This window comes from Bacillus sp. 205(2023) (genome assembly GCF_037027485.1).
GTDB classification, from domain to species: domain Bacteria; phylum Bacillota; class Bacilli; order Bacillales; family Bacillaceae; genus Bacillus; species Bacillus halotolerans.
Window position 1 is genome coordinate 1 of sequence record NZ_JAXCHF010000005.1, and the last position, 57671, is coordinate 57671.

The following is a 57671-nucleotide window of genomic DNA, read 5'->3' on the forward strand; positions in this document are numbered from 1 at the left end:
TTCCGCAAGGAAGTAAGATCCCTGAAAGATGATCAGGTTGATAGGTCTGAGGTGGAAGTGTGGCGACACATGGAGCTGACAGATACTAATCGATCGAGGACTTAACCTAATGTCTAATGATGTCACATCTGTTATCTAGTTTTGAGAGAACACTCTCAATTGTTTGGTGGCGATAGCGAAGAGGTCACACCCGTTCCCATGCCGAACACGGAAGTTAAGCTCTTCAGCGCCGATGGTAGTCGGGGGTTTCCCCCTGTGAGAGTAGGACGCCGCCAAGCAAGGTAAAGACCAGTTCAGCTGAACTGGTCTTTTTTATATCTGTACTGATTCGTTTTTCTCGGTGTTCATTTTTTCGAGGTTTCGGCTTTTGAAGTTCTCTAATATTTTTAATACTAATACAATAGCCAGCATGATCAACATGAGAACAGTAAATAACCAAAACGGTTTGTACTGGGAACTCATCTAAACTCCATTCCACTGCAATGGGCAATAGAGAACCGCCTAATCCGTTGGCCCGGAGTGGCTCGGCAGGTCATGGAGGCCGCGGTTTCATGCGCTGTAGTATGCCACAGCTTTCTGAGCTCTTTACGGAAGAAACGCCGCTGGAAAACTTCGAGTCCGCCATCCAAAAGTTGATGGGCATAGACCCAGCATCAATGTTCAAGCAGTCAAAACGATTCTTGTTTCTGATCCTGATATGGTGTGACCATGGACAATGGCTCAAATATGCTTTGCCATTTTTTTCTTCAGCATTTGACCTTGCATATTGGATTAAAATTTATTATGATACTCTTTGTATAATAACTCCTTACCTCAATACACTATACTCAACGTTTCCCCTTTTTCTCCGAAAGTTTTTCATTTCATTTTCTTCCGTAAAATAATTAAGCTCCCAATACAACAGAAACGGTGCGGATTTATTTTTAAAAAGGAGTCGTTATATTTGAATAGTTTTACATTAAAACAGCAGTGGTTCGGTAATATTCGAAAAGATATTCTTGCTGGTATTTTGGTGGCGTTAGCCTTAATACCTGAAGCCATTGGTTTTTCTATTATTGCCGGCGTTGATCCAATGGTTGGTCTTTATGCTTCATTTTGTATTGCCATTATTATTTCTATTTTTGGCGGAAGACCGGGGATGATTTCGGCTGCGACTGGTTCGATGGCGGTTGTGATGGTGTCGCTGGTTGCCGATTACGGGCTTCAGTATTTATTTGCGGCCACCATTTTGACAGGTGTTATTCAGGTGATCTTAGGCATCAGTAAAATTGCGAGATTAATGAAATTCATTCCTCGTTCTGTGATGATCGGGTTTGTGAATGCGCTGGCGATTCTCATTTTTTCTGCGCAGCTGCCTCAATTTGAAGGTGCATCTTGGAGTATGTATGCGATGCTTGCCGGATCATTGGTTATTATTTATGTACTGCCGAGGTTTACGACTGCGGTGCCATCTCCGCTTGTCGCAATTATCGTGATGACGATTATTGCGGTCACATTCCATGTGGATGTGCGGACGGTTGGAGATATGGGCAATATCTCTAGTTCATTGCCTCATTTTCTAATACCTGATGTTCCGTTTACCTTCGAAACGCTCAACATTATTTTTCCTTATTCCATTGCTTTGGCGTTTGTCGGTTTGCTTGAATCTTTGCTGACAGCACAGATTATTGATGAAATGACGGATACGGACAGTGATAAAAATAAAGAGAGCCGCGGACAGGGTATCGCGAATATCGTCACTGGATTTTTTGGCGGTATGGCGGGCTGCGCTATGATCGGACAATCTGTTATTAATACAAAAGCAGGCGGCCGCGGACGGTTATCAGCCTTTGTTGCCGGTGCTTTTCTTATGTTTTTAATTGCTGTTTTGAGTCATGTCGTCATAAACATTCCGATGGCTGCGTTAGTGGCTGTTATGGTTATGGTATCTGTCGGCACATTTGATTGGTCTTCTTTAAAAGGCTTGAAAAAAGCGCCGATTACAGATTCAATTGTAATGGTTGTGACGGTGATTACGGTTGTCGTGACGGATGACTTATCGAAAGGCGTATTCGTCGGTGTTCTGTTAAGTGCCGTATTCTTCGTAGCCAAAATCTCGAAGCTGAAGATCGTTTCTCATGCAGAAGATCAAAAGCTGAGAACGTATCAAGTGAAGGGACAGATCTTTTTTGCGTCAGTAACTGATCTTACGAATGCGTTTATCTATCAAGAGGATATCGAGCGAGTTGTCATTGACTTGACCGATGCTCACGTATGGGATGATTCAGGAGCGGTTGCGCTTGATAAAATTGTTGCGAAGTTTAAAGAGCAAGGAATTGAAGCAGAATTAAAGGGACTGAACAATGCAAGTAAAGGCCTTATGAAACAGATGGCATAAAAGTATGAAAGTCCAGATTGATGAGATCTGGGCTTTTTTATATAACATATGGTTGAACTGCATTGATATAATAGAGAGAAAGAAATTTTTAATAGGGGACTTGTATATGATGCTTCAGAAACTGAACCGTGTATTGGGGAAAGTCATGCCGCTTTTGACACCGACTAGTGTTGTGCTTGGCGTGCTGCTGTCTCAGTTTTTAAATGGATATGAAAGCGCAGTGCCTTGGATATTTGCTTTTATTACGTTTGCGGGCAGCTTGAGCGCGAACTTTCAGTCTTTAAGACACGCCTTGGCGCATCCTCTTCCTATGATTCTTGCATTATTTGTTCTTCATATTTTTATGCCGCTTTTCGCCTGGGGCAGCGGACATCTCATATTTCAAGGTGATCCATTAACGATCACGGGTTTGACATTAGCTGTTGTCATCCCTACAGGAATTACGAGCTTGATTTGGGCTGCAATGTACAAAGGAAATGTCGGTTTGACGCTTTCTATTATATTGATTGATACCGTGCTGTCGCCGTTAATCGTTCCGCTGAGTCTTTCTGTGCTGGCCGGTGCCCAGGTTCACATGGATATCTGGGGAATGATGAAGGGTCTGATTGTGATGGTAGTGATTCCTTCATTCCTGGGCATGCTGTTTAATCAGATGTCATCTCCAGAAAGAACCGCGGCGTTGAGCAGTACGCTGTCTCCCTTTTCAAAGCTGTGCCTGATGGCCGTGATTGCGATTAACAGCTCTGCGATAGCTCCTTATTTCAAAGCGATTGATTTAAGATTTTTAGGGATTGCTGTCACTGTTTTTTGTATCGCGTTAACCGGTTATGCTGCGGCGTGGCTTATCGGAAAAATGATGAAAAGGCGGCAGGAGGAAATTGTCTCTCTTATTTTTACGGGAGGCATGAGGAATATCAGTGCCGGCGCTGTTCTTGCCGTCACTTTCTTTCCGTCTCAAGTAGCCGTTCCGGTTGTGATTGGCATGCTGTTTCAGCAAATCCTGGCTGCTTTGTTCGGCTATATGCTGAACCGTTTCGAATTAAAACCCGTCTTGCAGAAGGCATGAAAAAACCGCTCATATGTTGGAGCGGTTTTTTCCGTATAGCCATTCGAGTGCATTGATAAATTGTTTGCAGAAATGCTTGCGGTGGTGAACCGCCCCTTTTTCAATGACGAGGCATAGCTGATCTTGAGTGAACCCTTTTTCTATTAGGCTCTCGTGCACGTATTTTGTTTTTTGGAGCATCGTCTGCTGAATCGATTGTTTTCCGGCGCCTTCTTCACTGCCGACAGACATAAAAATACGCGTTGAACCCGGTCTTACAGAGGAAGTATAGATAGTTTCTGCTGCGTTCTCGTACCAGTATGAACTTGAAAGAGATCCTATTTTTCCAAATAATGATGAATGTCTCAGAAAGGCGAACATTGAGATGAGGCCGCCTAATGAGGCGCCGATCATACCTCTGGATTGTGCTCTTCTGGAGACATTCCAATTGCCCTCCACAAACGGAATGAGCCGGTTTGTTATTTCAGAAAGATAGTCAGCCCCCTTACCGCCGAAGTCTGGAAACTGATCGCTGAGTGATGCGGCGGGCCAAGGAGTATACTCGTCGAGCCGATTTTTAGGCTCTATGGCGATCAGCACAAGCTCAGGCACCCTGTTTTGATGAAACCTGTTTTCTATCAGTTCTAGTTGATCTTGAAACAAAGAACCGCCATCCTGTACGTAAACAGAAGGAAATGCCCTGCTGTCCGTACTGTAGGAAGGAGGGAGATACAGCTTAAACATCCTGTCGCCCGCCTTATGCTCTGATAAAGATCCGTTCAAACATTCTCCCCCTTTTTTTGCTTGAAAAGCAGGTATAAGAAATACGGAACACCGAGTATCGCCAAAATAATGCCGGCTGGCACTTCTGCGGGCTGGAAAAACAGTTTTCCGGCAAAGTCTGCGCTCAATACAAGCAGCATGCCGATCAAACCGCTCAAAGGCAAAATATAACGGTGTTCAACACCGGCCAATCTCCGGGAAATATGAGGCGCGATTAAGCCGACAAATGCCATGCTTCCCGCCACAGAGACACAGGCGCTAATGATGGCGACACAGGCGACGAGCAGAATGGTTTTTTCTTTATTTGACGAAATGCCAAGGCTTCTGACCGTGTCTTCGTCAAAGCGGATGGTATCGAGCAAACGAGATTTGGCCAGAAGAATAGGAATAAACAGCAGCATCCACGGAAGAACCGCTGTGATATATGTCCAGTTTGCTGACCAGATGCTGCCGTTTTTCCATACCATAGCCATTTCATAATCTTGCGGGTCCATTTTTAATGATAGAAACAAAGACAACGCGCTGAAGCCTGAATTAATCGCGATTCCTACCAGAATAATTCTGCCTGAATCTAAATTGCCTCTGTTCCAAGCGAATATGTAAATCATAACAGCAGCAGCCAGTCCGCCGATCAGGCCGAAAAACGGCATTCCCATTGCCGCGACAATCGAAGTTACTTCTTTCTGGCCTTGGAACAATAGCATAAACGCCACAATACCTGCCCCTGCTCCGGCATTGATTCCCAATATTCCCGGGTCTGCAAGACCGTTTCGTGTGATGGCCTGAATGACAGCTCCTGCTATGCCAAGTCCGAGTCCGATAATGGCTGCCATGACAATCCGCGGCAGTCTTAAGTCAAACAGCAAAACTTCATACTGCGGATTGGGATTGATCTGAAAAAGAGTGGAGAGCAGCTCTGTCGGACGAACAGAAAATGATCCGCTGGTCATGCTGAAATAGCTGACGAGGAGAATCAATACGATTAACACTGCATATTTTTTAGCCATTTTGCTCTCCTCCTTTTCGTTTGATCAAATAAAGGAAGAAAGGAACGCCGATAATAGAAGTCACAACCTCAATCGGTGTTTCAAATGGATAATTGATAAATCTGCTGGCGAGATCGCACAGCGTTAAAAAGACGCCGCCCAAGATGCAGGAACAAGGAATTAGTCTGTTATAATCTGAGCCGACGAGAAATCTCGTGATATGCGGAACGACTAAACCGACAAACGCAATTTTTCCGGCAAGCGCTACAGCACTTCCGGTTAAAATGATGACAGAGATCATTGCCATGATTTTGATCGTTTTTTTCTTTTGGCCCAAACTCTTAGAAATATCGTCGCCTAGTGATACAGCGGTTACCTTTTTGCTGAGAGAAACAGCTATGACGATACCCGCCAGGAAAAATGGAACGGCAAGCTTTAGAAAGTCGGGGCTCATTTGATGAAGTCTGGCGCTGTACCAGAAACTCAGATCCTGTGAAATTTGAAAATAGATCGATATGGCAGCCGCTAAACTATTAAGCAGCATGCTTGTGACTGTGCCAATGATGGCTAGCTGTACGGGCGTAAACCCGTTAGGCAGCATTGTTGCCAGGCCGAATACCAATGCAGCTCCAAATGCGGAGCCGATAAAAGAGTAAATGATCATTTCAAGCGAAGATGATTGCGGGAGCAGAACCATACAAAGCGTGATGATAAACGCGGAACCATCTGAAACACCCATAATTGAGGGCGATGCCAAATAATTGCGTGTGATGCCTTGCATGAGCGCTCCAGATACAGCAAGGGCTGCCCCAATGAACAGAGCGCCGGCAGCCCTTGGAATCCGGGAATGCCATATGATTTGATGGTCTGTGTTTCCCGGATCAAAATGAAAAAGTGATGCAAAGACAATATCAGCATTAAGCTGCTTTGCGCCATAGAGGACGGAAAGCAGCAATGATAATGCAATAGCAAATGGAGAAGTAATCAAAATGATACGTGTCCACTGTTTTGAATACATACAAAAACCTACTCTAATTTAGTCTTGTGTTAATTTTTCAGATGCCGCTTTCAGGAAGCGGACTTTGCTCCAAGCCGTACCGCCTTGTGCAAGAGGATCAACTGAATTGACGTATACATGATCTTCTTTGACTGCTGTGAGGCTTTTCCAGATTGGATTTTTCTCTAAATCTTTTAATGCATCAGGTTTATCCGCATTTTCATCATCAGAAAATTGGACGAAAATGTGGTCAGGGTTCATTTCACTGAGTTTTTCTAATGAAATCAGCTCTTGCGCTTTTGCGGCTTTGACTTCATTCGGCGCTTTAAGGCCTAAGTCGCCATAAAGAGTTGAGTTGAAGTACACTTGTTCAGGATAAATGTAAATATTTCCTTGTCTGATTCTGATGACAAGCGTTTTTGAATCTTTTGCTTGTTTACTGATTTTCGTTTTTGTTTCTTTTAGATCCTGTTCATAGTCTGCAATGATTTTTTTCGCTTTTTTCTCTTTTCCAGTCAGCTGTGCAAGCAGCATCATATTTTCCTTCCAGTTTGATGAGATGTGAGAAACCGGAATGGTAGTGCCGGCCGTGCTTATTTTTTTCAGGGTTTTTTCAGGGAACTTTGTAGATGCCAGGATCACGTCTGGCTGCATCTCAAGAATTTTTTCAATGTTTGGTTCCATTTTTTCCCCTGTAGGTGTTGCTTTATCTGTGATGTCCTTGAACATTTCAGGGAATTTTCCGGAGAATGAGATTGCACCCTGCGGATGAACGTCCAGCAGTTTTGCGTCTTCCATGGATTCAACGCTTCCCGTAATGGCAATCTTATCTGTCGGTACGTTTACTTCGTACGTTTTATCCAAATACTCGATTTTCTTTTTCTCGGACTTTGTGCCGCTCGCTTTGCTCGCAGAGGATTCTTCCTTGCTGCCGCAAGCTGCCGCCGTGAGTGCGAGAAGCAAGATTAATAAGGTAAGAGATAGCTTTTTCATCTATAGTGCCTCCTGTTCAATTGATAACTATTATCAATTGGAATTATAGAGAATGAACAGACATAACACCATGGACAAATTCCATATTTATCATGGACTATCACCGGATAGCATAGAAATGGTTTGCTGAACAATCCGCTCGTGTCCGCAAGCCGAGTACTCATTCCATGGGTCTGAAGAGAGGTGATACACACGTCCGTTCCGCACTGCGCTTAGGTTTTGCCATATTTCCGACTGTTTTAATTGCTGATAATAAGCAATGGTTTCCGGCTCTTTAAAAAGAAAGAGCATGATACAATCAGCTTGGCAATTTGTGATGTCTTCTAATGAAATCGTTTGTTCTGAAGGTTTGTCAGCTGGTTTGAATCCTAAATCTTCAAAGAAGACTTCGCGGACGCTGCGATTATGCGCCATATAAAAGCGCTGCTTATGCAGACGAAGAAAGAGATAACGAAACTCTTGAGCGTGCAGCAATGTCATTTTAGCGGCAGAAATCTGCTTGTCATAGGCTGCGAGCCACTTTTCAGCCTCCGATTCTTCCTTTAAAAACGAGGCGGTGTGCAGAAAGTGAGCTCTCCAGTTTTCTTCTGAAGGAAGGTAACATACTTCTGCAATGCTGTTCAGGCGCTTTTGTTCTTCTGAAGAAACAGAATCCATGCTGAAAATGATATCGGGTTCAGCTTGGGACAACGTTTGCAGGTTTTCCTCCCATTTTTCATTAAACCGGTATGCGCTGAGCTGAACTGGAATATCTGCTGAATAATGCTGATAATAGTAAGCCGTCCATTTTGGATGGAGTGCGGCTGCAAACGGTATGTGATGGAGAGGAATGAGCTGCCCTATTGTTCCCTTTCCATAGGCGGCTAGTTTTTGCCTGCGTTTTTTCATATAGCTTGTAGGTGAAGAGCCTGTGTGCTTTTTAAAGATTCTGCTGAAATAAAATTCATCTTGATAGCCGGTTTGATGGGCGATTTCTTTCAGTTTACAGTTGGATCTTGCCATAAGCCGCTTTGCCCGGGTGATCCGAGTTTTTGTAATGAATTCTGTTACGCTCTGGCCTGTCCATTTTTTAAAGGTTTCGCTGTAATGCTTGGCGCTGATTCCTGCCATTTTTGAGAGCTGGGCAAGTGTAATTTTCGTATCGGCATGAGTTTCAATGTAATGTTTTGTTTTTTCAATCGCAGACTGTGTATCGTTTTGATCGGATACATGAGCTGTGAATAGATCATAAATCAGGCTCTGAACCTCTATCACACATTTTAATTGAGAAAGCTGGGCTGATTCTGTCCATATTTCTGCAAGTTCTTGAAGCCGGGCTGAAAGGTTTTCGATATGCGAAACATTCACAAGGTTTAGACTGGATAAATCAGTTTCAGTGCATGGTTTTAAGAGATCTTGCCGGGATTCCGCTGTATAGCAGTGAAGTCTGATCAGACACACATCTATATTTCTCTCTTCTGCAAATGTAATGCCGAATGTCTCATGAGGCGGACAAACATACAGTGTCTTTTTTTGGAGAGGAGCGGTTCTCGTTCCGATAGAAATATGTCCATCACCTTTTAAATGAAAGATCAGCACGAATGAGTCGGCCATTTGCTGTTCTGAGAAGAGATCACTCGTTTTCTTCATATATTCAATTTGTACCGGATGATAAATCATTGAGTTTTGCAAGGAGAAGACCACCTTTTCAGAAACGCTCTCTTAATTGATAATCATTTTCAATAAGATTGTACCAAATAAATGAAAGTTTTCCTATATAAAGCGTGTTGTTTTTATATTTAAAAAACCCTTGCCGAGATGTGCGGGCAAGGGAAAATGACCATGCTTTTGTTGGGTAAGAAAATGTTACACGTGTAACATACCATTCTTAAGTCTTAATATAGGAGATATTGTTTTCTGGTTTTATTGAATTGCTTCAGCTGTTTTTGATAGGTGTCAATGATTTCATCAATTGAAGCACCGTTCTCGATTTTCGTTCTAATCCAGCCGTTGCCTGCCAATTTATCAAATGAGCCTGACGCTAGGAACTGGAAATCATCAGGATAGAGGTCATGTATCATTTTAATAAGCGACAGTCCTGTTTTAACCGCTTCAAATTTTTCTCTGTCCGTAATATAGAGCTGCACGCCGTGACAAAGTGTTCCTTGATGTTTAGAGAACGTTGGAGTGAAGGAGGAAGCTCTGAACGTAACGCCAGGCAGATCAAGACTGTTCATTTTTTCTGCAAGCTCTGTGCTTTTGATAAAGGGAGCACCGATCAACTCGAATGGCTTAGTCGTTCCCCGTCCTTCAGATACATTCGTTCCTTCAATTAACCCTGTTGCAGGGTACACAAATGTGCTCTCTGCGGTTGGCATGTTAGGTGAAGGAAGGACGAATGGCATTCTGGTTTCGTCAAAATCCATAGAGCGTTTCCAGTGCTTCATTTTCACGACTGACACATCAGCATTAATATTAAATTCCTTGTTGAATAGTAAAGCCAATTCTCCAATGGTCATCCCGTGCTTTAACGGAATGGGATAGAGTCCGACGAAGGATGCGTACTCGGGCTCCAGCACTGGTCCTTCAACCTTTTTTCCGCCTTGGGGATTCGGACGGTCCAGCACGATAAAAGGAATTCCGTTTTCTTTAGCGGCTTCCATTGCATAAGCCATGGTATAAATGTACGTATAGTAACGAGTCCCGACGTCCTGGATGTCAAATAGAAGAACATCGACATTTTTCAGCATATCAGGAGTGGGTTTTTTCGTTTTTCCGTAAAGGCTGTATACGGGAACCCCGGTTTTTTCGTCAATGTAAGAGCCTACTTCGTCTCCTGCCTGAGCGTCGCCGCGAACGCCATGCTCAGGCCCGAATAAAGCTGTCAGCTGAATATTGGGGTCTTCGTAAAGAATATCTACACTGCTTTTAAGGGATGCACTCACACCTGTTGGATTGGTAATCAGCCCAACTCTTTTTCCCTTTAGCTGCTTTTTGTGTTGTGACAAGAGGATATCAATACCGGTCTGGACTTTAGGTTTTTTTGCTGTTTGTTTTTCTGAATCAGGCGAAGCTGAGGCAGCCGTCATTGTTCCGAACATCATAAGCCCTGCGAGAAGAACCAATACCGTTTTCTTCATATGCTCCTCCTTATTAAAGCGGTTTTCCCGTTTTGATGTTTACTCCATAGCCATACGGATAAAGGATGTCTCCCGGTTTGGTGACGGATGGAATGTCGACTGGCAGCGTGCCCTTTGGCTTTGATTGTCCGAAGATCACTTTAACGCCGGCCGGAATATTCGGCTGAAGATAACGCCCGTTTGCATACCCTTTAAAACCATAGACGGCAATCAAAGCTCTTGCTTCTTCGAAATTGGCGGCATCATATGGATTGCGCAGACTCATTAAGACAAATTGCTTTTTGTGCTGCAGTGCGGCATTCATGACAGCTCTCGGAAAAGCGGTGGCCCATTTGCTTGAATCTGTTACCGTGTCGTCGATGACACCGTCGTTGAAGACAGGGTCATTTTTTACAACATAAGAGCCTGTAATGATATAATCAGCTTCTTTTACTTGTTTTTCATACTCAGCATTAAATACCTTTTCTGCAAAGTTGATTTTGGTAAGAGAAACAGATTTGATTTTTTTTCGCTGCATTAAATCGTGAATGGTTTTTTCAATGGATGCTGTTTGTTCCTCGTAAGGTGCGGCAATTAAGATTCGGCTGCCTTTTTTGGGTTTGAACGGCAAGGTATGCTGATCATTTTTTAATACTGTCACTGCCTTTTCAGCGATTTTTTGCTCTGTCTTCGTATGGTGTTTGCTTCCCACTGTTTTGAGCGCTTTCTTCACCTTTTTATCTATGCTGCTGTCATGCTGAGCGGGGTAAATACCGCGCTTTATTTTCAGGGAAATGATTCTTTCCACCGATTTGTTGATTTGCTGTAAGGGAATGTCTCCATTTTTAACAGCTTCTTTTAAGGAGTCAATTACGCTTGCCAATTTTTGTTCATCTTTCAAAGATGTAACTGAGGCAGGCATTAGCGCGATATCAACACCGGCCTTTATGGCCATGACGACCGCCTCTTCCTGACCGAAATGATCTGCTATGGCTTTCATATTGAGAGCATCAGTGACGATTACACCGCCGAATCCCATTTCCTCCCGAAGCAGCCCGGTCATTACTTTCTTTGAAAGTGTAGCGGGAACCATAATATCTGATCCATCAAGCTTGCTTTTATATGTGGTGTCGTCAAAGGCTGGAAATTGAACATGAGCTGTCATCACCATATCTGCTCCGGCATCAATCGCTTTTTGAAAAGGGTAGAGTTCAACCTCACGAAGCCGTTTCTGATTATGAGAAACGAGCGGCAGTCCATAATGGCTGTCAACGTCAGTGTCTCCATGTCCCGGGAAATGTTTAAGAGCAGAGGCGATATTTTGCCGTTGCAAACCTTTCATAGAATATAAACCGAGTCGTGCTGTCAGTTCACGATCAGAACTGAATGATCTCACACCGATCACGGGATTATCAGGGTTATTATTAATGTCCAAGACCGGGCTGAAATCTGTATTGATGCCTAAGACAGAAAGCTCTTTTCCAATCATGCTGCCGGTCTGATATGCATTGATTCTGCTTCTTGTTGCGCCAAGCGCCATATTGCCTGGGAAATTAGTGCCCTCCCCTAATCTCGTCACGATCCCGCCTTCTTGATCAATGCTGAGTAAGAGCGGAATCTTGGGGCTGGCCTTTTGATATGCGTCTGTCAGCCGTACCGTTTGCTCAGTTGTTTTTACATTTTCTGCAAATAGTATGACGCCGCCGAATTGATATTTCTTGATGAGGCCAGCGACTTCCTCATTCATTTTTGTGAAGGCTTGCGGAGAAGACTCACCTTCCTTTTTCCAGTTTCTGAAATCCGGCATCAGCATCTGGCCAAGTTTTTCATCTAACGCCATACGATCAACGATCTGTTTGGCATCATCTGAGCTGCGGGGTTTTGCTTCAGCTGTCTGACTGACACCGAGAAAACATGAAAGAAAAAGGACGGTGGAAAGGATAAGCGAAATGACAGGTTTCATAACAACTTCCTCCTATCGTCAATTATTTCATTGCTTCATAAATCGCGGTAATGACGCTTCCGTAACTGCCTGTTGAAAATTGGTCACCCTCAAACACGTTCGGATTTTCCGCTGGATCAGCGACAGGTGAATGCTTTTTATTTGTTAACAAAGCGATGCCTAAATTGTATGCCGGATCAATGATGGTAACCGTTCCTGTCCAGCCAGTATGTCCGTACGCATTTTCGCTTGCATAAGGGCCAAACATCCATTCCATGCTTTTACTGCCGTTTCGCCGCCATCCAAGGCCAAACGTCGGATCTGTTGCTGATGGCGCCGTAAATAGGTCAGCTGTTTTCTGATCGAATAATGAAACGTTTCGGTACGTTCCTTTGTTTAACATGACTTGAAGCAGAATCGCCATATCATCAGCGTTTGAAAACAGTCCGGCGTGGCCTGAAACGCCTTCCATCGAATAGAAGGCTTTTTCGTCATGTACTTCTCCTTGCAGCGTGTCTGTGCGAATATGGGGAAAATGGATAACACCGTCTCGTGTATTGCCCATACGTTCAGTGGCTGCGAACTGTTTTGCTTTAAAGCCCTTTTGCAGCGGATTGTACAACGTATGTTTCAGCTTCAGCGGTTTGTAGAGCTCTTGTTCCGTATAGACATCAAGCGGTTTGCCGGTGAGTTTTTCGACAATACAGCCGAGAAGCATGTATCCAATGTCACTGTATACGTGTTTTGTTCCTGTTTCATAATCCAGCGGGATTTTCATCAAGTATTCAATGGTTTTCTCCCGCTCTTGCGAATAATACATTCCGGCTTTTTCCGGGCTATAAAAGTAGAAGCTGGATGGAAGCCCTGATTGGTGCTGCAGGACATCAATGACACGAATGTTATCTTTTCCTTTGATGCGATCTGTAGGCTGATCCTTGAAATCAGGCAAATAAGCAAATACCTTTTCATAAACGTCGAGTTTGCCTTGGCTCACTAAGCGCTGTAAAGCAAAATTGGCCGCATACATTTTTGTATTTGATGCTAAGTCAAACATCGTGCGGGTTTTCATTTTTGCCGGACGGCGCAAGAGTTCAGCTCCGTCATATTTTTTACTGTAGCCGTAGGCTTCTTTTTTGATCATACGGCCGTCCTTCACGACGACTAGAACGGCGCCGGGGAATCCTGCTGCAATGTCCCGTTCAATCATCTGATCAACCTTCCTTAGTTTCTTCGACGAAAACTGTGCAGTTTCTGGATTTATTGTGTTCGGCTCAACCTGATTGTCTGCTTGATGAAGGGCGGTTTGTGCGAAGGCTTCGTTCGGCGTCAGAATGGACACGGTTAAAATAGCGCTGAGTAATGCTAATGTCTTCGTTCTCACAAGCTTGCTCCTTTCCGCGTTTCTATGCCGTTACTATTCCTAAAATGTCATCATTTAATCGAACTGGGCAGCCATTTCATCTTTATATCCGAAAGCGTAGGTCAACAAAAAGCCGAACGCATAGGAAATAAAGAGACCAATGATATATAAGATGATTTGTGAAGGCAGAACCAGGAAGGAGAGCGGCAATCCGGAGACACCGATCGCAACCGTGGCTACCTGAAAATAAGCTTGAAAAGCTCCGCCGATCCCCGCCCCTAAGCATGCTGTCAAAAACGGACGGCCAAGCGGCAGCGTTACACCGAATATAAGCGGTTCACCGATGCCGAGCAGTCCTGAAGGAAGACCCCCTGTGATCACTTTTCTCAGCGTTTTTTTCTTTGTTTTAACGAATATGGCGAAGGCTGCGCCCACTTGTCCCGCGCCTCCCATGGCAAGGATCGGGAGAAGCGGGTCATCACCGATCGAATTGATGAGTTCCATGTGCACCGGCGTCAGGCCTTGATGTAGCCCGGTGACAACGAGAGGGAGGAAGGTCGCGCCCAGAATAAAGCCTGCAGCGATTCCGCCCATGTCTAAGATGGACAGAAGGCCGGATGTGATGACATCTGAAATGAACCCGCCTAAAGGCATGAAAACGACATACGTCAATATTCCAGTGATCAAAAGTGAAACTGTTGGAGTTACGATAATATCGAGTGATTGAGGAATAAAGCGGCGGACGAATTGTTCTGTGTAAGCAATGAATATAGCTGCGAATAGAACGCCGATGAGCCCTCCCCTGCCGGGAAGAAGCTGTTCTCCGAATAAGCTGATCTTTGCGATTTCCGGGTTAATGATCAGAATCCCTGCAAGAGCGCCGAGAGCAGGCGTCCCGCCAAATTCTTTTGACGCGTTAATGCCGACGAGAATGCCGAGATAAGTGAACAGGCCTGATCCGATGACTGTAAGGACAATAGCCGTTTGTGATTCTGCAGAGAGCCAGCCGGCTTGGATTATCGCTTTGGTAATCCCGGTAATTAAGCCTGAAGCGACGAGTGCGGGAATGAGAGGTATGAAGATGCTGGCTATTTTACGTAAAAAAAGCTTAAACGGGGTGGCGTTCTTACGATTGATATCGGATTTCTTTTTGGCGGCGGCCTCTTTTAGATTAAAATCTTCTTCTGATGATACCAGCTTCGAAAAAGCGGCGGTGACATGATTAACGACACCAGTGCCGAGGATAATCTGCAGGGTTTCAGCTTCGACGACTCCAAGGACGCCATCAAGTTCTCTTAACGCCTTACTATCCGTTTTGCTGACATCGTAAGGCGTAATGCGCAAGCGGGTCATGCAATGCGTATAGGAAGAAATATTGGATTTCCCCCCGCATAGCTCAAGGATTTTTTCCGCCAGAGTATTGTAGTGTTTTTCTTTGCTCATACAAACCCCTCCCTTTCATGATGCCTTATGTCTTTCTCATAGATTTGATTGCTTCTCTCGTTTTATCAATGCAGCCGACCGTTTCTTCATACTGCTCGGCCGCCATGCTTAAAAACAAAACATCAATCATAAAAAGCTGGGCGAGACGGGAGGAAGTGGCTGCGCTTCGAATCAGGGCCTCGTTGGAATGGGCTGTATATAATGAAACGTCGGATAATGCAGAGACGGAGGTTTGGCTGAATTGTGTGAGGCTGATGATTGTGACGCCTTTTTCCTTTGCCATCGAAAGCAGCTCGATGATTTCCTGTGTCTCACCTGAAAATGAAATGGCAAATACAATGTCTTTCTTATCTGCATTTGCGATTAAAGATGCCACAAGATGAGTGTCCGTGAAAGCAGTCGCCTGTTTATGAATTCGAAGCCATTTTTGCTGGGCATCCTTGGCGACAATTCCCGAGGCGCCCAGACCGAAAAAATGTACCGTGTTCGCTTGAAGCAGCAGAGAAACGGCGCGCTCAAGCTCTTGATAATCCATAAGATCTGAGGTGTCCTGAATTGCTTGAATGGCATTGCCGGCTGCTTTTTCAGAGATGGAAGGCAGCGATTCATGAGGAGCGATGTCCCGGTAGCCTTGAACAGCAGGTTTTGCCAGATCGCCCGCTACCCTCATTTTTAAATCCTGAAATCCTTTTAGTCCCAGTGACTTGCAGAGCCTGATGACGGCAGCGTCACTTGAATTAGCTAAGGCGCTGATTTCGCTGACTGTGCTTTCTATCGCTTTGTGGGGATGGGCTAATATGTAGTCCGCAAGCTTACGCTCTGATTGTGGCAGCTTGTGTTTCATTGATTGAATGATAGCTAAACCGCCTGTCGCCATTACTGTCTCTCCTTATCATGAATGGTAGTTTTCAATTGCTTTGTCTATAAAACCGTTCGCTTCATCAAGCAATGTCTTCGCTTTGTTTTGATCTGTGCTGGTTTTGAGCATAACAATTGCTGTTTTGACATGAAGATTCGCTTGTTCAAGTGTGTATTGCGCTTTCTCATAAGAAACGTCTGTGAGGCTTTGAATGATGCTGATGGCGCGTTCTTTTAGTTTTTTGTTGCTGACATTGACATCCACCATCAAGTTTTCGTAGACCTTGCCGATTTTGACCATTACAGCGGTGGATATCATGTTTAGAATCATTTTATGAGCGGTTGCGGCTTTCATACGTGTCGAGCCTGTAATGACTTCTGGCCCGACGACGACTTCAATGCTGTGATCAGCGTGTTTGCTGATGGCAGATTGACTGTTACAGGTAAGTGAGACGGTGTTTGCTCCGATTTTGCGGGCGTATTTCAGCGCACCCGCTGCATAAGGCGTACGGCCGCTTGCTGCAATCGCGATCACTGTATCGGCTGAGGTGAGATGGATGGCTCGTAAATCCTCGGCCCCTGCTTCTTCATGATCTTCAATCCCCTCTGCCGCCTGCAAAAATGCGTTGGGACCGCCGGCCATTAATCCGATTACCTGATCAGGACTGACGCTGTAGGTCGGAGGACATTCAACTGCGTCCATCACACCGAGTCGGCCGCTAGTGCCTGCACCTGCGTAAATGAGCCGTCCGCTATTTTGAAAGGATTCATACGCGCATTCGACGGCTGCTTCGATATCGGGAAGGACACGCTGAACGGCGGCAGCGACTTTGATATCTTCATTGTTAATCATTTTTAAGATATCGAGGGTATTAGCTTTGTATATTTCCGATGTTTGGCTATTGCGTGATTCCGTTGTAAGGCTGTGAAGATTCAATTGTTCTGACATGAGGATGCCCCCTGTATAAAAAATAGATATATCTCAATATTCAGTATATTCATTTCTGTTATGATATTTCAACTATCATTTTTAATTTTTGAAACTTTATTTCAAAAGAGGCTATAAGAAATAATGAAGTATCAGCTGTTCGCCAAGCGGCCCGATTTTTCGACGTCCTTTATCAAGAAATCCGGTTTTCATATAAAGCTGCTTTGCACGGGTGTTCAGGTGATTGACGGCTAAAATGATTTCATCACACCATGGGAAATACCCGTTAACAAAAGAGGGGAGCTGAAACATGGCTTTTTTCGCATAGCCATGTCCGTGGTGGGCAGAGTTTAATGATAAGGAACTGAGCAATAAAGCAAATGGATTGTTGGAATAGGGAGCAATGGTTTCTTTTGACGTATGTAGAATGAAAAAGCCTATTGGCAGATCACCTTTTAAGATAACAACCGGATAGCGCTCCTGTATGCTTAGAGCCTGAGTCAGCACCTCTTTAGGGAGAGCGGTAAAGCGTTTGTCATCATTGTGTAAAGTAAATGCGTAAAGCTCCGGCAAATGCTCAGGCTTATAGAAGGATAAAGAGATATCTTGCGTCATGATGAGCCTCCTTATAATATGTCGTCTAACTGGTTTTCAGAAATTACACGGTACCCCGCTTGTTTTAATAGCGCGGCGGTTACTCCGTTTCCAGCGATTTTTTTGCCTGAAAATGAGCCATTATAGATGAAATTACTTCCGCATGACGGGCTGTTTTCTTTCAATATGACGGCAGAGGCATTGATTTCTTTTGCAAAGGCCAATGTTTGGGCCGCGCCCTTCATATATAAATCTGTTACATCTTCTCCTGAAGACGTTATGATTTTCGCGGTTCCATTAAGAACATCCTCACCAGTGCCTCCGATGATTTCTGCTGGTTCCCGGGGAGTGGAGAACCCGCCGAGAAGCTCAGGGCAAGCCATCACTGCTTGTTTTTCTTCAATCAGTTTTCGAATTTTCTCTGATGCGGCATGCGAACCGTTGTATCTGCATTCAATGCCGCCGAGGCAAGAGCTGACTAGTATCATATTGGTTTCTCCTCTCTTGATTCGATCTATATCTATCTTAAGATAAATGATAAATGGTAGGAGGCTTTTTCAGTTAAAAAAGGGGTTAAAAAGTTTGAAAATAAAAAATTTAAATTTCCTCTTTACAAAAGGGGGGGAACCTGTATATAATAACTTTTGTCAGCTCGACGAGAACAGAAACGGCCCGTTGGTCAAGCGGTTAAGACACCGCCCTTTCACGGCGGTAACACGGGTTCGAATCCCGTACGGGTCACCATTTGGAGGATTAGCTCAGCTGGGAGAGCATCTGCCTTACAAGCAGAGGGTCGGCGGTTCGAGCCCGTCATCCTCCACCATCTTGCCGGTGTAGCTCAATTGGTAGAGCAACTGACTTGTAATCAGTAGGTTGGGGGTTCAAGTCCTCTTGCCGGCACTGTTTTTCTTGAAAATATGGAGGGGTAGCGAAGTGGCTAAACGCGGCGGACTGTAAATCCGCTCCCTCAGGGTTCGGCAGTTCGAATCTGCCCCCCTCCACCATTATTGGGCTATAGCCAAGCGGTAAGGCAACGGACTTTGACTCCGTCATGCGTTGGTTCGAATCCAGCTAGCCCAGTCACAGACACCTTTGATCAAAAGGTGTCTTTTTTCTTTTTGAAAAAATCATTCCAACTTCTAACTGTTCAGTCTGTATAATAATTTTAAAAATATGTTAAGGTAGTTTATTCACAAATTGCCATCTACACCCTGCCAAAAATTTGTTAAACTTATTTTATAAAAAAATTGAAACCTTTAGAAACGAAGCTCGTATACATACAGACCGGTGAAGGCAGAGGTTAGATAAATATGGAAATGATGATTAAAAAGAGAATTAAGCAAGTCAAAAAAGGCGATCAAAATGCATTTGCGGACATCGTAGATATTTACAAGGATAAAATTTATCAGCTTTGCTACCGTATGCTTGGCAATGTGCATGAGGCGGAAGATATCGCACAAGAGGCTTTCATCAGAGCGTACGTCAATATCGACAGTTTTGATATCAACCGGAAATTTTCAACTTGGCTTTATCGAATTGCGACCAACTTGACCATTGACCGCATTCGCAAAAAAAAGCCGGATTATTACCTCGATGCAGAAGTGGCGGGTACAGAAGGCTTGACGATGTATTCCCAAATCGCCGCAGATGGAGTTTTGCCTGAAGATGCAGTCGTATCGCTGGAGCTTTCACACACGATTCAGCAGAAAATATTAAAGCTTCCTGACAAATACAGAACTGTCATTGTATTAAAGTATATTGATGAACTCTCATTAATTGAAATCGGCGAGATTCTGAACATTCCTGTGGGGACTGTAAAAACGCGGATTCACAGAGGCAGAGAGGCTCTTAGAAAACAATTAAGGGATCTTTAAGTGGGGTGATGAAATGAGCTGTCCTGAACAAATTGTGCAGCTTATGCATATGCATCTTGATGGAGATATCCTTCCGAAAGATGAACAAGTATTAAAAGAACATCTAGAGGCATGCGAGGAATGCAGAAAGCATTTTTATGAGATGGAAAAATCCATTGCGCTCGTCCGGAGCACATCGCATGTCGAAGCCCCCGCCGATTTTACCGCTAACGTCATGGCAAAATTGCCTAAGGAGAAGAAAAGAGCTTCTGTGAAAAGATGGTTCAGATCCCATCCGGTTATCGCGGCTGCTGCGGTATTCATCATTTTGATGGGCGGAGGATTGTTAAACAGCTGGCACAATGACCACAATTTCAGCGTGTCGAAGCAGCCGAATCTGGTCGTGCAAAACAACACTGTGATCGTGCCTGAAGGTGAGACGGTCAAAGGTGATGTCACCGTCAAAAACGGCAAGCTGATTATTAAAGGGAAAATAGACGGGGATGTCACCGTTGTAAACGGAGAAAAGTATATGGCCTCTGCTGGACAAGTCACCGGTCAAATTGAGGAGATTAATCAATTATTCGACTGGACATGGTATAAAATGAAGTCTGCGGGGAAAAGTGTATTCAATGCATTAGACCCGAACGGAGAAGAGTAAAGCGTGTGGTGCGCTTTACTCTTTTTTAGGTTCTCAAACGGCTGGCATATTTCACTTGCCAAAACGAAATGTGGTATAATGGGCTCGCTATGTAAAGTACATATGCGTAACACATTAAACTTCAAAATACGAAATGACTGAATTCTTGGAGGACGAGGAAATGGCTTTTGAGGATATCCCTTTTTTGCAGTACCTCGGCAATGCCGTTGATATTCTCCTTGTTTGGTATGTGATATATAAACTGATTATGGTGATACGCGGCACGAAGGCGGTTCAGCTCTTAAAAGGAATCGTTGTGATCGTGCTTGTCCGTATGGCCAGTCAATATTTGGGCCTCAGCACGCTTCAGTGGCTGATGGACCAAGCGATAACATGGGGATTTTTAGCAATTATTATTATCTTTCAGCCTGAGCTGAGAAGAGCGCTTGAACAGCTTGGACGGGGCCGTTTTTTCTCGAGGAGCGGCACGCCGGTTGAGGAAGCGCAGCAGAAAACAATTGAGGCTATAACAAAAGCGATCAATTATATGGCGAAACGCCGGATCGGCGCCCTTTTAACCATTGAGCGGGATACGGGTATGGGGGATTATATTGAAACGGGCATTCCTTTGAATGCAAAGGTCAGCTCTGAGCTCTTGATCAATATTTTTATCCCGAATACACCGCTTCATGACGGAGCGGTCATTATGAAAAATAATGAAATTGCCGCTGCCGCCTGTTATTTGCCGCTATCTGAAAGCCCGTTCATTTCAAAAGAACTGGGCACGCGGCACAGAGCGGCTGTCGGAATCAGTGAAGTTACAGACAGTTTGACGATTATCGTGTCTGAAGAGACCGGCGGCGTCAGTGTGGCGAGGAATGGTGACCTTCACAGAGAGCTGACGGAAGAAGCACTGAAAGAAATGCTTGAAGCAGAGTTTAAGAAGAACACCAGAGAGACTTCTTCTAACCGTTGGTATTGGAGGGGCAAGAAAAATGGATAAATTCTTAAACAACCGCTGGGCTGTGAAAGTCATTGCGCTGCTTTTCGCGCTCTTGCTTTATGTAGCGGTTAACAGCAACCAAGCACCAACTCCGAAAAAACCAGGTGAATCATTTTTTCCGACATCTACAACTGATGAGGCAACACTGACTGATATACCGGTTAAAGCATATTACGATGATGAAAATTATGTCGTTACGGGCGTTCCGCAAACGGTGAATGTCACGATAAAAGGTCCGACAAGCGCCGTGAAGAAGGCGAGACAGACAAAGAATTTTGAGATATACGCGGATATGGAGAAGCTGAAAACCGGCACACATAAGGTCGAGCTTAAGGCCAAAAACGTGTCGGATGGACTGACGATATCCATTAATCCGTCCGTGACGACCGTCACCATTCAAGAACGCACGACAGAAAGCTTTCCTGTTGAAGTGGAGTACTACAACAAAAGCAAGATGAAAAAAGGCTATTCTCCGGAGCAGCCGATTGTCAGTCCTAAAAATGTACAGATTACCGGTTCTAAAGCCGTGATTGATAATATTTCTCTTGTGAAAGCTTCGGTAAACCTGGAAAATGCAGATGAAACGATTGAAAAGGAAGCGAAGGTGACTGTCTATGATAAAGACGGAAACGCGCTTCCTGTCGATGTGGAGCCCTCGGTCATCAAAATTACCGTTCCGGTGACAAGTCCGAGTAAAAAAGTGCCCTTTAAAATTGAACGGACAGGAAGCCTTCCTGACGGGGTCAGCATAGCAAATATCGAATCAAGTCCCAGTGAGGTGACGGTTTACGGCTCGCAGGATGTCTTGGATTCTCTTGAATTTATAGACGGTGTCAGCTTAGATTTAAGCAAAATCAAAAAGGATTCTGATATCGAGGCAGATATTCCGCTTCCTGACGGCGTCAAAAAAATCTCGCCGTCAAAGGTGACGTTGCATATAGAAGTAGATAGTGAAGCGGATCAGACGTTTGAGAATGTCCCTATTAAGACTGTAGGGCTGAGCAGCTCACAGAACATTGAATTTCTGGATCCGGAATCACAAACGATAGATGTTACGGCCAAAGGCTCTCCCGGCAACATAAAAAAACTGCAGAAATCAGACATAGAATTGTATGTGAATGTATCTGATTTAGATGACGGAGAGCACAGTGTGAAGCTTGAAGTAAACGGGCCTCAAAATGTAACCTGGTCCTTGGGGCAGAAAAATGCAAAAATCAAGCTTACGTCTAAAAAAACGAATACGACAACAAAAGATAACAGCAATACGACGTCAGGGAACCAGGATGACACTGATGACAAGACGAATGACAAAGAGAATAATCAGCGAGAAGATACAACGAACAGCGATAAAAACAATGATGATCAAAATCAAGACGAAAACCAAGATCAAAATCAGGATCAGGATGAAGATGAATCAAATACAGGTTCACAATCTTCATCAGAATAAAAAAGGAGCGATTATAAAATGGGCAAGTATTTTGGAACAGATGGTGTAAGAGGTGTTGCCAACAGCGAGCTTACGCCTGAGCTGGCCTTTAAAGTCGGACGTTTCGGCGGGTATGTGCTGACAAAAGACAAACAACGTCCAAAAGTGCTGATAGGCCGCGATACACGCATCTCCGGCCATATGCTGGAGGGAGCCCTTGTCGCCGGACTTTTATCAATTGGCGCAGAAGTCATGCGTCTGGGAGTCATTTCTACACCTGGTGTTTCCTATTTAACAAAAGCGATGGATGCAGAGGCGGGCGTCATGATTTCTGCTTCTCATAACCCAGTGCAGGATAACGGAATCAAGTTCTTTGGAGGAGACGGATTTAAGCTTTCTGATGAACAGGAGGCTGAAATTGAGCGTCTGATGGATGAACCGGAGGATAAGCTGCCAAGACCGGTTGGAGCTGACCTGGGACTTGTAAACGACTATTTTGAAGGCGGCCAAAAGTACCTGCAATTCTTAAAACAGACTGCCGACGAAGATTTCACAGGCATTCATGTTGCGCTTGATTGCGCACACGGAGCGACGTCATCGCTTGCGACACACTTGTTTGCCGATTTAGACGCAGACGTGTCGACAATGGGAACTTCTCCGAACGGATTAAACATCAATGACGGAGTCGGATCGACTCATCCTGAAGCGCTCAATGCGTTTGTAAAAGAGAAAAATGCTGATATCGGCCTTGCGTTCGATGGTGACGGCGACCGACTGATCGCAGTCGACGAAAAAGGAAATATCGTTGACGGCGACCAAATTATGTACATATGCTCAAAATACCTGAAATCAGAGGGCCGCTTAAAGGATGACACGGTTGTTTCCACAGTCATGAGCAACCTCGGTTTCTATAAAGCGCTTGAAAAAGAAGGGATAAAGAGCGTGCAGACGGCTGTCGGCGACCGCTACGTGGTAGAGGCGATGAAAAAAGACGGCTACAATGTCGGCGGAGAACAGTCCGGCCACTTAATTTTCCTTGATTACAACACAACAGGTGACGGATTATTGTCCGCCATTATGCTGATGAATACATTAAAAGCGACAGGCAAGCCGCTGTCAGAGCTTGCGGCTGAAATGCAGAAGTTTCCGCAGCTTTTAGTCAATGTGAGAGTAACTGATAAATATAAAGTCGAAGAAAACGAAAAAGTAAAAGCCGTTATTTCTGAGGTTGAAAAAGAAATGAACGGCGACGGCCGGATTTTAGTGCGCCCATCTGGCACTGAGCCGCTCGTTCGTGTGATGGCTGAAGCGAAGACGAAAGAACTGTGCGATGAATATGTTAATCGCATTGTTGAAGTCGTCCGGTCAGAAATGGGATTAGAGTAACGAAATCTATAAACAGAGAGCGAACAAGACAAGTGCGTCTCACATATAATAATTGTGAGACAGGCGGCAAAGTTGTTTAAAAAACAATTGACCATTCTTGGCACATGCTGTAAAATCAAGCTTGTCTTGTTCTTGTTTTCTAGAGGCAGGAAAGACGGGATTTTGTTTTACTTATAATTATAGCGCCCGAACTAAGCGCCCGAAAAAAGGCTTAGTTGACGAGGATGGAGGTTATCGATTTTTCGGCGGATGCCTCCCGGCTGAGTATGCAGATCACAGCCGTAAGGATTTCTTCAAACCAAGGAGGCGACTCCTTGAACAAAGGGAAATCACATGATCTTCCATAAAACATGTAGGAGGGGACGATTGAAAGTCCCCTTGAAAAATGACTTTCTTCGTCTCCTTTTACAATCTTAGGAGGAAGAAATTATGTGTGGAATCGTAGGTTATATCGGTCAGCTTGATGCGAAGGAAATTTTGTTAAAAGGGTTGGAGAAGCTTGAGTACCGCGGCTATGACTCTGCGGGTATCGCAGTTGCCAACGAACAGGGGATCCATGTGTTTAAAGAAAAAGGACGCATTGCCGATCTTCGTGAAGTTGTGGATGCCAATGTAGGAGCAAAAGCAGGAATTGGCCATACTCGCTGGGCAACACACGGCGAACCAAGCTATCTGAACGCTCACCCGCATCAAAGCGCACTGGGCCGCTTTACACTTGTTCATAACGGCGTGATCGAGAACTATGTTCAGCTGAAACAGGACTATTTACAAGATGTAGAGCTCAAAAGTGACACCGATACAGAGGTAGTCGTTCAAGTAATCGAGCAATTTGTCAACGGAGGTCTTGATACAGAAGAAGCGTTCCGCAAAACACTTACACTGTTAAAAGGCTCTTACGCAATTGCTTTATTCGATAACGATAACAAAGAAACGATTTTTGTAGCGAAAAACAAAAGCCCTCTATTAGTTGGACTTGGAGATACATTCAACGTCGTGGCGTCTGACGCGATGGCAATGCTTCAAGTTACAAACGAATATGTAGAGCTGATGGATAAAGAAATGGTCATCGTGACTGATGATCAAGTTGTTATCAAAAACCTTGATGGCGACGTTATTTCACGTGCGTCTTATATCGCTGAGCTGGATGCCAGTGATATCGAAAAAGGCACGTACCCTCACTACATGTTGAAAGAAACGGATGAGCAGCCAGTTGTGATGCGCAAAATCATCCAAACGTACCAAGACGAAAACGGCAAACTGTCTGTGCCTGGCGATATTGCTGAGGCTGTAGCGGAAGCGGACCGCATCTATATCATTGGCTGCGGAACAAGCTATCACGCAGGACTTGTCGGTAAACAATACATTGAAATGTGGGCAAACGTGCCGGTTGAAGTGCATGTAGCGAGTGAATTCTCTTACAACATGCCGCTTCTGTCTAAGAAACCGCTCTTCATTTTCCTTTCTCAAAGCGGAGAAACAGCAGACAGCCGCGCGGTTCTTGTTCAAGTCAAAGCACTCGGACACAAAGCGCTGACGATCACAAACGTACCGGGATCAACGCTTTCCCGTGAAGCTGACTATACATTGCTGCTTCATGCAGGCCCTGAAATTGCTGTTGCGTCAACAAAAGCATACACAGCACAAATCGCAGTTCTTGCGGTTCTTGCATCAGTAGCTGCTGACAAAAACGGCATCGATATCGGATTTGATCTTGTCAAAGAACTCGGTATCGCAGCAAACGCAATGGAAGCCCTTTGCGACCAGAAAGACGAAATGGAAATGATCGCTCGTGAATACCTGACTGTATCCAGAAACGCTTTCTTCATCGGACGCGGCCTCGACTACTTCGTATGTGTCGAAGGCGCATTGAAGCTGAAAGAGATTTCTTACATCCAGGCAGAAGGCTTTGCCGGCGGCGAACTGAAGCACGGGACCATCGCCTTGATCGAACAAGGAACACCAGTATTCGCACTGGCAACACAAGAGCACGTAAACCTAAGCATCCGCGGAAACGTCAAAGAAGTTGCCGCTCGCGGAGCCAACACATGCATCATCTCACTGAAAGGCCTAGACGATGCAGATGACAGATTCGTATTACCGGAAGTAAACCCAGCGCTTGCTCCATTGGTATCTGTTGTTCCATTGCAGCTGATCGCTTACTATGCTGCACTGCATCGCGGCTGTGATGTTGATAAGCCGCGTAACCTTGCGAAGAGTGTTACTGTGGAGTAAAATGTTTAACCCCTTTGGTTGTTTTTGTGGCTTTAAAATAAAGTTACGACGTTTATAAAAATGTTGCGATGCTTTTTCCCTTAGATAATTTTTGTCTAAGGGTATTTTTCTATTTTAACTAAAGAGGCAGGTAACTAAAAATTATAAGGGGATTCCAATTGATTTTGGGCCCCCTTTTTACATAAATGATGTGACACCAATCTTACAAAAATGTAACTTTAATCTCAAATAATGTAATTTGATTCGATGGCAGGTCATCTAATTTTCTTTTATTATGTTCTAAAAAGAGATTGGATGGTGTTGGGTTTGGATATTTCAGAAGTTAATATATCACTGTTTAGACTAGTTAATGACTTAGGAAAAGAACATCCCTTTTTGAATCCTGTATTTAGTTTTATTGCTGAATATATGGTTTTTTTACTTGCACTAAGTGTTCTTTTTATTTGGTTTACAAGAGATACGGATAATAGAATTATGATTCTTTGTGCATCTATCGCTTTCATTTGTGCCTTTACGATAGGGAAGGTTTCAGGGATATTTCACTCGAATTATCAACCTTTTGTTGAATTGGGAGAGGTTAATAAACTGATACATAAAGAAAAAGACAATTCTTTTCCAAGTGACCATACAATTTTATTCTTCTCATATTGTATTTCATTCTGGCTCTTTAAGAGAGGCTGGTCAATTTTATGGGTATTGTTAGCTGTTCTTGTGGGAGTCTCCCGTATATGGGTTGGTGTTCATTATCCTTTTGATGTTTTAGCAGGAGTATTAATAAGCCTAGCAGTTTCAACTTTTATATATTTAACATTCCCTAAACTAAATATTACTCAAACTACCATGAAAATTTATGAAAAATGTGAAAACATACTTCTTTATCGGTTCAAAAGAAAGGAAAACAAGTCAAAAAACCTTTAGATTTATTCAACAATCGAGTGCTAATGTTCAAAAAATCGTAACCTAAAATGATAAACTCTTTTATAAAGATTCCATCTGTATTCAAAGCTGTAGAATCCATTTTGATCTATCTTTTTTCTATGGATTCTTTAAATTTGCCGTAAACTGAAGGTTCATGTGTTATTTTTGATCAACCTTTATTTTAAAGCTACAGTTTTAGCCAAAGGGGTTTTTTGTTTTAAAGATGGCTATGTTTAATTTTACTGATATTTAGGATTGCCACAAGAATATGAAAATATTAAAGAAGGTATTTTTAAGGAAAGTGACATCTACGGAGAAATTGGGGAATTCTAGCTATAACAATATCCACAAAAGCTAGTTCAATTTCTTGGTCGTTAAGGCTGTTGAAAATAAAGTAGGAACCAGTATTCATTTATAGTTCCTAATTGAAGTCAGTTATTTACTAAACAAGAAAATAGAAAAATGATTATAAAATTCTTCTTGTATTTCTACAAAAAATTAAAGTGATAGATATCATAAGCCTTGGATAAAGATTCAGGATGTATATTTAAAGGGAAAGAAGGATTTGATACTTCTTTCTCTGTATTCCAACATCTTGACAATGCTTAAAATTTAGCATATCTTATACTTAACTTAATAATCGGCCCAGATGTTTATTTTCGTTTGTTAAATTATTAGGTCTTTAGCATTCTTTCAACTAATCTTGACAGGATGAAAAAGTATCCTAATTTAAATGGAGGAGAAACATAAGTCGATTTTATTTGATAATTAAGCACTATATTAAAATGTAGCGATGATTTCATTCCTTTAGAAGGAAGTTAAAACATAGCATATCGTAAAATGACCAATAATAAGGTAGCTCTTCAAAAAACTTCGCAGGAGTTAGTTGAAGTGAAGCCGACAATTTTCAAGATTCAATGATTAAAAACATCATTGAAATTTTGAAATTGTCGGCTTTTTTATTGGAAAAAATAGAGATATATAAAATTTGTATTAAATGATAGAAAATATGATCTGATCTAAAGGTCTTTTGAGCAATAACGACTTTTAAAAAGGGAGAATTTGAAATGTTAGTTTCGCTGAGTTTGTCATCATTATTAACATTATTTTTTATTATGCTTATGGCTTCTGGGATTAGTGGACTATTGTTTTTACATCCGCGCGTACCCTTGAGTTTTGTTCGCATTCATATTGGTATCTTGGCTTTACCGCCGTTGGTTTCCTTAGTGATTCTTGCCAATAGGAGTGTGAATGGGAATGTTGGCCCTTGGCACTTCGATTCCTTAGCTTGGTTAATGACTTTTTTTGTTCTTACAATTGGTTTAATCATTCAGCGTTTTTCTGTACGTTACTTAATGGGAGACCGATCTTATCGAAAATATTTTACACTTTTCACTTTCACTACAGGTGCTGCTTCAATTGCATGGTTAAGTGGTGACCTCCGCTTGATGGTTATTTCTTGGGGAGCAACTCTTGTCGGTTTAACCCTGCTTATCAGGTTAAACAGTGCTTGGCAAGTCGCTAGTGAAGCAGCCAAGGTTACTGGCCGATTATTTTTGTTAAGTTGGTTTTCTTTGTTTTTTGCGATGATGTGGCTTTTTCATACCACAGGTAAATGGCAGTTATCATTGGTTGTAACAAATGAAAGTTTAGCTGGGCTGGGAGAATGGGAGAGAACAGGGATTCAGCTATTGATTGTACTGGCAGTGATCATTCCTGCGGCTCAATGGCCATTCCAAAGATGGCTGATTGAGTCTATTGTTGCTCCAACTCCTGTTTCTGCGATTATGCACGCAGGTTTAGTAAATGCAGGCGGGATTATATTGGCTCGATTTTCACCTCTATTTAATGGAGGTATAGCTTCGATTATTTTACTTATGCTTGCTGGCATCTCTGTATTGATTGGAACGGGTATTAGTTTAGTCCAGGTTGACTATAAACGCCAGTTAGTAGGCTCCACGATTGGACAAATGGGGTTTATGCTCATTCAGTGTGCATTAGGAGCCTATATCGCAGCCATTATTCATCTTATTTTACATGGTTTATTCAAAGCTACGTTGTTTTTACAGGCTGGTTCGGCGGTACGGCGTTTCGAAGTTTCGACGCGTGTTAATGAAAGATCATCCTATTTATGGATCATGGCTGGCCGTGCGTTAGCCTTAGTGATAAGCGTTGCTTTTTGGCTCGCTGCTCCTGGAGAGGGATATCAATTCATTAGTGCCCTAATCTTAGGGTGGTCATTGTCCGTTTCTTGGACTCAGCTTGTGGCTTTTGGAGAGGGGAAAATGGGCCGAATTGCCGGCTTAACATGTTTAGGAGGAGCAGCCTTTGTATATTTTATCATTCATACCCTCTTCTATAAGTGGCTGCATACAAGCGTTTTTCAAAGTGTTCAACCTCCAATGTCAGCTGTCATCATTGTCGTATGTCTCTTGCTATTTGGCAGTGTTTTAGGTACTTGGGTTGCTCGTCATCGTTCTTCAGTTTTCTTCGCAGTACTCTATCTTTGGTTAGTGCGATTAGGTGAAGCAAAACCCAAGACAGTAGAGAGTCATCCAGACTACCTTAAACAATATTTATCATAAGGAGGTAATAAGTGTTGGGCATTACATCCGTATTAACGAAAGAAAATGTAAAAAAGAAAGAGTCAGATATTGATGTTCAAGAAAGAGATATTAACGTTTTAATTGAATCTGCCAGCCGAGTCATTGCACCACTTTGGCCTATTTCAACGTTCGCTGCACGTAACCCGTGGATGGGACTTGAAAACCAGCCTTTTGATCAGGTTGCAAGCTGGCTGAAAAATACTCGTGATGTTGATATATACCCTAGTGCGTCTATGATCCGATCAGCAAAGAATAAAGGTGAGATTGATGAAGATTTTGTGGAAATGGGGCTGCAGCATTGGCTTGATTCACATTCCTTTCATATTCCAAGGGATGCGGCAGAGCGATTTTGTCATGCTGGATTAAAATTAGAACCACTGCCTTCCGACCTTTTATCATCACATAAGCTGGAGAAATTGGTGAATGAATGCAGTGGAGTGGATCATATCGAGAATGTTTTTATGCAGCCAATCAGTTCGTATATAAAAAATCAAGATGGTGAAAGGTTAATCAATATCCTAGATCATCATGTCATTAAGTGGTGTAAATTATATCTTGATGACTCTCAAGCAGGTTGGACAATGCCCAACCGTGAGGAAGGTTTCTATCGTGCCTGGCAGCATCTCATTCAGTATGATCCAGCACTTAGTAAAAAGCAGCGTGAAAGGTTAAAAGGCTGGCCGCAAGAGGCACACTTGGCTTTACAAGAAGCGTTATTCGCACTAGAAATCCCTGAATCAGAGATACAGCGTTATCTTGAAGGTCATTTACTTTCCTTACCCGGATGGGCAGGGATGATGCTTTGGCGCTCCCAACAATCGAGCCATGAACATGCACTTCTAACAGAATATTTAGCAGTTCGAATATCCATGGAATGGGCCCTTATAAAGCCTTATTTACCTTTGACTAATAAACAACGATCTGAGAAAAAAATTTCGATTACTCCCCTTTTAGCAGCTTGGATACATTGGGGGGGCCTTACATTAGAGGAATGGTCACAGATGCCGGCCAATGAACAAAACGAATATTTATCATTTGCCTACAGCTTTGATGAGAAACTTCGCAGGAAACTTTGGTTAGAAGCATGGGAGCAAACACACACTGATCGATTAAGTCAGAAGATCATCTCGAAACAACGTGAAACCAACGGTAAAAAATCTGCATTAGCTCAATTAGCATTCTGTATCGATGTACGGTCAGAGCCTTTTCGTCGTCAACTAGAAAAAGCAGGCCCGTTTGAAACGATTGGTGTTGCTGGTTTCTTCGGGGTGCCGATTGCAACTTGTGAACTTGGCAGTAAACACAGTCATGCCTCTTTGCCGGTCATACAAAAACCGCAAAACAAAATAAAAGAGTTCGCAGATGAAGATGTACTCGAAAAATACAACCAACGCAAGCAGGCAGTTCATTCCTTAAGCTATACATTTAAAAAGATGAAACAGAATGTACTTACGAGCTTACTTCTACCTGAGCTAAGTGGACCTTGGCTTAGTTTGCAAATGGTGGCACGCAGCTTTGCGCCAAGAAGAGCAGATCGTTTTATTCGTAATCTTCGTGAGACTTGGTTACGGAAACCTGATACAAAACTCTCGCTTCATCATGTTAATGACACAGAGGCAGAGATTCCTGTGGGTTTTACTGAAGAAGAAAAAGTGAACTATGCTCGGCAAGCACTAAAAATGATGGGATTAACAGAGAATTTTGCACCCTTGGTCGTGATTTGCGGACATGGCAGTCAAAGCACCAATAATCCTTATGCCGCGGCTCTTGATTGTGGTGCCTGCGGTGGAGCGGCCGGCGGATTCAATGCAAGAGTTTTAGCTGCTTTATGTAATCTTTCAGAGGTAAGAGAAGCTCTATTAACTGAAGGAATGAAAATCCCTGAGGATACGGTTTTTGCCGCTGCTGAACATAATACAACGGTTGATGAATTACATTGGCTTTATGTGCCAGAGCTTTCCGAAGCTGCACAGGAAGCATTTGATCATATTGAAGCGGTTATGCCGAAAGTAAAACATCATGCAAATGCAGAACGACTGGCCCAATTACCGAATGTCCAATCGAAACTTAAAAATCCGAAGGCTGAGGCACACCGATTTGCGGAAGATTGGAGTGAGATACGTCCGGAATGGGGACTGGCTCGTAATGCCGCTTTTATTATCGGCCAACGTGAACTAACACAGGATTGTGATTTGGAAGGAAGAGCTTTCCTTCATAATTATGATTGGAAGCAGGATGAAAGCGGTGAACTCCTAGCAAATATTATTGCAGGACCTGGAACTGTGGCCCAATGGATTAATTTACAATATTACGCATCAACAGTAGCACCCCATTATTATGGCAGCGGAAATAAAGCAACTCAAACCGTTACTGCAGGTCTCGGAGTGATGCAGGGGAATGCAAGTGACTTGTTAGCCGGACTGCCTTGGCAATCCGTCATGCAATCAGACCATGAGGCTTATCATTCTCCTCTTCGTTTGTTGATTGTCATCCAAGCGCCTAGACAACATGTAGAACGGTTATTAAATAATGACCCAGTATTTCTGCAAAAAATTCAAAATGGATGGGTTCGACTGGCTAGTATTGATCCAGAAGGATGTTGGGAAAGCTGGTAATTATGAATCTAAACATTTCTCAAATGGATTTGTTACTTAATATAAAAATGATAAACATAAGGAAGAGGTGTGTTATATGAATGTAAATAAAAAAGTATTATTTTTGACGGACATGGAAAACGGTTTGGAGCCTATTTTACAAGAAGTGACTAATACTCCAGCAGAAAATATGCTGACGATACAAAGTTATGGTGCCGCTATCTCACACCCTTATGGAGAAATCATGAGGTCTGTTATTTTTGCGATTTACCAGGAAGATGTTGAGGAGGTCTTTGTAGTAGGAACAAAAGATAAGCAGACTTCAACAGGTCATGGACTAACTCAACTTGAAACAATGAAAGATAAAATACAGACATTGGATTATCTCTTTCAACATTGCAAGCCTGAATTTTTAGGCGGTACAGTCGATGAATGGCTAAATGAAGATAGCAGTGGCGCTGTTGAAAAAAGTGTTGATATCATTCGTCAACATCCACTGGTGCCGTCATATGTTAAAGTCAGAGGTTTAATCGTTGATCATAAAGATGGGGAATCCTCAATTGTGGAGGTTCCTTCTACTAAAACAGGTCAAGCCTTACCTGATCATTGCTTGTCATGATGGAGTGAAGTGGTCAGCTTCTACACCCATATATGGGGAGAAAGCAGTTTTAAGGAGAATGTAATGGGCGCTAATATAACTGATTTTGTCACGAAAACAATAGAGGAAATGACTCTGTTTGATCGTGAAAATAGGGAATGTATGAAAAAAGTAATAAGAAAAGCAATTCATTTTTATCATTTAAAATCTTATGAAGAAGTTGAGGAAACCCATTTAGGGAGCGTTCGATTTTTGCATGTACACTCTATGATGGAAGAAAATATGTTATCCAAAATTGTAGCGGTCACAAGAAACGGCACAACTGATTTGGATATTGAAGGTGTATATGAAGGATATGTTGTAAGAGAATATTAATGAGACGAAATAACTAATAGAATATGCCAATTTTTTTGCCAGGAGATGTGTTATATATGAAAAAAACGAAAGGTTCTATTGAATCAGAGATCAGTAAGTCCATTACGCAATGGGAGAAGGATTATCTTGGGCGTGGGTCTGTATCTGTTAAAACTGATATACTGCGGGATATGATCATCGTTAATTTAAAAGGAATTTTAACACCAGCAGAATATGCAGTTTGTGGATCAAAAGAGGGTATGTTATCTATCAAACAAACTCGTTCGGAGCTAGTTGAATCAGGGATAGAGGGTCTAAAGGATATTATCCTAACGATAACCGGAGAAGAAGTGAAAAGTTTTCATACCGATTTAAGCTCTCGGACAGGCGAACGAGTGATGGTATTTAAATTATGTAATGATCTTGAGAAAAATCTATAATATTTGGAGAGATAAACAAGCAGAATGAGAGCAAAGTATATATAAAGCAGCGCTTTCTAATGGTCAATCTAACAGTAGGTATGCGAAAGTTAACTTCTGTAATACCTCCAACTGAACTGAAATAAGTCTTCAGATTTTTAATGTCTAAAAAGAAGTCAGTCATCAAAAATGAAAAAACGAATTGACATATCGGAATATAACGATATAATAAACGATATGGAACCAATTGAAGTATTCAAAGCCTTATCAAATGAATCAAGGCTGCAAATTTTGCAATGGCTGAAGGAACCTGATCGTCATTTTTCACCCCATGAAGGGATTGATATGAACACAATCGGGGTATGTGTCAGTCAAATAACAGACAAATTGAAAATGACGCAATCAACGGCTTCCCAATATCTCACCATCCTTTTAAGAGCCGGCCTGATTAAGGCGGAGCGTATTGGAAAGTACACTTATTACAAAAGAGATGAAGAAGCCATTGGGAAACTTGCGGACTTTCTTAAAACAGAGATATAAAAAATAAACATCAAAAGATGTTTATTTTTACACCATACATATCGACATATTACGATGTGTTTATTTTTTAAATTAACATATCGATAATTCGTGATATGTTGTTATAATAAAAAATTAAGGAGTGAACGTTTATGTCTAACACCTTGAAAATTTATATGTTAGCCATTGTCAGCTTTTTAGTCGGAACTTCAGAGTACATCATTTCCGGTATTTTGGATCACATTGCGCATACACTCGGGATCACCTTGGCCGCCGCGGGCCAGCTCATTACGATCTTTTCACTTGTATATGCTCTTTTAACACCCGTACTCATGGTGTTGACAGCAAGTATGGATAGACGCAGATTGATGATTTATGCTCTCGGTTTGTTTGTGTTCGGCAATATCTTGGCCTTTGTTCTGCCTGGTTATGGTTGGTTTATTGCAGCGCGGATCATTATGGCGATGGGAGCAGGTGTGGTTGTTGTAACCGCATTAACGATTGCCGCTAAGATTGCGCCGGAAGGGAAGCAGGGCAGTGCCATCGCTACGGTCGTTATGGGATTTACCGCTTCTTTAATCATTGGTGTTCCGCTTGGAAGAATGATAGCAGTAGCATTAGGCTGGAAGTCTGTATTTGGTGCAATTGCTTTGTTGGGATTGATCGCAATGGCCGTTATATTCTTTACTCTTCCGCATACTGAAGGGGATAAACCTGTACCTTTGCTTCAACAGCTTGCTCTTTTCAAAAAACGGAAAGTGGCGATGGGCTTATCAATCACTTTCTTCTGGCTTGGGGGATATTCTGTTGCTTATACCTATCTGTCACCGTATCTCTTGAACATTTCAGGAATAAGCGGCAAACTGCTTAGCGGTGTTTTGCTTATATTTGGAATTGCCAGTTTGGTTGGATCAAAGTTTGGGGGATATAGCACCGATAAATGGGGAGTGCCCTTTACACTCGTTGGCGGGATGACATTGCATATCGTCACACTGATTCTGCTGTCACTTGTCACCCATTCCCATATCGGAGTGTTGGTGATTCTGATATTATGGTCGTTTGCCGCATGGTCTACCGGTCCGACACAGCAATTTCACCTGGCTACAATAGAGCCGGGAATGTCAGGTGTTTTGCTCAGTATTAATCAGTCCATGATGCAACTCGCCATGGCAGTCGGCGCAGGAATAGGAGGGGTTTTTGTAGAAAACGTATCATTGGCCTCGATTACCTGGATTGGTGCATTAGGGGTTATGATTGCCATTATTGCATCATTGATGATTTTTCATTCGCAACCGAAACAAGCGCTAAAAGATATCAATCAATAATATACTTCTTAAAATTCAATGGGTTCATTTCGAAAGATCTAACATCCGCTCGTAATATAAGCGGGTGTTTTTTTATAAGCTATTCAAAGTCAGTTCATAAGACTTCCAAGGGCTGGTATCGTTCTGTATGTGTTGAAGGCGAAGAGAGAGAATTCTTTAGGCTTTGCCGGTAGTGAGCTGAAGCAGGGCACGATTGCCTTGATCGAACACTGAAAACACAAGAGCATGTAAACCTGAACATCCGCGTAAAGGTCAAGGAAGTTGCCGCTCGAGAAGCAAACACTGACATCATCTCAATGAAAAAATGGCCAATTCATTTGCCCTGGTGGAATTAATCACAGAATGATTTGACATTCTTGTCAGTATGTATGGCAAACGGTCCTTCCTATAAGCAGGAAGGTTTTTTAATGAAGAAATATTTTTTTATTAGTGGGTAAATTCATCAAATGTTCTGCTATGCTCCAAATGTACACCTTTCCGTAAGGGCAAAGTCAAATGTGAAAATAAAACTGTTCCAAAGTTAATCAGTTATTTATTTTCATACCGTATCCTTTCAGTATCACGGGAAAGGAGCATCATATGAAAATGTTATGGAAAGTCGTAAAAATCTTTTTTGGCAGCATAGGTGCTTTGATTTTGCTTGCAGCCGTCTCGGTCTTTATCTACCACCATTACCAGCTAAATCAGGAAGCAGCACTCCTTAAAGAAAAAGGCACATTAGTCGATGTTGACGGTAAAAAGATGAATGTGTATCAAGAGGGAAGCGGGAAGGATACGTTTGTGTTTATGTCCGGTTCAGGGATTGCGGCGCCTGCTTATGAGATGAAAGGGTTGTACAGCAAGTTTTCAAAAGAAAACAAGATTGCTGTAGTGGATCGTGGGGGCTATGGCTACAGCGACGTGTATGATGATGGCAGGGATATTGATACAATATTAGAACAGACGAGAAAAGCGCTTCTGCAAAGCGGGAATAAGCCTCCTTATATTTTAATGCCTCATTCCATATCCGGGATTGAAGCGATTTATTGGGCGCAGAAATATCCTGAGGAAATTAAGGCGATTGTTGCGATGGATATCGGATTGCCTCAGCAGTATGTCACGTATAAATTGAGCGGGATTGACAGACTGAAAATGAGGGGGTTCCATCTGTTGACTTCGATCGGTTTTCATCGATTTATGCCTTCCGCAGTATACAATTCTGAGGTGATTCGGCAGTCGTTTTTAACTGATGAAGAAAAAGAAATCTATAAAGCCATTAATTTTAAGCAATTTTTCAATGCTGATATGGAGCATGAGCTGTTACAGTCTGACCAAAACGGCAGCAAATCAGTAAATCTTCCGGTACCAAAAGAAACCCCGATTTTATTTTTAGATGCCATCGCTGATCAATATAAAAACTCAAAATATACAAAACAGCAACGTAAAGATTATAAAGAACTTGCAGACCAATTAGAAGTATCAGAAGTGAAAGAGCTAAGGGGCACACACAGCATATATTTATACCAGCCTGATCAGATCTATCAGCTTTCTATGAAGTTTCTCAAACAAAAACTGAAATGAAAGGTTCGCTAAGATGAAGGGTTATCATATTTTAATCGTGGAAGACGATGTCATGATTGGTGATCTGCTGCAGAAGATTTTGCAGCGTGAGGGATATCATGTGATGTGGAAAACAGATGGAGCGGATGTGTTTTCGGTGATTCAGAAGGCGGATTTGGTCATTATGGATGTGATGCTGCCAGGTGAGGACGGGTATCAAATGTCTAAGAAAATAAAAGATTTGGGGTTAAACCTTCCTATTATTTTTCTGTCCGCCCGCAATGATATGGACAGCAAGCTTCAAGGATTGAAAATTGGCGAGGATTACATGGTAAAGCCTTTTGATCCGAGAGAGCTGCTGCTGAGAATGAAAAATATGCTAGAGCATCATTATGGCACCTTTACGCAAATCAAACATTTGTCTATTGATGCAGACACCAAAAAGGTATTCAATGGGAGTTTGCACCATGAAGTGCTGTTTACCGCGATTGAGCGGAAAATATTCTTCTATCTGTATGAAAACAGAAACAATATCTTAACAAAGGAACATTTCTTTGATTATCTATGGCAGCTTGAAGACAGGAATCCGAATATCGTGAATGTGCACATTAAAAAAATCAGAGCGAAAATTAATGATTTAGCGGGTGAGATCATTGAAAATATCTATGGAGAAGGGTATCGGCTGAATACCGTTGTGAAGAAATGAAGCTAAAGACAAAATATCAGTTGTTATTATGTACGGCCGTCATTAGTGTTCCGGTACTGTTGCTGGCGGTTAGCATTTTGATGTCGGTGATTTATGACAGCATGTTTAAACCGATCAATCATGGCATGCCCTTTCACAGGTCTTTTGCGTATCCGGCAATGCTGTCCGTATTTTTATTATCACTTTTATTGTTAGCTTTTTTATTTTCAAAATCGATCCATTCTCTGCTGCGTAAAATCAATCTATTGAATCAAACCATTCGGCATCTGGCGAGTGATCAAAAGGTGCCTGATAAAATAGCAGTGAAACACGCTGATGAAATTGGCGAATTGATCAAGTCGGTCAACTTGTTAATTGAACGGACAACGTACCGGGAACTGGAACTAAGACAGCGAGAGGAAATAAAAAAGGAGCTGCTGCAAAAACTAAGGCATGATATCAATACACCTTTAACAGCTCTCAGGCTGCAGTTATTTTATTTGGAGAGCCAGTGCCAGGATCAAACCGCATTTGAATCTTTGTACCAGCAAATTGAATATATTGCGGAATTAACGAATGAATTCAATCATTACTCAGCCGAAACGTTAGAGAGTTCTTATATTGTAAATGACGAAGTTAATATTTCTGATCTATTAGAAACCACAGTGAAAAAGTGGGATTATTTATACAGTATCAATGGCATTGAATTGCAATTTAAGCCGTCAGGTCAAAGTTTGATATGGATGAGCAACAGTTTATGGATCCAAAGGTTATTCGATAACATTTTTCAAAATACGCTAAAGCATTCGAAAGCTGAAAAGCTAGAAGTCACGATAGAAAACGGAGCTGTTTCGATTCGCGATGATGGCATTGGATTTGATAGAGATCAAGATAGTAACGGGCTTGGGTTGAAGATTATTGAGGATATATGCCGGTTGCTTCATATTACTTATGTGCTGAAGACAAATGGAAATGGGACTGCGTTTTTGTTTTCAAAAAAGTGATCCGGCTATGTTTTTCTTTCTTCCGAACAATTATATATAATAGGAAGCAGAAAAGGGGTGAACAGCATATGTTTAAAAAAATCATCAAAACGATCAAGTACCTCTCAAGCAGCTCGAGTGATCGCCATCGCAGACACCGGCACTACAGCAGCAGCCGGCGCCGCCATTACCGGAGCTACAGCAGCAGCTCTGGCAGAAGAAGACATTATGATCGTTATGGCGGCAGTCACCGCTACAAACGCCGGAGCTACAGCAGCAGTTAATCGCAAAAAAAGTTCTTGTTCCGCATTGGGACAAGGGTTTTTTTATGTCACTGATTGAATCGCACGCTTCAGGTCTTCGCGAATGGAAGCCGTGTGCTGATACTCTTCATCAATGCCCAATAATTTTTTCAGTAGCAGGGTTACTTCTTTTGTCAGCGTTAATTCCTCCAGCCAAGTGGCGTTTTTCTTCTTTTTCCCTTTATATTGAGAGTACAGCAGGAACAACAGGGTTTCTCCGAGATCGAAGAAGTCATCCTGTTTTCTGAGCTTTAATTCCTCATCTTCTTCATGAGATAACTGTTTGGCAAGGCCGAAATCGATAAGATATACGTTACCGTGATTCATCATAATGTTTGGCGTTCTGATGTCAGTGTGAAAAATGAGACGTTCATGCAGGTATTCTACAATGTCCAGCAGCTGAGACATCAGCTGTAATGCCATCAGCTCTGTAAACGGCTGTTTTTGAAAAAATAACAATTCCTCTATATTATCGCCCTCGACCAGCTGCATGACATAGTAGGCTTGTCCGTCTATGATGAAGTCTTCTATGAAGGCCGGGATTTGCGGGTGGTTGATGCTTTTGAGCAGACCAATTTCCTGCTGAAATCGGACTCTTTCCTTTTGTTTTTTGGCTTTTGTCGGACGGAGCTGTTTTAAGACGTACGGTGTTTGCGTATGAACATCGGTGCACATATATACCAAGCCGTAGCCGCCCATGCCAAGGCATTCTTCGATTTTGTATTGGTTGTTCAATATGACGCCGTTCTTCAGTGGGCGGTCAAATAATAGCTTTTTTAACTGTTTTAATGCCATTCGCGCTGCACTTCCCTTGGTTGTACTGATTATAGTTTATCAAAACAATTGCATCTTGGGCTAAGTCTATTCTATGGAAGCTTAGCATAAAAAAGAGCCGGATCCCTGTAATGGCAGTGATTCCGGCTGCGTAAGCAGAATAAGTATAAGTAAATAGAACTGACAGCATGAGAGCGAATAGAATGATCCATTTTTTAGCCATGAGAAAACCTCCTTTTTTCACCATCAAACATAATAAAGTTCCGAGTGTAAATAAATGTTTTAAGAGGTTAATATATACAGTTGATTTGCCGATAAAAAGAGAAGAGAGAATTATTCAGGAGGGAATCGAATGCGTCTGGATCGTCAATATATCTGCACCCAGCTCATGGCACAGTATATCACAAAAAAGTTTCGGCTGATAAAGGCAGGAGTACATCTGCAGAGGTGCTGGGAAAGGCATATAGCCGGCTTGAGACACGGTCCTCTGAGAAGGGAATCGATCAGCTCAACTCAACTACTCAAAAACCAGTGTAGCGGGGAACAACGGGACTTTCAGCAAAGTGTTGCAATCAGCAAATGACCGAACAGTGGAAGACACAGGGGAAGAAACTGTGATTCGATCCAATAATCCTTATGAATCTGAGAGCGATATCCGAATCAAAATTCTAGATGAAAAGTACAGCCGGATGAATGCGGTAAACAAAACGAAGTCTGATCCTTTAGGCTATATAAAGGATAAGTATCAAAATTCGAAGTCTCCTTATTTCAGAAGTGATCTGTCAGCTGCAGAAAGACAGGCTGCTTATGATAATGAAACAGAATGGCTATTCAAAGGAAAGGCGCAAAACTATAACCTCCAGGATGCAGCGTTTCGCAATCTTACGTTTAATGGGGAAGTGGAATCCGAGAATGCAAAGGTGTTCCAGCGAAGCCAGGTTAACCAGCAGCTTCAAGTGCTCCTGAATCGGAACCATATTCAAATCCCGGCGGGTACAGAACTTACGTTTACCATTACACCCATCGATTATAAGGTAAAGGTGAGCGGAACCGACGACAAGGAGCTCATCGGTCAAATTGAGCGATTGCTGCAATCTGGAGACAACAGCAAAGAGCTGTTTTTACATATCTTGAAAAGCCAGACCAGCGATTCAGCACAATATTCCGAAGCGGCGTATCAAAAGTACCAAGCAGTTCGTGAGATGTACGAAGTCACAGGCTACCATTTGAAGGATTTAGAAGTTGTCGATGGCCGATACATCACACCTGACGGACGAGATCTATTAGAGGTATATAAAGAAAAACTTGAGAATGATCCTATGCAAAAACAAACTGCTTCCTATGCTATATCTCACTATGGTTCACAGCTCAGTAACATTGCGGAAATCGGGTATGATGCCATCCCTGATTTCATTCTGTCAATTGGCTACAGGAATGGGTCTTTGAGAGATTTGGGGCAAAGCAAGGGCTATGGGACAGGTGATACAGAGTGGCTTGAAACATTAAAACGTCAAACCGGCGTGAATTATTAGGTAAGCTGTTCATCGTGAACAGCTTATTTTTTTATGCCCATCTCATGAAAGCAGCTGTATCATGCATCGTTTTCAATATTGTCATGATTTCATTATATTCATATAAAAGTTTTTAATTAAAGTGATAGATCCAACCCATTGAATGAAAGTGTTTACCCGAAAAAAACAATTGTATTTTCCAGAGAAATTTATTATGATGAAATAAGTAATTTTGGAGATTATCTAACAATTTTATGATTGAATTTTCTGATATTTGTAGCTTAATAAGAAATGAAGAACGTTTTGGAGGCTGGTCGGCCTTGATCCTATTTCGGTTGAGCTGTACATGTATTCGTTTTTAAGAGGAGGAAGCGGAGTGGAAAATAAAGAATTGAAGAGGGGTTTGAGCGCCCGTCATATTCAGATGATTGCCTTGGGCGGTACGATCGGTGTTGGTTTATTTATGGGTTCTGCCAGCACGATTTCATGGACTGGCCCTTCTGTCCTTCTGGCTTATGCGATTTGCGGAATTTTTATCTTTTTTATCATGCGTGCAATGGGTGAAATGCTGTATGTGGAGCCGAGTACCGGTTCTTTTGCAACATTCGGCCATAAATACATTCATCCCCTTGCTGGTTATATGACGGCGTGGAGCAACTGGTTCCAGTGGATTATCGTCGGCATGTCAGAAATTATCGCAGTCGGTTCTTATATGAAATATTGGTTCCCGGATTTGCCTGCTTGGATACCTGGTATCGTAGCTATGGCAATTCTTGGTGCGGCGAATTTAATTTCTGTTAAGTCGTTTGGCGAGTTTGAGTTTTGGTTTGCGATGATTAAAATCGTGACGATTATCTTAATGATTATTGCCGGATTCGGGATTATCTTCTTCGGTTTTGGCAACGGCGGAGATGCCATCGGTTTGTCTAATCTGTGGTCTCACGGAGGCTTCTTTGCGGGCGGTTTCTCAGGATTTTTCTTTGCATTGTCTCTGGTTATTGCGGCTTATCAAGGGGTTGAGCTGATCGGGATTACTGCCGGAGAAGCAAAGGACCCGCAAAACACGCTGCGCAACGCGATTCAAAGCATTATCTGGCGTATTTTGATTTTCTATATCGGTGCTATTTTTGTGATTGTGACGGTATATCCTTGGGATGAGCTGAATTCACTTGGAAGCCCGTTTGTGTCTACGTTTTCTAAAGTTGGAATTACGGCAGCGGCCGGCATTATTAACTTTGTCGTTATCACGGCGGCGATGTCAGGCTGCAACAGCGGGATATTCAGCGCGGGACGTATGCTTTATACATTAGGTGTCAATGGACAGGCACCGAAATTCTTTGCGAAGATTTCTCGCAATGGTGTGCCGCTGTATGGCACAATCGCGGTGCTGATCGGATTAGCTGTCGGCGTTGTGCTGAACTATGTTGCGCCGCCGAAGATTTTCGTTTATGTATACAGCGCAAGCGTGCTGCCGGGGATGATTCCTTGGTTTATCATTTTGATCAGCCACCTCGGATTCAGAAAAGCGAAGGGCGCAGCGTTAGATAAACATCCGTTCAAAATGCCGTTTGCACCTTTCACAAATTATTTGACGATTGCTTTCTTGCTGATGGTTCTTGTCGGCATGTGGTTTAATGATGATACTCGGATATCTCTAATTGTAGGGGTTATTTTCTTAGCTCTTGTGGTCATCAGTTATTATGCTTTTGGAATTGGGAAGCGCGTGCAGGCGGATCTTACAAAAAGAAATCAAGCAGCTGAATAATAAAGGAAAAAGAGACATTGACTGATGTCTCTTTTTTCATTTTTCGCGTATGGATTTTTCTCATTTCAGCAACCTATAGGATATAGAACGCAAAGGAAAGGTGCTTATACTATGGATGTTACACTCGGTTATTTGCGCGAGTCACTTTCAAATCATCTTGAGAACGAAGTCTGTCTGCGGATTTGCAAGAAGATGCTGGCGAAGCGCTATGCCAATGAAGAGGAGTTTGTAAAGGATTTGGATGACGATGAGATGTCATATTTGAATCAGGTGCTGGAAAAGGAAATTAAGTATGCCCAAGACGAACAGGATCAAAAACGGGCCAAGGAATTAAATGAGGTGTATGAATTACTGCTTTGAGAAAGGCGGGAATGAAATTGGGTGCGATTGAACGAAGCGGATATACGTTTCAGCCGGAGTTTAGTGTCGTCCGGCAAAATGGGGCGATCCACGTGTATCATCATGGAGAATTTGTTGAAGAAATTGAATTCGAGTTTAACGGTGATTACCCGGATCATGATTTGATTGAAGAGCTTGTGAATCATTATTGCTTTGAGCATGACATTTAAGAGCCCTGTACGTTGGCAGGGCTCATTCATTTATGAAGTGATCAGGCCATATTTTTTTAGAATATCAATTGTGATGTTTTTGGCTGTTGTACCGGAGTCATCAACATTGGTGACAAACGTATAGGAGCCGTGCTCTGTTTTGATGAATCCGACAAACCATCCTAATCCCATGTCTGTCAGGCGGGTTCCGGTTTTACCGTAAAGCGTATAATGATCTCCTTCTTCTTGAATCATCATGCGTTTGACCGTTTTCATGACCGTTTTGTCAAACGGGAGCTTCTCTTTGTAAAGCTTCTCCATAAAGGCTTCTTGTTCCAACGGAGAAATTGTCAGAGAGCTTTGCAGCCAAAACTGGTCGATTCCGCCGCTGATATCTTCGTTTCCGTAAGACAGGGTATGAAGCCATGCTTTCATTCTTTCCTCGCCGATGTCCCTCGCTAATGCCTGGTAATACCAGATGGCAGATTCCCGCATGGCTGAGCCAAGTGTATGGTCGCGGTTCCATGATTCGAATTCGCGTTTGACGCCATCCCAGCGTTTGACATCGTATTCATCCCGGACGGCTTTTACCTGCAAGCCGATTAAAGCATTGGTCACTTTAAAGGTAGATTGCGGAGTTTGTCTTTTGTTGGCCCGTTCCTTGTTGTAGACAAATGTCTTCTCCTTTTCTAAATCATGAAGGATGAAGGTTCCGTCAGTATCCTTGAACTCCTTATCCACATTCATTCGGCTGACATTCAGGTGCTTTTTTGTTTCATTGGAGGGCGCTTTTGCATGAACGGACAAACCTCCTGTCACGGCAATGACCAGCACAAGAAAAGCATATATCCATTTCTTCATTTTGATCTCCCCTTTGTTTTGATCATCTATCTTTTCTCCATTTCTGCTTTTCTACCTTTAAAAGTAATGAAAAAATGCTTGGAAGCAAATACTGTAATGGGGTTTATCTTCGTGAGATAACGTGAAAACAGAAGTAAAAAAGGAAGGCAGGGTTGCGGGATGAATGAGCAGATTCCACATGACAAAAGCCTCGATAACAGTGTGGCTTTGATGCGAGAAGGATATTTGTTTATAAAGAATAGAAAAGAGCATTACCATTCGGATTTGTTCCAGGCACGCTTGCTTGGAAAAACATTTATTTGTATGAGCGGCGCGGAGGCTGCGAAGGTATTTTATGATACCGAACGGTTTCAGCGGCAGGGTGCTCTCCCGAAACGAGTGCAGAAATCGCTGTTTGGCGTCAATGCAATCCAGACAATGGATGGCGACGCTCATATTCATCGGAAGCTGCTTTTTCTGTCATTAATGACACCGCCGCATCAAAAACGGCTGGCTGATCTGATGACAGAGCAGTGGGAAGCGGCTGTAACAAGATGGGAAATGGCGGATCAGGTTGTGTTGTTTGATGAAGCGAAAGAAATCTTATGCCGGGTGGCCTGCTATTGGGCGGGTGTTCCGCTGAAGGAAACGGAAGTGAAAGAGAGAGCGGACGATTTCATTGACATGGTAGACGCGTTCGGTGCTGTGGGACCGCGGCATTGGAAGGGAAGAAGAGCGAGACCCCGAACAGAAGAGTGGATTGAAAAAATGATTGAAGAGGTCCGCGACGGCAGGCTGAAAACAGAAAATGGATCAGCGCTGCATGAAATGGCTTTTTATACGCAAGAGAATGGGAGCCGGCTTGATGCCCGCATGGCAGCCATCGAGCTCATTAATGTGCTGCGTCCGATTATAGCGATAGCTTACTTTATTTCGTTTTCAGCGTTGGCGCTGCATGAACACCCGAAGTATAAGGAATGGCTTCGTTCTGGAGGCAGTGAGGAAAGAGAAATGTTTGTGCAGGAGGTGCGCAGATTTTATCCCTTTGGGCCGTTTTTAGGAGCCGTTGTCAAAAAGGATTTTATATGGAATGACTGTGAGTTTAAAAAGGGTGCATCAGTGCTGCTTGATGTGTATGGAACGAATCATGATCCCCGTATGTGGGACAAGCCTGATGAGTTCCGGCCTGAGCGATTTAAAGAGCGGGAGGACAATCCGTTTGATTTCATCCCTCAAGGCGGGGGCAACGCGGAGAAGGGCCACCGCTGTCCGGGGGAAGGGATTACCATTGAAGTGATGAAAGCGAGCCTGGATTTTCTCGTGAATCAGGGTGAATATGACGTGCCAAAACAATCGCTGCATTACAGTCTTGCCAGAATGCCGTCATTGCCTGAAAGCGGTTTTGTGATGAGCAGCATTAGACGGAAAAGCTAAATATAAAAGCTCTCTTCTTTTTCGAAGAGAGCTTTTTGATTACTTCTTTTTTTCATCGTAGTATTGAACAGGATACATGGAGCCTTCGGATACCATTTTGTTGTCCTCAATGTCATGAGGGTGCGGGTGACCGGCTTTATCGACTGGGAACGTTTCCATATCTGGTTGTTTTGTTATCTTCATTTTCATGCTGTGAATGAATTCTCTTGCCTTTTGGCGGTTTGACGGGTCTTTTAATAGATAAGAAGTGATGCCGACAGTTGAAACAGCGAGACCGGAAAGTAACAGCTTTTGTTTCATGGTAATAACTCCTTTCTATTTTAAAAATAATGTTTCCTGTATCATTCCCGTTCTGCTTAAGGCTAAACCTCTGTGTATTTTATCAATTGATTTACAGTAAATTCTATTTTAGGTGAAGTTAGTTACTTAATTCCTATATTGGAAAGCGAGATACATTAATTTTTTATTATTTTAGTTATCATGCGATAAATATTGACAAAGTAAAGTAGTCAGAATAATAATATAACTTAGCAACAGAATGTCATCATACATGAAAGGTGTTTACGATATGAATCAGTTACATCGAAGAATGGGAACGTTTGCCCTTATGATGGTCGGGCTCGGGTCGATGATCGGGTCAGGCTGGTTATTTGGGGCGTGGCGCGCTGCCCAAATTGCGGGGCCTGCTGCTATTATTTCATGGGTTATCGGCATGATTGTTATTTTATTTATTGCTCTTTCTTACAGTGAATTAGGTTCTATGTTTCCTGAGGCAGGAGGAATGGTGAAATATACGCAATATTCACACGGTTCGTTTATCGGATTTATTGCAGGCTGGGCCAACTGGATTGCAATTGTATCCGTTATTCCTGTTGAAGCTGTAGCCTCTGTTCAATATATGAGTTCGTGGCCATGGGAATGGGCGAAATGGACAAGCGGTTTGGTGAAAAACGGAACGCTGACAGGAGAAGGATTGGTGTTCGCTTCTGTTTTGCTTCTGATTTATTTTCTGCTGAACTACTGGACAGTCAATTTGTTTTCGAAAGCGAATTCATTAATTACGATTTTTAAAATCATTATTCCAGGCCTGACAATTGGCGCTTTGCTCTTTGTCGGATTTCATGGAGAAAACTTTACAGCGGGCCAAAGCATTGCACCGAATGGCTGGGCAAGTGTTCTGACTGCGGTTGCAACTTCAGGTATCGTATTTGCGTTTAACGGATTTCAAAGCCCGATCAATATGGCGGGAGAAGCCAAAAATCCCGGGAAATCGATCCCGATTGCGGTTGTCGGTTCTCTGTTAGTTGCGACAGTCATTTATGTGCTGCTGCAGATTGCTTTCATCGGAGCGGTGAATCCGTCTGATATCGCTCACGGCTGGAGCCACCTTAATTTTAATTCTCCTTTTGCTGATTTGGCGATTGCATTAAATATTAACTGGCTTGTCATCGTATTATATGCGGATGCTTTTGTGTCACCTTCCGGAACAGGTATTACGTATACGGCGACGACTTCCCGCATGATTTACGGAATGGAGAAGAACAAATATATGCCGAGCGTGTTTGGCAAGCTTCATCCGATTTACGGAGTTCCGCGCCAAGCGATGTTTTTTAACTTGATTGTTTCGTTTATCTTTTTGTTCCTGTTCAGAGGGTGGGGTGTGTTAGCGGAAATTATTTCTGTAGCCACGTTAATTTCTTATATCACCGGTCCGGTTACAGTGATGACATTGAGACGGACAGGGAAGGATTTGTACAGGCCTCTTCGATTAAAAGGCTTAAGCGTGATTGCACCGCTTGGATTTATCTTTGCGTCGCTCGTGCTGTATTGGGCGCGCTGGCCGTTAACCGGGCAGGTTCTGTTTATTATTTTGATCGGACTTCCGATTTATTTCTATTACCAGGCCAAGGCGAAATGGAAAGGATTTGGCCAAAACTTTAAAGCTGGCATATGGATGGTGTTTTACCTGCTTGTCATGATGATGATTTCCTATTTGGGCAGTGATAAATTTGGCGGTCTGAACGTCATTACGTATGGCTGGGATATGGCCTTGATTGCCTTTGTATCGCTCGGTTTCTATGTGTGGGCGCTGAAGAGCGGATTCAAGACAGAGTATTTGAAAGATGCGAAGGAGATTAATAGCCAGCTGATAAGCGCACAGTCAGAAGCTGCTGCGGGAAAAGAATAAATGGAGAAAACCTTGTGCTGAAGAGCACAAGGTTTTTTTAGTCAACAAGTCATGATTATCGCGAAATATTACACCAATGTAAATGCGGTTGGGGTCCTTTTTACTTATTGTTAAGTTATTGTAAATTTGTCAGGCGACTTGTTTACAATCATATGAACTTGAAACATAATCGAAGAGAGTTTGCTGAATAATGTCTAAATAGAGGTGAACATGTTGGGGATTGACTTACAAACATTACTGTTCGAATTTCTGGGGGGACTTGGTATTTTCCTGATTGGGATCAAGTTCATGGGAGACGGGCTTCAGAAATCGGCTGGAGATAGATTAAGAAATATTTTAGACCGCTTTACAAGCAATCCGCTGATGGGCGTGTTAGCGGGTATAATTGTGACAGTTTTGATACAAAGCAGCTCCGGAACGACTGTTATTACCGTCGGCCTTGTGAGTGCAGGTTTTATGACGCTGAGGCAGGCGATCGGGGTCATTATGGGCGCCAATATTGGTACAACGGTTACCGCTTTTATTATCGGAATCGATATAGGGGCCTATGCGTTGCCGATTATTGCTGTCGGCGGATTTTTACTGTTTTTCTTTAAGCATAAAAATATGCAAAATGTGGGTCAGATTGTGTTTGGGTTCGGGGCTTTGTTTTATGGATTAGAGTTAATGAGCGGCGGCATGAAACCGCTCCGTTCCCTTGAGGCCTTTCATGATTTAACAGTCAATATGAGTTCAAATCCGGTTCTCGGTGTCGTCATCGGCACTTTGTTTACGGTTCTCGTGCAAAGCTCCAGTGCCACCATCGGTATTCTGCAAGGTTTATTTGCAGATGGTCTGATTGATATTAACGGCGCGCTGCCAGTGTTATTCGGGGACAATATCGGGACGACGATAACCGCGGTGCTTGCGTCTCTTGGAGCATCTGTTGCAGCGAGACGTGCTGCGGCTACTCATGTACTGTTTAACCTAATCGGGACAACAATTTTCCTGATTTTGCTCAAGCCGTTTACTGCTTTGATCTTATGGCTTCAGGCTTCGATAGGGCTTGATCCTAAAATGACGATTGCATTTGCCCACGGAATCTTTAATACGTCCAATACGATCATACAGCTTCCTTTTGTCGGGTTATTGGCTTTGATTGTGACAAAACTGATTCCAGGCAAGGATTCAATGGTGGAATACAAGTCGCATCTTGATCCGATTTTTATCGAGCAATCTCCATCTATTGCTCTCGGACAAGCGAAGGAAGAAGTGCTGCAAATGGGGAACTTTGCGGTGCAGGGGCTGGAAGTCACAAAACAATTCTTAGCGACAAAACAGCCGAAATACGCGGCAAATGCTTATCAGATAGAGGATGCGGTCAACAATCTCGACCGGAAAATTACCGATTATTTGATTGAGCTTTCATCGAGCTCCCTTTCAGATCACGAATCTGAGGAGCATCACATGCTGATGGATACTGTCAGAGATATTGAGAGAATCGGCGATCATTTTGAAAATGTGATTGAATTGATTGAATATCAGCAGGCACACCGTGTCGTCATTACTGAATCAGCCATGACGGACTTAACGGACATGATGGATTTAACAATTTCCACTGTGAAGGCATCAATGGAGGCTCTGCACCACAATGATGAGCAAACTGCTGCTCAAGTCATTGAAAAAGAAGATGAAATTGACAAGATGGAACGAAAGCTTCGCAAAAAGCATATTATCCGTCTAAATGAAGGACTGTGCACAGGGCAAGCGGGTATCGTATTTGTTGATATGATCAGTAATCTTGAGCGTATCGGCGATCATGCGGTGAATATTGCGCAGGCTGTACTTGAGGAAAAATGATGAGAAAAAGCTTTGAATCCTAGGATTCAAAGCTTTTTTTGTAGTCTTTTTTCACATGATGAAATACATCCGGATAGTTGGTAAATACGCCGGTAACTCCCCAGTCCAGCAGGCGGCGCATATCTGCTTCTGTATTGACTGTGTAAGGATGCAAAAGCAGACCGTGGCTGCGGATCATGCGGACATTTTCTGCATTCAACGCTTTATAATCCGGACCTGCGCCGACAGCGTAGGTTTTGATTTCTTCCAAATCAGCATCTGTCATTGAAGCAATTTGCTTTGCTTCCATCAATTGAACAGTCGGCAGGTTAGGCTGTAATTGATGAATTTTTAACAGGCTTTCTTTGCTGAACGATTGGATGATCACTTGGCCGCGCTTTGAATGCTTGCTTAGCAGTTTATGCTTCTGTAAGGAAGCGATCAGTTTTTCCTCCATGCCTGGATAGGTGTCAGGCGATTTTGTTTCAATGTAATAGTTCGCATGTTTGCCAAAACGGTTTAATACCTCTTCTAATGTAGGAACTTTAAGGCCAGCGTACTGCGGCTTCGCTTTTGCCGGGTAAGCTTCATTAAACCAAGAGCCGGCATCAAGTTTCTTAATCTCCGCGAGCGTATGATCCTTCACCCAGCCCGTTCCGTTTGTGGTGCGGTCCAGTTTTTCATCGTGCATAACAATGAGTTGCCCGTCTTTTGTCATCTGTAAATCCAACTCAATATAATCGGCTTTCATTTTCTGAGCGGTTTCGTAAGACAGGATCGTGTGCTCAGGCACATATCCGGAAGCCCCTCTGTGCGCGACTGTCAGGATACGGTCAGGAGACAGCAGGTTTCCTTTTGAGGCTGCTGAAACTGGTGTAACCATAAACGACAGCAAACCAAAAGATAGCAGAACCAAAGCTAGTAATCTATTTTTTCTCATCTTTTCTTCCTCCTTATGAACAAGCAGTAACAGCTTTTATGTTAGAAAACGGATGTAAATGACATGTTGGAAAAATATTAATCTTTTATAATCTTTTCTTAAACATGCTCCGCCCGTTTTCCCGTATTCCATGTCAAAGCTAAGAACACGATGGCCAGTATACAAGATGAGATCAGCATGATGAAGCCGCCGTTCCAATCAAATCGGTCAACGACAAATCCCATAATCGCGTTTGCGAAAGCAGACCCGCCGATGTATCCGAAAAACCCGGTCAAACCAGCTGCAGTTCCGGCTGCTTTTTTCGGAGCAAGATCAATGGCTTGCAGACCGATGAGCATCACAGGTCCATAGATTAAGAAGCCGATGCTGATCAGAGCGATGTTGTCTACCAGCGGATGGCCGGCCGGATTCAGCCAGTACACCAATACGGCAATGAAAACACCTGCCATAAACAGAACGCCTGCCGGTGCGCGGCGGCTCTTAAAGAAGCGGTCGCTGATCCAGCCGCACAGGATCGTTCCCGGTATGCCGGCGTATTCGTAAAGGAAATACGACCACCGGGAGTCTTCAGGAGAGAACCCTTTGGCTTCTGTTAAGTAAGTAGGCGCCCAGTCCACTACGCCGTACCGCACAAAGTAAACAAATACGTTTGCAAATGCGATGTACCAAAGAAACTTATTATTAAGTACATATTGAAAAAGGATTTCTTTTGTCGTTAATTCTTTTTCTTGATCTTTGAAAGCGTGTTTTGGATAGTCGTTCCGGTACTCTTCAATTGGCGGAAGCCCGCAAGATTGAGGGGTATCCCGCACCAAAAGGACAATTAAAAATGAAATCAGAATTGCAATAATGGCAGGGAAGAAAAATACACTTTTCCAAGTGAAAAACATAGCAATTCCAAGAGTGACAAGCGGAGCCAGGATCCCGCCGCCAATGTTGTGAGCGACATTCCAAATCGACATCTTCGTGCCGCGTTCACTAATAGAAAACCAATGGGCCATCGTTCTGCCGCATGGAGGCCAGCCCATTCCTTGGAACCATCCATTGATAAACATAAAAATAAACATGATGGTGACGCTCGAAGTTACCCAGGGCATAGAAACAAAAAGAATATTTACAATTGCAGATAAAAATAAGCCTGTCGCGAGAAAATACCTCGGATTGCAGCGGTCGGACACCATGCCCATAATAAATTTACTGAAGCCATACGCAATGGATACGGCGGCCAGCACCAATCCAAGCTCGGTTTTTGAAAACCCCTGTTCCTGCAGATAAGGAATGGCAAAAGCAAAGTTTTTCCGCAGCAGGTAATAACCTGCGTAGCCGATAAAAATACCTAAGAATACTTGCAGCCTGAGCCGCTTATAAGCCGCATCCGTCTTTGAATCATCCAGTCTCTCAATGTGCGGAGCCGGTTTAAATAAGTGAAACATCAAATCATCCCCTTTGCTGTTTGTGTTGGATGTGTGGCGTGCCCTCCTTTCTGAAAAACAAAAAGAGCCAGAAAACACCCCCTTGTCAAAAGGGGTGGAATTCCTGGCTCTCCTCATCTCCATCCAAGCTATTAACTTATCGTGATAGCGCTTTCTTAAATTATCATAGTCTGGAGTGAATGTAAACGGGTAATTTTAAATTGTGTGAAAAAGTAAATGTTATCCTTTTGGTAGTTATGTTTTTTTACAAGTAACATAAAAATCTGGGGGGAGGCTGTTGCAGGTGGATACATTAAATATTGCATTCGGCATTTTACCGTTAGCAATTATTGTGTTATCGGTCGCCGGGACTTATGTTTGTAAAAATGTATATATGATGCCGTTAGTTAGTTTGATCATTTCTCTCGTGCTTACGTTTACGATTTTCAATCAATCTTTTTTGGGATGGGCCGTTGTCTATAGCTTGTTTTCGCTGATTTTATCGTATATTACATTGAAGGTGTTGAGGAAGAGGAAGGCATCTGGAAAATAAAATTTTCGCCTCGCTTTTTTGATATATCGTTGACTGTGGCAACTATATGTGATTATAATTGCTTTAATCAACGATATAAGAAAGTGGGGAGAAGTTTGAAAACCAATGAATCAGCAACGGGCTTAAAATTCAGAAAGTTCAATCGATTTTACACGAATGTTCTTGGCTTCCTTAACGAACACATTTATGACAGCCCGTTTTCCTTAACGGAGACACGGATTTTATTTGAGATTTACAATACGCCACATTGTACGGCGAAAGATCTTCAGGATAAGCTGGGGCTTGACCGGGGATATGTCAGCAGAATGCTGAAACAGTTTGAAAAAGAAGGTTTGATTTATAAAGAGAAGAGCAAAGCTGACGCCCGCCATCATTATATCTATGTGACGGAAATGGGGGAAGCCATTTATAAAAAGCTTGAGAAGAAAGCAAATGAACAGGTTGAGCTGATGCTGAAGGAAATCGATGACAAAGAGCAGCACAAGCTTGCGACGGCTATGGAGGAGATTGAAGCCATATTGTCTCAGTCGCTCTCATCCAGGTCATCAGGCATTTCAATCAGAGATTATTATCTTTCGGATGATATTCACCTTCTCATTGAAAAGCAAAGGCAATTTTATGCAGAGACTCATGGCTGGGATGATACATTTTTAGCTTATCTCCATGATACATTTGACGCGAAAATTGAAAAGATATGGATCGCGGAAAGCGGTGGAAAATTTGCAGGCTGTGTGGGATTGGTCAAACAAGATAAAAAGACGGTGCAGCTGAGATGGTTCTTGGTTGATGCCGCGTTTCGAGGCAGAGGGCTGGGCACGCAACTGCTTGAGCATCTCGTTACATATAGCAGAGAGAGGAAGTTTGAACGAATTTTTCTTTGGACAGTGAGCAGTATGGCTGAAGCCCGTCCGCTTTACGAGAAATTTGGATTCAGACTGAGTGAAGTGAAAGAAGAAGCGCCATTATGGGGACAGCATCTGACAGAAGAACGATGGGATTTAGAGCTGTCATGAAAAGACTCCACTATGCTTGGATCATCGTTTTTATCACCTTTTTGATTTTATTGGCCGTACAAGGTGTGCGCCTGTCGTTTGGTGCGTTTGTCGAGCCTTGGGAGCGGGAGTTTTCGCTGGATAGGAGCACCATCTCGCTGATTTCAACGCTGAGCTTTATCGTTTACGGGATATCCCAGCCTGTGATCGGGCGGCTTGTGGACAGATGGGGCGCACGGGCGGTTTTATCATGGAGCACGTTACTGACCGGGATCAGCATTTTCTCGACATGTTTTATCACTTCACCGTGGCAGCTCTTTCTGCTTTACGGGTTGGGGGTGTCACTCGGAGTTGGCGGAGCGTCGAATGTAGCAACCAGTGTGCTGGTGGTGAATTGGTTCAGCAAAAAGCGCGGCCTTGCCTTTGGAATCATGGAAGCGGGCTTTGGAGCGGGGCAAATGCTGCTGGTTCCCGGCTCGCTTATGCTGATCCATTGGTTTAGCTGGAAGCTGACGGTTGTGGCATTGGGGTTGCTGTTAATGGTCGTTGTCCTTCCGGCAGCCCTTTTATTGCTGCGAAATCATCCTTCAGAAAAAAATGAAGAGCCGATCGGCGGGGCTGCTGAGGAGGAGTTAGAAACAGGATCAAAAACCAAAGCAGGCTCAGTAACCGCGATGTTTCGTATGAGGCAGTTTTGGCTGTTGGTCCTTCCATTTTTAATCTGCGGCTTTACGACCGTCGGGCTGATGGATACTCATTTGATTCCCTTTTCTCATGATCACGGTTTTTCTACAACTGTTACGAGCGCCGCTGTCAGCCTGCTGGCCGGTTTTAATATCGCTGGTATCTTATTGTCCGGAATCATAGCGGATCGGTGGAGCAGCCGGAAAATCCTCTGTTTTTTATATGCGGTGCGCGCGCTGTCGATTGTGATTCTGATTTACAGCCACGAACCCTACCTGCTTTTAGGCTTTGCGGTTCTGTTTGGATTAGTGGACTTTGCAACGGTAGCGCCGACGCAAATGCTTGCCACCCAGTACTTTCAAAATTACTCGATCGGCCTCATGATCGGCTGGCTGTCACTTGCCCATCAGATCGGCTCTGCCCTCGGAGCATATGTGCCCGGCGTCATTTATACCGTAACAGGTGAGTATACGCTGGCTTTTTATTTATCGATTGGAATGCTTGTGCTTGCAAGCGTGATGAACGTGATGCTGAGGGAGCCTGCGGCGATGAATCGTGACAGTGCGGCTGTGATGGAGAAGGTGTAAGTGAGAAAAAGCATCTCTGGCGAGGATTATTCAGAGATGCTTTTTTTGTATTTTTGTTCTAATACGAAATCGATCATACCGACAATGCGGGTGTTTTCGGATTTTTGTTTGAAGTTTTGGGAGATTTGAATTCTTTTAGCATTTGCAAAAGATGCAACAATCCAAAACAAGCCGATTAATGCAAACAACATTTGTATAGACATGGCTATTAAGTCATTATAATGAGTGCTGAAAAAAAATATATATAGTGTTATTAATGTGACTGAAAATACGATTTTAATAGAATGCTTGAATGTGAGTTCAGGTTCAGTTAAGCACATTTTCATTTGATTTAATGTCAATGAATCTTGTTTCATAAGATATGTCAATAATTCATTATCATTATTTCTGACAGGAAACAATTCAGTTTCAATTTTTTTGACTGTTTTCCTATAAGTTTGCATATCAACTTTCATGTAGAATCCTCCTTGAAAATAAATCCATGAATACTCTATGAGTATTCATGGATTATAAAACTATCTAAAAGCTGCTAATAACGAACCGAACAGTGCTGCCGCTGCTCCTGCCTCAGGTGCTAAGAGTGCTAAAGCACCAATACCTACAACTACAATAATACCTGTACCTACCAGCAGCATGTTGTTTACAATAGTATCCCAATTTGGTGTGTACACTTCTTCTTCCGAATCTGGTAATCTAAAGTGCTTCTGTTTTATTTTAAACGTAATCGTAGTCGTAAGTCCAGTTGTAGCACTGTCACCTACTGGAATATCAGGCGTATAGATTTTAAATTGAATATTTAATGATTGAGCTGTCGGGTTCACATAAATTTCTAAAAATCCATTACGTACTGATAAGCTGAGACTGTTTAAAAGGTTTTGATAAGAATCAATTTGTGACGCAGTGAGAGACGTTTGGGTATCGCCCAATAAACCCGTGATATAGGCACCTGGTTTACCATTTGTAATGGTAATTGTGTTTGGTGAGCCTTCACTTGGTATGGTTGCCAGAAGTGATGTGGATAGAATAATATCCAACTCTGGTGATGTGAAAATGGTTTCTGTCGTATCAAATTCAAACATCGCGTTTGCGAGACCTGATAGATTTTCTAAAGCTGGAATGGTAGATAAAATGTCTGTCAGTGTACGCAGTCTTGCATCATATACCGGATCAGACGGTGGATTTACATGGCTTACTCCAGAGTCTTTTCCTGAAAAGCCGTCTTTATCAATCCCGATGCTTCCAGAACCGCTTCCGATTGTTCCTTCATAAAATTGATCAAAGGCCCAGTTGTTTGGCATCGGATAGCCGAGATTGCCGCTGAAGCCAGTTGACATATTTGCCACAAAACTATACTTTGTGAGTCCTGCTTCTTGGGTTCGGATACAAATATTTCTTGGTCCGTATACGCCTATTTCGTATTTAGGCGCAGTAGAAAATGTCTGCATTTTCGCAAAAGCTGACTTGATTTCCTGGAAATAAGGAATAATTTTATCTGTTACTTCATAATCGTAGGCATCAAAATCGACAGCAAAATAAATGGTCGTTCCGGATGGGAAGCCTAGTCTGCGAGCTGCTGATGCCGCACTGTAAGCATCTCTTGTTCCTTGGTCTTTTACAAAGTAAGAAGATTCATAGCCGCCGTCTTGATAAATCGGAAAGACCTTTAATCCGGCATCAAAAATAACTGCAAGTTCTTGAGATGTCAGGGCTTTTGATGTGAGTCCGCTGCTTGTCCGCACATTTCCGGTTAAATATCTGCCAACTGTTTTATAACCGTTATTCCGCAGTGTTTGGGCTTTTTCTGCAGTTATAATCGTAGCGGTGTCACAAGCTGAAGCGGCGCGTGTTGTGTCTCCTGAGCTTGATAATAAAGCTTTAATGGTCGGCATGTCTGCATAACCTGTTTGCGGCAGGCACATGAACTCTTGAAATGCTTTAACGGCTGAAACAACACCGACGCCATATTTGCCGTCAAATGCACCAGGGTCGAATGATTTTCCATTGCAATAAAGGGCGTACTGAACAATTAAAACAAAGCCTGTTCTTGAATCACCGGGAGTTAAAGTAGGGCATAAGCTTGTTGTGCCGTTTCCGAAAAATCCATTGGCGACACTTGTGCTCATACCTTCTTCTTTTTGCAAAGCATAAATAAGGGCCTTGTTGGTATCGCGGGCATAAAGTCCATCACAAGGCATTAAACCGATATAGTCATTGTAGTCCCGGTTTAAGTTTTGTTGAATCTGGCGGATTCTTGAATCGCCTCCAGACACTAGTTTAAAAGCGCTCATGTCCAATAAGGCTTTCATAATCAAGGTGGTGACAATTCCATCCTGAGTTGTCAGTCCTGCAGCTTTCTGAAACTCCTTCACCGCATTTTCTGTTTTTTCGTAAAAGACGCCTGTAAAACCGCCTGGATTAAAGCCTTTGCACCATAAAGCCCCCTGTAAAATAAAATTCATGTTGCTTGGTTTTGAATCTGGAGCTTGGCGTTTAAGAGGCTTAAATAAGCGCTGTGTTGTCGGGCCGAAGTTATCAGCTGGCGCTGAGATACCTAGTTCAATTTGAAGCGCCCGAGTCAGCCCGTAGATCGTATCCCACCCAGTTTTCCCGCTTTCTTCTACTGGGTTATACCCATGTTTGCCCCTGTACGTCTCGTTCAGCCACTGCTGTGTGATTAAAACCATTTCATCCATTTCGATTCCTCCATTCTTTTGATCGCGTTCATCTATAGGTGGCAAACGTAGGACGAAATAAAAAAGGATACCGATACGGCATCTTTTTTAAACCCGTTTCTCTTTCCATTTCGCTTTCGGTTTCAGCTCTGAAATGTAGAGTCCTA

The 57671-nt window shown here is 42.9% G+C and carries 49 protein-coding genes, 5 tRNA genes, 2 rRNA genes and 4 pseudogenes (1 of these 60 running past the window's edge); 37 read left to right on the forward strand and 23 right to left on the reverse strand.

All coding sequences use genetic code 11. The annotated features are described in order from the left end of the window. Together WA325_RS13440 and rrf are read left to right on the forward strand one after the other, a co-directional pair. A 23S ribosomal RNA gene (locus tag WA325_RS13440) occupies positions 1–109 on the forward strand; the annotation flags it as partial. A 53-nt stretch (positions 110–162) separates the two neighbouring features. Next, a 5S ribosomal RNA gene (gene rrf, locus WA325_RS13445) occupies positions 163–278 on the forward strand. A 34-nt stretch (positions 279–312) separates the two neighbouring features. On the opposite strand, the pseudogene WA325_RS13450 reads toward rrf, so the two are convergent. Further along, positions 313–520, reverse strand: a pseudogene (locus tag WA325_RS13450) (MFS transporter); the annotation flags it as partial. 423 nt (positions 521–943) lie between these two features. Here WA325_RS13450 and WA325_RS13455 point away from each other — a divergent pair. Then, positions 944–2377 carry a SulP family inorganic anion transporter gene (locus WA325_RS13455; protein ID WP_336183778.1) on the forward strand — a complete coding sequence of 478 codons (1434 nt, stop codon included), beginning with the start codon at positions 944–946 and terminating at the stop codon, positions 2375–2377. A 145-nt stretch (positions 2378–2522) separates the two neighbouring features. Beyond that, entirely contained in the window at positions 2523–3443 is a 921-nt protein-coding gene (locus WA325_RS13460; RefSeq protein ID WP_083510113.1) for a bile acid:sodium symporter family protein, read from the forward strand. Between the two features lie 9 nt (positions 3444–3452). On the opposite strand, the gene WA325_RS13465 is transcribed toward WA325_RS13460, so the two are convergent. The 13 genes from WA325_RS13465 to WA325_RS13525 form a co-directional block, all read right to left on the reverse strand. Further along, complete coding sequence (locus WA325_RS13465) at positions 3453–4205, reverse strand: alpha/beta hydrolase (RefSeq protein WP_202853663.1); 753 nt, start codon at positions 4203–4205, stop codon at positions 3453–3455. Next, entirely contained in the window at positions 4202–5212 is a 1011-nt protein-coding gene (gene feuC, locus WA325_RS13470; RefSeq protein ID WP_044162186.1) for an iron ABC transporter permease FeuC, read from the reverse strand. The genes WA325_RS13465 and feuC overlap by 4 nt, the downstream gene beginning before the upstream one ends. Continuing rightward, positions 5205–6209 carry a FecCD family ABC transporter permease gene (locus tag WA325_RS13475; protein ID WP_105991855.1) on the reverse strand — a complete coding sequence of 335 codons (1005 nt, stop codon included), beginning with the start codon at positions 6207–6209 and terminating at the stop codon, positions 5205–5207. The genes feuC and WA325_RS13475 overlap by 8 nt, the downstream gene beginning before the upstream one ends. Positions 6210–6227: 18 nt before the next feature. Next, positions 6228–7181 (reverse strand): iron ABC transporter substrate-binding protein FeuA, encoded by a 954-nt coding sequence (feuA, locus tag WA325_RS13480; protein WP_099043616.1) that lies wholly within the window; start codon positions 7179–7181, stop codon positions 6228–6230. 90 nt (positions 7182–7271) lie between these two features. Beyond that, positions 7272–8852 (reverse strand): bacillibactin transport transcriptional regulator Btr, encoded by a 1581-nt coding sequence (gene btr, locus WA325_RS13485; RefSeq protein WP_248337682.1) that lies wholly within the window; start codon positions 8850–8852, stop codon positions 7272–7274. 203 nt (positions 8853–9055) lie between these two features. Further along, entirely contained in the window at positions 9056–10300 is a 1245-nt protein-coding gene (locus tag WA325_RS13490) for an exo-beta-N-acetylmuramidase NamZ family protein (protein WP_336183779.1), read from the reverse strand. A gap of 13 nt (positions 10301–10313) precedes the next feature. Beyond that, entirely contained in the window at positions 10314–12242 is a 1929-nt protein-coding gene (locus WA325_RS13495; RefSeq protein WP_336183780.1) for a glycoside hydrolase family 3 protein, read from the reverse strand. 22 nt (positions 12243–12264) lie between these two features. Continuing rightward, positions 12265–13602, reverse strand: coding sequence for a penicillin binding protein PBP4B (gene pbp4b / locus WA325_RS13500; protein WP_336183781.1), 1338 nt, complete (start codon positions 13600–13602; stop codon positions 12265–12267). A 54-nt stretch (positions 13603–13656) separates the two neighbouring features. Then, positions 13657–15024 (reverse strand): PTS transporter subunit EIIC, encoded by a 1368-nt coding sequence (locus WA325_RS13505; protein ID WP_336183782.1) that lies wholly within the window; start codon positions 15022–15024, stop codon positions 13657–13659. Between the two features lie 25 nt (positions 15025–15049). Continuing rightward, positions 15050–15901, reverse strand: coding sequence for a MurR/RpiR family transcriptional regulator (locus WA325_RS13510; protein WP_101864827.1), 852 nt, complete (start codon positions 15899–15901; stop codon positions 15050–15052). 15 nt (positions 15902–15916) lie between these two features. After that, positions 15917–16831 carry an N-acetylmuramic acid 6-phosphate etherase gene (murQ, locus tag WA325_RS13515; protein ID WP_336183783.1) on the reverse strand — a complete coding sequence of 305 codons (915 nt, stop codon included), beginning with the start codon at positions 16829–16831 and terminating at the stop codon, positions 15917–15919. Positions 16832–16942: 111 nt separating this feature from the next. Beyond that, positions 16943–17425, reverse strand: coding sequence for a GNAT family N-acetyltransferase (locus WA325_RS13520; RefSeq protein ID WP_105955658.1), 483 nt, complete (start codon positions 17423–17425; stop codon positions 16943–16945). Between the two features lie 11 nt (positions 17426–17436). Beyond that, a complete protein-coding gene (locus tag WA325_RS13525) occupies positions 17437–17892 on the reverse strand; it encodes a DUF523 domain-containing protein (protein ID WP_305934689.1) in 456 nt (151 codons plus the stop codon). A 181-nt stretch (positions 17893–18073) separates the two neighbouring features. Between WA325_RS13525 and WA325_RS13530 the strand changes: the two genes are divergently transcribed. The 23 genes from WA325_RS13530 (at position 18074) to WA325_RS13640 (ending at position 38826) form a co-directional block, all read left to right on the forward strand. Further along, positions 18074–18148 (forward strand) — tRNA-Glu (locus WA325_RS13530). 3 nt (positions 18149–18151) lie between these two features. Continuing rightward, positions 18152–18227 (forward strand) — tRNA-Val (locus tag WA325_RS13535). A gap of 4 nt (positions 18228–18231) precedes the next feature. Further along, positions 18232–18304 (forward strand) — tRNA-Thr (locus tag WA325_RS13540). A 19-nt stretch (positions 18305–18323) separates the two neighbouring features. Next, positions 18324–18408: transfer RNA gene (locus WA325_RS13545), tRNA-Tyr, on the forward strand. A gap of 4 nt (positions 18409–18412) precedes the next feature. After that, a tRNA-Gln gene (locus WA325_RS13550) sits at positions 18413–18484 on the forward strand. Between the two features lie 230 nt (positions 18485–18714). Further along, positions 18715–19278 (forward strand): RNA polymerase sigma factor SigW, encoded by a 564-nt coding sequence (gene sigW, locus WA325_RS13555; protein ID WP_010332813.1) that lies wholly within the window; start codon positions 18715–18717, stop codon positions 19276–19278. A 13-nt stretch (positions 19279–19291) separates the two neighbouring features. Continuing rightward, on the forward strand, positions 19292–19918 hold the full coding sequence (rsiW, locus tag WA325_RS13560) for an anti-sigma-W factor RsiW (RefSeq protein ID WP_059292084.1): 627 nt from the start codon (positions 19292–19294) through the stop codon (positions 19916–19918). A gap of 160 nt (positions 19919–20078) precedes the next feature. Next, positions 20079–20900 carry a diadenylate cyclase CdaA gene (gene cdaA, locus WA325_RS13565; RefSeq protein WP_024120028.1) on the forward strand — a complete coding sequence of 274 codons (822 nt, stop codon included), beginning with the start codon at positions 20079–20081 and terminating at the stop codon, positions 20898–20900. Next, entirely contained in the window at positions 20893–22347 is a 1455-nt protein-coding gene (locus WA325_RS13570; protein WP_024120029.1) for a CdaR family protein, read from the forward strand. The genes cdaA and WA325_RS13570 overlap by 8 nt, the downstream gene beginning before the upstream one ends. Positions 22348–22365: 18 nt before the next feature. Then, positions 22366–23712, forward strand: a complete 1347-nt coding sequence (gene glmM, locus WA325_RS13575; RefSeq protein WP_336183785.1) for a phosphoglucosamine mutase — start codon at positions 22366–22368, stop codon at positions 23710–23712. Between the two features lie 429 nt (positions 23713–24141). Next, entirely contained in the window at positions 24142–25944 is a 1803-nt protein-coding gene (gene glmS / locus WA325_RS13580; protein WP_024120031.1) for a glutamine--fructose-6-phosphate transaminase (isomerizing), read from the forward strand. Between the two features lie 294 nt (positions 25945–26238). Then, positions 26239–26862: an undecaprenyl-diphosphatase gene (locus WA325_RS13585; RefSeq protein ID WP_336183869.1), complete on the forward strand. Its 624-nt coding sequence runs from the start codon at positions 26239–26241 to the stop codon at positions 26860–26862. Between the two features lie 1067 nt (positions 26863–27929). After that, the gene (locus WA325_RS13590) at positions 27930–29447 is read left to right on the forward strand and encodes an NADH dehydrogenase subunit 5 (RefSeq protein WP_336183786.1); all 1518 of its coding nucleotides are present in this window, start codon (positions 27930–27932) and stop codon (positions 29445–29447) included. A gap of 14 nt (positions 29448–29461) precedes the next feature. Continuing rightward, entirely contained in the window at positions 29462–32083 is a 2622-nt protein-coding gene (locus WA325_RS13595; RefSeq protein ID WP_336183870.1) for a DUF2309 domain-containing protein, read from the forward strand. Between the two features lie 76 nt (positions 32084–32159). Further along, positions 32160–32681, forward strand: coding sequence for a carbonic anhydrase (locus tag WA325_RS13600; protein WP_336183787.1), 522 nt, complete (start codon positions 32160–32162; stop codon positions 32679–32681). 63 nt (positions 32682–32744) lie between these two features. Continuing rightward, positions 32745–33035: a DUF6407 family protein gene (locus WA325_RS13605; protein ID WP_127696122.1), complete on the forward strand. Its 291-nt coding sequence runs from the start codon at positions 32745–32747 to the stop codon at positions 33033–33035. A 56-nt stretch (positions 33036–33091) separates the two neighbouring features. Next, entirely contained in the window at positions 33092–33454 is a 363-nt protein-coding gene (locus WA325_RS13610) for a DUF2294 domain-containing protein (RefSeq protein WP_003241432.1), read from the forward strand. Positions 33455–33670: 216 nt separating this feature from the next. Then, the gene (locus WA325_RS13615; RefSeq protein WP_044162143.1) at positions 33671–33973 is read left to right on the forward strand and encodes an ArsR/SmtB family transcription factor; all 303 of its coding nucleotides are present in this window, start codon (positions 33671–33673) and stop codon (positions 33971–33973) included. A gap of 131 nt (positions 33974–34104) precedes the next feature. After that, a complete protein-coding gene (locus WA325_RS13620; RefSeq protein WP_336183788.1) occupies positions 34105–35277 on the forward strand; it encodes an MFS transporter in 1173 nt (390 codons plus the stop codon). Between the two features lie 579 nt (positions 35278–35856). Next, positions 35857–36837: an alpha/beta hydrolase gene (locus WA325_RS13625; protein WP_336183789.1), complete on the forward strand. Its 981-nt coding sequence runs from the start codon at positions 35857–35859 to the stop codon at positions 36835–36837. Positions 36838–36850: 13 nt separating this feature from the next. After that, the gene (locus WA325_RS13630) at positions 36851–37522 is read left to right on the forward strand and encodes a response regulator transcription factor (protein WP_336183790.1); all 672 of its coding nucleotides are present in this window, start codon (positions 36851–36853) and stop codon (positions 37520–37522) included. After that, on the forward strand, positions 37519–38505 hold the full coding sequence (locus WA325_RS13635) for a sensor histidine kinase (protein ID WP_336183791.1): 987 nt from the start codon (positions 37519–37521) through the stop codon (positions 38503–38505). Before WA325_RS13630 ends, WA325_RS13635 begins: the two co-directional genes overlap by 4 nt. Before the next feature lie 57 nt (positions 38506–38562). Next, positions 38563–38826: a hypothetical protein gene (locus tag WA325_RS13640; protein WP_227599091.1), complete on the forward strand. Its 264-nt coding sequence runs from the start codon at positions 38563–38565 to the stop codon at positions 38824–38826. Here WA325_RS13640 and WA325_RS13645 read toward each other — a convergent pair. Then, positions 38811–39581, reverse strand: coding sequence for a serine/threonine-protein kinase (locus tag WA325_RS13645; RefSeq protein ID WP_336183792.1), 771 nt, complete (start codon positions 39579–39581; stop codon positions 38811–38813). The genes WA325_RS13640 and WA325_RS13645 overlap by 16 nt on opposite strands. 91 nt (positions 39582–39672) lie before the next feature. After that, positions 39673–39783 (reverse strand): annotated as a pseudogene (locus tag WA325_RS13650) (hypothetical protein); the annotation flags it as partial. Positions 39784–39912: 129 nt separating this feature from the next. On the opposite strand from WA325_RS13650, the pseudogene WA325_RS13655 reads away from it, so the two are divergent. From WA325_RS13655 to WA325_RS13670, 4 genes and pseudogenes are all read left to right on the forward strand, one after another. Further along, positions 39913–41092, forward strand: a pseudogene (locus WA325_RS13655) (DUF4885 domain-containing protein). A 355-nt stretch (positions 41093–41447) separates the two neighbouring features. Further along, positions 41448–42836, forward strand: coding sequence for an amino acid permease (locus WA325_RS13660; RefSeq protein ID WP_227599089.1), 1389 nt, complete (start codon positions 41448–41450; stop codon positions 42834–42836). Between the two features lie 111 nt (positions 42837–42947). Then, positions 42948–43196: a sigma-G-dependent sporulation-specific acid-soluble spore protein CsgA gene (locus WA325_RS13665; protein ID WP_010332841.1), complete on the forward strand. Its 249-nt coding sequence runs from the start codon at positions 42948–42950 to the stop codon at positions 43194–43196. A 17-nt stretch (positions 43197–43213) separates the two neighbouring features. Further along, positions 43214–43405 carry a DUF5370 family protein gene (locus WA325_RS13670; RefSeq protein WP_044162226.1) on the forward strand — a complete coding sequence of 64 codons (192 nt, stop codon included), beginning with the start codon at positions 43214–43216 and terminating at the stop codon, positions 43403–43405. Positions 43406–43435: 30 nt separating this feature from the next. On the opposite strand, the gene blaOXA is transcribed toward WA325_RS13670, so the two are convergent. Then, positions 43436–44245: a class D beta-lactamase gene (blaOXA, locus tag WA325_RS13675; protein ID WP_105955646.1), complete on the reverse strand. Its 810-nt coding sequence runs from the start codon at positions 44243–44245 to the stop codon at positions 43436–43438. A 159-nt stretch (positions 44246–44404) separates the two neighbouring features. Here blaOXA and WA325_RS13680 point away from each other — a divergent pair, with 159 nt between their 5' ends. After that, positions 44405–45658 (forward strand): cytochrome P450, encoded by a 1254-nt coding sequence (locus WA325_RS13680; RefSeq protein WP_336183794.1) that lies wholly within the window; start codon positions 44405–44407, stop codon positions 45656–45658. A gap of 39 nt (positions 45659–45697) precedes the next feature. On the opposite strand, the gene WA325_RS13685 is transcribed toward WA325_RS13680, so the two are convergent. Beyond that, positions 45698–45958 carry a hypothetical protein gene (locus tag WA325_RS13685; RefSeq protein WP_024120051.1) on the reverse strand — a complete coding sequence of 87 codons (261 nt, stop codon included), beginning with the start codon at positions 45956–45958 and terminating at the stop codon, positions 45698–45700. A gap of 268 nt (positions 45959–46226) precedes the next feature. Between WA325_RS13685 and WA325_RS13690 the strand changes: the two genes are divergently transcribed. Next, positions 46227–47846: an APC family permease gene (locus WA325_RS13690; RefSeq protein ID WP_105991835.1), complete on the forward strand. Its 1620-nt coding sequence runs from the start codon at positions 46227–46229 to the stop codon at positions 47844–47846. Positions 47847–48059: 213 nt separating this feature from the next. Continuing rightward, positions 48060–49685: a Na/Pi cotransporter family protein gene (locus tag WA325_RS13695; RefSeq protein WP_442895282.1), complete on the forward strand. Its 1626-nt coding sequence runs from the start codon at positions 48060–48062 to the stop codon at positions 49683–49685. A gap of 19 nt (positions 49686–49704) precedes the next feature. On the opposite strand, the gene WA325_RS13700 is transcribed toward WA325_RS13695, so the two are convergent. Together WA325_RS13700 and glpT are read right to left on the reverse strand one after the other, a co-directional pair. Then, positions 49705–50604 (reverse strand): glycerophosphodiester phosphodiesterase, encoded by a 900-nt coding sequence (locus WA325_RS13700; RefSeq protein WP_202852394.1) that lies wholly within the window; start codon positions 50602–50604, stop codon positions 49705–49707. Positions 50605–50702: 98 nt separating this feature from the next. Continuing rightward, complete coding sequence (glpT, locus tag WA325_RS13705) at positions 50703–52037, reverse strand: glycerol-3-phosphate transporter (RefSeq protein ID WP_105991832.1); 1335 nt, start codon at positions 52035–52037, stop codon at positions 50703–50705. A gap of 283 nt (positions 52038–52320) precedes the next feature. Between glpT and WA325_RS13710 the strand changes: the two genes are divergently transcribed. The 3 genes from WA325_RS13710 (at position 52321) to WA325_RS13720 (ending at position 54832) form a co-directional block, all read left to right on the forward strand. Further along, positions 52321–52569: a YbeF family protein gene (locus tag WA325_RS13710; RefSeq protein WP_336183796.1), complete on the forward strand. Its 249-nt coding sequence runs from the start codon at positions 52321–52323 to the stop codon at positions 52567–52569. A gap of 95 nt (positions 52570–52664) precedes the next feature. Then, positions 52665–53582 (forward strand): bifunctional helix-turn-helix transcriptional regulator/GNAT family N-acetyltransferase, encoded by a 918-nt coding sequence (locus WA325_RS13715; RefSeq protein WP_202852396.1) that lies wholly within the window; start codon positions 52665–52667, stop codon positions 53580–53582. Beyond that, a complete protein-coding gene (locus tag WA325_RS13720) occupies positions 53579–54832 on the forward strand; it encodes an MFS transporter (RefSeq protein WP_336183871.1) in 1254 nt (417 codons plus the stop codon). The genes WA325_RS13715 and WA325_RS13720 overlap by 4 nt, the downstream gene beginning before the upstream one ends. Before the next feature lie 26 nt (positions 54833–54858). Here WA325_RS13720 and WA325_RS13725 read toward each other — a convergent pair whose 3' ends face one another. From WA325_RS13725 to WA325_RS13735, 3 genes and pseudogenes are all read right to left on the reverse strand, one after another. Then, a complete protein-coding gene (locus WA325_RS13725) occupies positions 54859–55287 on the reverse strand; it encodes a hypothetical protein (RefSeq protein ID WP_127696106.1) in 429 nt (142 codons plus the stop codon). A 60-nt stretch (positions 55288–55347) separates the two neighbouring features. After that, positions 55348–57525 (reverse strand): glycoside hydrolase domain-containing protein, encoded by a 2178-nt coding sequence (locus tag WA325_RS13730; RefSeq protein WP_336183798.1) that lies wholly within the window; start codon positions 57523–57525, stop codon positions 55348–55350. Positions 57526–57557: 32 nt separating this feature from the next. Beyond that, positions 57558–57671: pseudogene (locus WA325_RS13735) on the reverse strand (DMT family transporter); it runs 851 nt beyond the window's last position.

Bases quoted from the DNA above. Each gene is read 5' to 3' on its own strand.
- glmM (WP_336183785.1), top strand. From the start codon at position 22,366: ATGGGCAAGTATTTTGGAACAGATGGTGTAAGAGGTGTTGCCAACAGC.
- glpT (WP_105991832.1), bottom strand. From the start codon at position 52,037: ATGTTTCACTTATTTAAACCGGCTCCGCACATTGAGAGACTGGATGAT.
- WA325_RS13600 (WP_336183787.1), top strand. From the start codon at position 32,160: ATGAATGTAAATAAAAAAGTATTATTTTTGACGGACATGGAAAACGGT.
- WA325_RS13730 (WP_336183798.1), bottom strand. From the start codon at position 57,525: ATGGATGAAATGGTTTTAATCACACAGCAGTGGCTGAACGAGACGTAC.
- WA325_RS13645 (WP_336183792.1), bottom strand. From the start codon at position 39,581: ATGGCATTAAAACAGTTAAAAAAGCTATTATTTGACCGCCCACTGAAG.
- feuA (WP_099043616.1), bottom strand. From the start codon at position 7,181: ATGAAAAAGCTATCTCTTACCTTATTAATCTTGCTTCTCGCACTCACG.
- WA325_RS13570 (WP_024120029.1), top strand. From the start codon at position 20,893: ATGGATAAATTCTTAAACAACCGCTGGGCTGTGAAAGTCATTGCGCTG.
- WA325_RS13620 (WP_336183788.1), top strand. From the start codon at position 34,105: ATGTCTAACACCTTGAAAATTTATATGTTAGCCATTGTCAGCTTTTTA.
- WA325_RS13720 (WP_336183871.1), top strand. From the start codon at position 53,579: ATGAAAAGACTCCACTATGCTTGGATCATCGTTTTTATCACCTTTTTG.
- WA325_RS13505 (WP_336183782.1), bottom strand. From the start codon at position 15,024: ATGAGCAAAGAAAAACACTACAATACTCTGGCGGAAAAAATCCTTGAG.
- WA325_RS13700 (WP_202852394.1), bottom strand. From the start codon at position 50,604: ATGAGAAAAAATAGATTACTAGCTTTGGTTCTGCTATCTTTTGGTTTG.
- cdaA (WP_024120028.1), top strand. From the start codon at position 20,079: ATGGCTTTTGAGGATATCCCTTTTTTGCAGTACCTCGGCAATGCCGTT.
- murQ (WP_336183783.1), bottom strand. From the start codon at position 16,831: ATGTCAGAACAATTGAATCTTCACAGCCTTACAACGGAATCACGCAAT.
- sigW (WP_010332813.1), top strand. From the start codon at position 18,715: ATGGAAATGATGATTAAAAAGAGAATTAAGCAAGTCAAAAAAGGCGAT.
- WA325_RS13510 (WP_101864827.1), bottom strand. From the start codon at position 15,901: ATGGCGACAGGCGGTTTAGCTATCATTCAATCAATGAAACACAAGCTG.
- WA325_RS13585 (WP_336183869.1), top strand. From the start codon at position 26,239: ATGGTGTTGGGTTTGGATATTTCAGAAGTTAATATATCACTGTTTAGA.
- WA325_RS13610 (WP_003241432.1), top strand. From the start codon at position 33,092: ATGAAAAAAACGAAAGGTTCTATTGAATCAGAGATCAGTAAGTCCATT.
- WA325_RS13685 (WP_024120051.1), bottom strand. From the start codon at position 45,958: ATGAAACAAAAGCTGTTACTTTCCGGTCTCGCTGTTTCAACTGTCGGC.
- WA325_RS13615 (WP_044162143.1), top strand. From the start codon at position 33,671: ATGGAACCAATTGAAGTATTCAAAGCCTTATCAAATGAATCAAGGCTG.
- WA325_RS13495 (WP_336183780.1), bottom strand. From the start codon at position 12,242: ATGAAACCTGTCATTTCGCTTATCCTTTCCACCGTCCTTTTTCTTTCA.
- WA325_RS13725 (WP_127696106.1), bottom strand. From the start codon at position 55,287: ATGAAAGTTGATATGCAAACTTATAGGAAAACAGTCAAAAAAATTGAA.
- WA325_RS13605 (WP_127696122.1), top strand. From the start codon at position 32,745: ATGGGCGCTAATATAACTGATTTTGTCACGAAAACAATAGAGGAAATG.
- WA325_RS13625 (WP_336183789.1), top strand. From the start codon at position 35,857: ATGAAAATGTTATGGAAAGTCGTAAAAATCTTTTTTGGCAGCATAGGT.
- WA325_RS13490 (WP_336183779.1), bottom strand. From the start codon at position 10,300: ATGAAGAAAACGGTATTGGTTCTTCTCGCAGGGCTTATGATGTTCGGA.
- rsiW (WP_059292084.1), top strand. From the start codon at position 19,292: ATGAGCTGTCCTGAACAAATTGTGCAGCTTATGCATATGCATCTTGAT.
- WA325_RS13460 (WP_083510113.1), top strand. From the start codon at position 2,523: ATGCCGCTTTTGACACCGACTAGTGTTGTGCTTGGCGTGCTGCTGTCT.
- WA325_RS13525 (WP_305934689.1), bottom strand. From the start codon at position 17,892: ATGATACTAGTCAGCTCTTGCCTCGGCGGCATTGAATGCAGATACAAC.
- WA325_RS13635 (WP_336183791.1), top strand. From the start codon at position 37,519: ATGAAGCTAAAGACAAAATATCAGTTGTTATTATGTACGGCCGTCATT.
- feuC (WP_044162186.1), bottom strand. From the start codon at position 5,212: ATGGCTAAAAAATATGCAGTGTTAATCGTATTGATTCTCCTCGTCAGC.
- WA325_RS13630 (WP_336183790.1), top strand. From the start codon at position 36,851: ATGAAGGGTTATCATATTTTAATCGTGGAAGACGATGTCATGATTGGT.
- glmS (WP_024120031.1), top strand. From the start codon at position 24,142: ATGTGTGGAATCGTAGGTTATATCGGTCAGCTTGATGCGAAGGAAATT.
- WA325_RS13665 (WP_010332841.1), top strand. From the start codon at position 42,948: ATGGATGTTACACTCGGTTATTTGCGCGAGTCACTTTCAAATCATCTT.
- WA325_RS13520 (WP_105955658.1), bottom strand. From the start codon at position 17,425: ATGACGCAAGATATCTCTTTATCCTTCTATAAGCCTGAGCATTTGCCG.
- WA325_RS13475 (WP_105991855.1), bottom strand. From the start codon at position 6,209: ATGTATTCAAAACAGTGGACACGTATCATTTTGATTACTTCTCCATTT.
- blaOXA (WP_105955646.1), bottom strand. From the start codon at position 44,245: ATGAAGAAATGGATATATGCTTTTCTTGTGCTGGTCATTGCCGTGACA.
- WA325_RS13590 (WP_336183786.1), top strand. From the start codon at position 27,930: ATGTTAGTTTCGCTGAGTTTGTCATCATTATTAACATTATTTTTTATT.
- WA325_RS13690 (WP_105991835.1), top strand. From the start codon at position 46,227: ATGAATCAGTTACATCGAAGAATGGGAACGTTTGCCCTTATGATGGTC.
- WA325_RS13680 (WP_336183794.1), top strand. From the start codon at position 44,405: ATGAATGAGCAGATTCCACATGACAAAAGCCTCGATAACAGTGTGGCT.